The sequence below is a fragment of the Carnobacterium gallinarum DSM 4847 genome, from assembly GCF_000744375.1.
In the GTDB taxonomy this organism is placed as follows: Bacteria; Bacillota; Bacilli; order Lactobacillales; family Carnobacteriaceae; genus Carnobacterium; species Carnobacterium gallinarum.
Genome location: NZ_JQLU01000004.1, coordinates 57672 through 115342 on the forward strand (window position 1 = coordinate 57672; position 57671 = coordinate 115342).

Below are 57671 nucleotides of genomic sequence, written 5' to 3' on the forward strand. Positions count from 1 at the left end.
ACATTTGCAATGTGGTGGTTAGGATGTACCGGAATTTGGTTGAAATCTCATGAGAATACGAATATTTTATGTGACTTATGGTGTGGTACAGGAAAGCAAAGCCATGGAACGGGGAAAATGAAAAAAGGTCATCAAATGATGCGGATGAGTGGTTGTGAAAATATGCAGCCTAACTTAAGAACACAACCTTTTGTAATTGATCCATTTGCCATTAAAAATCTTGATGCATTAGTAGTGACTCATATTCATTCAGATCACGTAGACATCCATACAGCTGCAGCGGTTTTACAAAATTGTGAAGAGACAGTTCCTTTTATTGGTCCCCAAGGTGTAGTCGATATTTGGATTGGCTGGGGTGTACCAAAAGAACGATGCGTCGTTGTTCGACCAGGAGATCAAGTTCAAGTGAAGGGAATTACGATTAATGCGTTGGAAGCGTTTGATCGTACAGCTTTAGTGACGGCAGCAGAGGATGTCGTTCTGAAAGGGAAATTGCCACAAGATATGGACGAAATTGCTGTGAATTATTTATTTGAAACATCAGGTGGTTCACTGTATCATGCTGGCGATTCACATTATTCTAACCAATTTGCAAAACATGGCAATCAGTATCAAATTGATGTGGCTTTAGGTGCCTATGGAGAAAATCCACGTGGGATTACAGATAAGGTGACTTCTGTTGATATGTTACGGATGGCTGAATCTTTAAATACTAATGTAGTAATCCCGGTTCATTATGATATCTGGGCTAATTTCCAAGCAGATCCTAAGGAAATTACGTTGTTATGGGAATCTAAAAAAGATCGTTTGCAGTACAAATTTAAACCCTATATTTGGCAAGTAGGTGGAAAATTTGTGTATCCCGATGATAAAGATAAAATGGAATTTAATTATTATCGTGGTTTTGATGATGTTTTTGCGATTGATCCAGATTTACCATTCCCATCATTCTTGTAAAAGACTTGATTAAGCCTGAGATAATTTTGCAAATCGTTAGAGAAGAGTATCTCAGGTATTAAGATGAAAAGGAGTTAGCGAAAATGGAAATGTTTTTAACAATTTTTGAATGGTTTGCGAATAATATTTTGCAGAAACCAGAATTTTTTATTGGGATTATTGTTTTTGTTGGTTATGTTTTATTGAAAAAGCCATTTTATGAATGCTTTGCTGGATTTATTAAAGCGACTGTGGGATATATGATTTTAAATGTCGGTTCCGGTGGTCTAGTTACAACGTTTCGTCCGATATTAGCTGGTTTAAATGATCGTTTTAATTTAGATGCAGCAGTAATTGATCCTTATTTTGGACTAAATGCAGTGAATGCTGCTTTAGAAGATATTGGAGTTGCTTTATCTTGGACGATGATTTCGTTATTGATTGGCTTTTCCTTAAACATTATTTTAGTTTTATTCCGAAAACTCACTAAGCTTCGTACGTTATTTATAACAGGTCATATTATGGTTCAGCAAGCGACCACAATTACTTGGATTGTCTTTTTCTTATTCCCAGAGTATCGAAATTTAACTGGGGGTGTTATGGTGGGGATTTTAGTCGGACTTTATTGGGCTGTTTCTTCAAATCTAACAGTTGGCCCTACGCAACGGTTAACTGGAAATGCTGGTTTTGCTATTGGGCATCAACAAATGTTTGCTGTTTGGATAACGGATAAGGTTGCTGGGAAACTAGGAGATCCAGAAAAAAATCTAGACAATATTAAGATGCCTAAATGGTTATCCATTTTCCATGATAATATTGTGGCAACTGGAACGTTAATGATGCTGTTTTTTGGGATTATTATGACGATTTTAGGCGAGGATTATTTGCGGGGAATCAATCCAGCATTTACTCCAACAACGTCATTTCCAATGTATATTTTATCTCAATCTTTATATTTTGCAGTGTATTTAGCTATCTTAATGCAAGGCGTTCGGATGTTTGTTGCTGAATTAACAAATAGTTTCCAAGGGATTTCTAATCGAATTTTACCAGGATCACTACCTGCTGTTGATTGTGCGGCAACATTTAATTTTGCTCCGCAGAATGCTGTATTATTCGGCTTTATCTTTGGGGCACTAGGTCAATTTATAACGATTTTTGCATTAATAATTTTTAAATCACCTGTCTTAATTATTACTGGCTTTGTTCCAGTGTTTTTTGATAATGCAACAGTAGCCGTATTTGCGAATAAACGTGGTGGAACGCGAGCAGCGATGATTTGCTCTTTTGTTTCGGGTGTTTTACAGGTATCCATTAGTGCATTTGCAGTTATGTTCTTTGGACTTTATAAGTATGGCGGTTGGCATGGCAATATTGACTTTGAACTATTTTGGCCATGGGCGGGTGTTTTAATGAACTATTTAGGTGTGATTGGTTTTGCTATTGTGTGTGTATTCTTCTTAGTGATTCCCCAACTTCAATACCGTTTTGCTAAAAGTAAAGATGCCTACAATGAAGGCTTAGAATAACAATAAATTAAATGAAATGAAAAGAGGGCGAATAGGATGTTAAAAGTATTAGCAGCATGTGGCAATGGGATGGGTTCAAGTATGGTGATTAAAATGAAAATTGAAAAGGCCTTAAAAGAATTGAATGTAGAGGATTTTAAAGTGGATTATTGTAGTGTTGGGGAAGCAAAATCACAAGCGAATGGCTATGATGTTGTTGTTGCATCACAACATTTGATTCATGAACTAGATGGTCGTACAAAAGGGGCACTGTTGGGTTTAGACAACTTAATGGACGATCAAGAAATTAAAACCAAGTTAACCCCACTTGTTTAATGTAGGCTCATAATCTAGTGTGTATAAAAATCAAAAAATGTAAAGGAGGAATTAAACGCAAATGCTTTCTTTAAAACAGTCTTTAATCGATAATCAATCGATTCATTTACAAAAATCAGCTACTACTTGGCAAGAAGCCATTCAAGTAGCAACGGAACCCTTAGTAGCAAGTGGAACAGTGGAATCTGGTTACGCAGAGGCGATTATTGCCTCAACTGAAAATTTCGGTCCGTATTATATTCTAATGCCTGGAATGGCGATGCCTCATGCTCGACCAGAGGATGGTGTAAGGCGAGATGGTTTTAGTTTGGTTACGTTACAAGAACCTGTGATTTTTTCAGATGGAAAAGAAGTTTCGGTTTTAATTACGTTAGCGGCGACTTCTAATGATATCCATACGGGAATTGCGATTCCACAAATTGTAGCTGTTTTTGAGTTACCAGATATTATCCAACGCCTACAGACTGCTAAAAGTAAGGAAGAAGTGCTAGCTATTATTGATGAAGCAGATATGAGTGCCTATTTATCTTAAAAATAAGGAGTGATTAGAAAATGGCATTACCGAATTTACAAATTGCATTAGATAATTCAAGTTTAAGCGAGGCTTTAAAATCAATTTCTTTAGCAGGCCCAGTTGTGGATATTGTCGAGGCAGGAACCATTTTATGTCTACAATCGGGAATGGAGGCAGTGCGGTGTTTGCGAGCACTTTATCCCGAAAAAATTATCGTAGCGGATACAAAATGTGCAGATGCTGGGGGAACTGTGGCGCAAAATTGTCGGGAAGCTGGAGCGGATTGGATGACGGTGATCTGTTGTGCAACATTGCCAACGATGAAAGCAGCTCTTAAAGAAATTGAGGAGTTGCAAGTTGAGTTATATGGTGACTGGACTTTTCAACAGGCCCAACAGTGGTTAAATGCAGGCATCACGCAAGCAATCTATCATCAAAGTCGGGATGCGCTATTAGCTGGTGAAACATGGGGTAAAAAAGATTTAGAAAAATTGCGTAAATTAATTGAGATGGGCTTTAAAGTCTCTGTTACAGGTGGGTTAACCAAAGACTCATTGGCGTTGTTTAAAGAGTTAGATGTCTATACTTTTATTACAGGTCGTGGAATTACTGGTGCAGCAGACCCTAATTTGGCAGCTAAAGAATTTAAAGCTGAGATTCAACGGATTTGGGGGTAACAGTATGACTTTGATTGGAATTTATGAAAAGGCTTTGCCAAAAAAGGGTACTTGGAAAGAGCGTTTGCTTATGGCTCAATCATTGGGGTTTGATTTTATTGAGATGTCAATTGATGAAACTGCTGAACGCTTGGCACGTTTGGACTGGAGTCTTGAAGAACGTCAACAAGTCAGACAAGCTGTTTATGAAACAGGGGTGCAAATTCAGTCGATTTGTTTAAGTGGGCATCGTCGTTATCCATTAGGGTCAGTAGATGAGGCAGTTCGTGAAAAAGCTTTGATTATGATGGAGAAAGCACTTGATTTAGCTGCTGATATAGGGGTTCGAGTGATTCAGCTAGCAGGTTATGATGTTTATTATGAAGCCAAATCAGTGGCAACGAGACATTATTTTATTGAGAATTTAAAAAAATCTGTTGATTTAGCAGCAAGTAGGCAAATTACACTAGCTATTGAAATTATGGATGATCCGTTCATTAATTCGATTAGTCAGTATTTAAAAATAAAGACTCAAATTCCATCTCCATGGCTTCAAGTATATCCCGATATTGGTAATTTATCTGCGTGGCCTGAAAATGATGTTGGCTATGAATTAGAATTAGGAAAAGGTGAGATTGTCGCGGTTCATTTAAAAGATACGTTAGCAGTTTCAGCTGATTTTGCTGGGAAATTTAAAGAGGTACCTTTTGGAATGGGGTGTGTTGACTTTGTTGGCTGTTTAAAAACATTAAAGGAGATTCAGTATAAGGGACCATTTTTAATTGAGATGTGGAGTGAAAATAGCGAAAATCCACATAATGAGATTGAAAAAGCGAAAGAATTTCTTTTCCCACTTTTAAAGGAGGCAGGATACAAATGAGTGAACAAGATCGTGCTGATGAGTTGATTCAGCAGATGAAAGAAGCTGTTTATCAAGCGAATTTAGCCTTACCTAGGGCGGGATTAGTTAAATTAACGTGGGGAAATGTTAGTCAGATTAATCGAGAATTAGGTGTTATCGTGATTAAACCAAGTGGTATTCCATATCAAACAATGAAAGCGAAAGATATGGTTGTAACCAATTTAGATGGTGAGGTTTTAAGTGGTGAGTTAAGACCGTCATCTGATTTACCCACACACAGTTATTTATACCAAGAATTTTCTGAAGTCAACTCTATTGTACACACGCATTCTAAATGGGCGGTTTGTTGGGCGCAAGCAGGACGCGATATTCCAGCATATGGAACCACACATGCTGACACCTTTTATGGGTCGGTTCCTTGTACAAGAAAACTAACTCAGGAAGAAGTTGCAACAGCTTATGAGCTTGAAACAGGGAAAGTTATTGTTGAAACTTTTGCAGAAAGAAAACTAGATCCTTTGGCTATTCCAGCAGTAGTTGTCAATGGTCATGGTCCGTTTACTTGGGGGGGAACACCTGAAAAAGCAGTTGAAGCTAGCTTGATTTTAGAGGAAGTCGCTGAGATGGCTCTCCATTCGGAAGAATTGGCTGTAACAACAGATTTCTTGTTGCCCTCTTATGTGCTGAATAAACATTATTTTAGGAAACATGGCGCGGGTGCGTATTATGGACAAGGAAATTAAATTAGTTAGAATAATTAGAAAGAAGGAGAAGAGAATAAGGGATTCTCTTCTTTTTTTGGTATCTAGGATATATTGCTATCTTGTTGCTATCTTGTTGCTATCTACATTTTCATCGTATACTTAAAGTAGGATATTATTGATTTTAATGAACATAAGGAGGGGGACTTATCTTGCAGTTGGAGTCGAATTTTCAACGGTTCTTAGTTATTATTGCAAAGCAAAAAGAAATCACCAACATCACAGCATTGGCTAATTCAGCTGGCTTATCGAGACGAATGATTTATTATTATATAGACAAAGTGAATGATTTGTTTAAATCAGCAGGGTTATCGTCACTAAGTAAAGAGGGACGTGGGGGATTTAGCTTAAATTTGGTGCAACAAAAACAAATCAAAGAATGGTTGAAAAACCAAAAGCAAACAGATTCTATTTTAAAAACGAGCGAACGAAGATTGCTAATCACGTTATTGATTTTATTGGAAAATAAGAAATGGCAATTAAATCATTTTCAAAATTTATTTTTAGTGTCACGGAATACAATTTTAAAGGATATTCAGTGGGTTAAGGAGCAATTAGCTGTTTCGGAAGTAGAAGTGAAAAGCAATAAAACTAGGGGATATTATGTATCTATTAGTGAATTAGAACGGCGACAGCTTATTTATCAACAGCTTTATGTAATTGAAATGGGACAAAAAGAGACAACTTATTATTTTTTACTGGAATCGTTAGGATTTACTGGTACAAAAGAAAAATATAAAAAAAGTCTACAAATTATCAAAGAACTTTTTGAAGCAACGAAGCTCTCTTTAGGCAAAGAAATACCTGTACAAGATATGCATATTTTAGCTAAATTAATTTTTATTCTACAAGAACGTAATCAGCGGGGCTTGATTCCTGAATGGACGGTGGAAGAGGAGTATTTGATTAAGGAACGACTGGAATACCAAGTAACTAAAAAACTATTAAAGCAAATGAAAACGCACATTCAGTTGGATTATTTTGAAGATGAAGCCTTGTACTATGGAATGTTATTGCTTTGTGTTGAAAAAAATGCAGATGCTCATTTTCGTAGTAATCCATTTGAAAATTTAATTTATGTGACAGAAAACTTAGTCCTTTTATTTGAGCAAATTGGTGGTATTCATTTTCATAATCGAGAAAGTTTAATTAAAAAAATTCAAACACATTTAAAAGTTTTATATTATCGACATCTTTTTAGTATGCAGATGCCTAGCTTGATTTCCAATGCTATTTCAACTAATTACCAAAAAGTTTTCAAATTAACTGACAAAATTAGTGCCTTAATGAAGTCTGATTTAATTTTTCAAAATAGTTTTCCAGATGGTTTAGCCAAGGAAGAAATTGCTGAGATTGCTATATTCTTTGAAGAAGCTATTTTACGAGAACAAACGAAACAATATATTCCACAATTGGTGATTGTTTCAGATTTTCCGGATGTTATGAATTCTTTATTAGAAAATCATATTCGCCAACTGTTGCCTAATAGTTCAATTGTAGGGATTTTGAAGTCTGATAGTGCTAACTTTTTTCCTGGGAAAGTTGATTATTGTATTTCAACAGATGCCCAGTATGTCCATCACCAAGGAGAAACCTTGAATGTATCAATTATTTTATCATCAGAAGAAAAAAAGCGAATTAAAAAATTAGATATGTCAATAGGGAATTTAGTGAAGATTCGTAAGAAACTAATTCATTTAATGACGAAATATGGCTATCTTCAAGGTCAGGAAGATTTTATTGAGGAATTAGAAAACATATTTCAATCTGTTGATAAAGTCCCTGTGTCAAAGGAATCTGTACATTTAAATAAATTCTTACAGCATACAAATTTTTGTCTAGTTATGGAAAAAGCTACTGATTTAGATGAATTAGTAGAATATTTAGCAGAGCCTTTATTGGAAGAAGAGTATATTCAACCGATGTATTTGCAGCAAGTCAAAAAAGAACTAGCAGAAAAACGTTATGTATTCCTCTATCCGCAAGTGATGTTGCTTCATACAGATTATCGTTTTGGTTCTATGGAACTGGGGTGTAGTTTTTTGTATTTGCAAGAAGCATTTCAATTAGATACTTCTGAAAAAGTTCGGTTTATTATTTTTTTAGCAACAGAAGAGAATATGGGACATGTGCCCTTATTATTTGAATTAGATGAACTGTTAAAAAGCGAATGTTTAAGCCAAATAACAGATAAACATGCTTTTTTTAGTTAGCTTGAACTATCTTAAAGTATCAGGTAAAATAAACAAAATATCTTTAGTTGGGGGATTTGAAAAATGGCAGATGAAGTTTATTTACATGCTCCAACGGAAGCCCTAAAGGCAAGTTATTTGGATTTTTTAGGAGACTGGAAACAAAGTAACGAAAAATTAGTTCCTTGGGTCATTGGGCGAGATACCACAGATTTTTCACAATTTTTGAAGTTGTTTGAAGTGGATCAGCATCCAGCTTTAGAGTCAGAAAAAGTACCAACCACGACGTATTGGTATTGTAATCAGGAAAGAATTGTCATTGGTGCAGTAAATATTCGTCATTATTTAAATGATAAATTTCGTACAAGTGGTGGTCATATTGGATACGGCATCCGACCTAGTTATCGTGGGCAGGGACATGCTACTAAACAATTAAAACTTGCACTAGAAAAATGCAAAGAACTAGGCATTCAAGAGGCTTTAGTGACGTGTGATCAAGGGAATATTGGTTCTAAAAAAACGATCATAGCAAATGGTGGCATTAAAGATCATGATTTTATTCAAGAGGATGGTTCAATTATTGAACGATATTGGATTAAAGTCCTTTAAAAAATAAGCAAAAAGACAGGAAATCCGCTTGCTTTTTTTAGCTATATCGTGTAAAGTTTAGATTGTGCAAAGCACATGACCCTTACTTGGTTTTTCGAGTCACCAACGGCTTACTCAGTAAGTGGCAAATCTAATAGGAAGAGGTGTTTAGAAATGGCAATTTCTAAAGAAGACAAAAATGTAATCATGAAACAATACGCAACTCACGAAGGAGATACTGGTTCTCCAGAAGTACAAATTGCTGTATTAACTGCAGAAATCAATCACTTAAATGAGCATGCACGTGTTCATAAAAAAGATCACCATTCATACCGTGGATTAATGAAAAAAATTGGTCACCGTCGTAACTTACTAGCTTATCTACGTAACAAAGATGTAGCTCGTTACCGTGAACTAATCCAAAGCTTAGGCTTACGTCGTTAATTCTAGTGTGTCGAATTTGAAGCGAGGTTCATAAAGAATCTCGCTTCATTTTGTATGTACGTTAGTAAATGAAAAACAAGGAAACCAATTTTTTTATCCTTCAATTCCAATATCCTACTATGCAAATGTAAGAAGACGCCATTCTCTGTTTACATTTGTTTAGTAGCTCGTGTGTATTGTGAGAAAAGGATTGGTATTTTTTGAAATTAAAGGAGATATGTAAACTATGACAGAAAAACAAATTTTTACTAAAGAATGGGCTGGCCGTACGTTGTCAGTTGAGATTGGGCAATTAGCAAAACAAGCAAATGGAGCTGTTTTAGTTCGCTATGGCGATACAGTTGTTTTAACGGCAGCAGTTGCTAGTAAGAAAGCAAAAGATGTAGATTTCTTCCCATTAACAGTAAATTACGATGAAAAAATGTATGCTGTTGGTAAAATTCCTGGTGGTTTCATTAAACGTGAAGCTCGTCCAAGCGAACGTGCAACATTAACAGCGCGTTTAATTGACCGTCCAATTCGTCCAATGTTTGCAGAGGGTTTCCGTAATGAAGTTCAAATTACAAATACGGTTATGTCTGTAGAACAAGACTGTTCGCCAGAATTTGCAGCAATGTTTGGTTCGTCACTATCATTGGCAATTTCAGATATTCCATTTAATGGACCAATTTCTAGTGTTGATGTAGGGCGTGTCAATGGTGAATACATCATTAATCCATCAATCGAACAAACTGAATTATCAGATATTCAATTAACTGTTGCTGGAACAAAAGATGCAATCAACATGGTTGAAAGTGGCGCAAAAGAAGTATCTGAAGAAGATATGCTTGGTGCGTTGATTTTTGGTCACAATGCAATTAAAGAATTAGTTGCCTTCCAATCAGAAATCCAAGCCGCTGTTGGAAAAGAAAAAATGGAAATTCAATTGTTACAAATCGATGCAGAACTTGAAGCTGAAGTGAATGGGGCTTACCAAGAAAAAATGGTTGCTGCGATTCAAACAGAAGAGAAATTAGCTCGTGAAGAAAACATTGAAGCTGTTAAAGAAGAAGCCATTGCTTTCTATGAAGAAAAATATGCAGAACATGAAGAAGCAGCACGTATTAAAAAAGAAGTAAAACAAATTGCTGAAGATATGGAAAAAAATGAAGTTCGTCGTTTAATCACAGTAGATAAAATTCGTCCAGATGGTCGTAAAGTAGATGAAATCCGTCCACTATCTTCTGAAACAAGTATTTTACCACGTACTCATGGTTCAGGATTGTTTACTCGTGGACAAACTCAAGCTTTATCAACGGCAACACTAGCTCCACTTGGAGAACACCAAATTATTGATGGATTAGGTCTTGAAAATAGCAAACGATTTATCCATCATTATAATTTCCCACAATACTCTGTTGGTAGTACTGGACCGAGTCGTGGACCAGGTCGTCGTGAAATCGGACATGGAGCTTTAGGTGAACGTGCATTATCACAAGTGATTCCTTCAGAAGAGGAATTCCCATATATGATTCGTTTAGTAGCTGAAGTTTTAGAATCAAATGGTTCTTCTTCACAAGCAAGTATTTGTGCAGGAACATTGGCATTAATGGATGCGGGTGTGCCGATTAAAGCTCCAGTAGCTGGGATTGCAATGGGTCTAGTTAAAAATGAGGACAATTACACTGTTTTAACGGATATTCAAGGATTAGAAGATCACCTAGGCGACATGGACTTTAAAGTTGCTGGAACAAAAGACGGAATTACTGCCTTACAAATGGATATCAAAATTGATGGAATTACACAACAAATTCTAGAAGAAGCATTAACGCAAGCGAAAAAAGCGCGTTTAGAAATCCTTGAAGAATTAGTTTCAACAATTGCAGAACCTCGTAAGGAATTAAGTGAGTACGCACCTAAGATTGAATTAATTAAAATTGATCCTAACAAAATTAAAGTGGTTATTGGACGTGGTGGCGATCAAATCAACGCAATTATTGAAGAAACTGGCGTTAAGATTGATATCGATCAAGAAGGTAATGTAAGTATTGCTTCAACGGATGCAGCAATGATTAAACGTGCTAAATCAATTATTGAAGAGTTGACAAGAGAAATTAAAGTTGGCGAAATTTTTGATGGTACAGTAAAACGTATCGAAAAATTCGGTGCCTTTGTTGAAATCGTAAAAGGTAAAGATGGTTTAGTGCATATTTCTGAGTTGGCTAACGAACGTGTTGGCAAAGTCGAAGATATCTTAGCTCTTGGCGATAAAGTTATGGTTAAAGTAACTGAAATCGACAATCAAGGTAGAATTAATCTTTCTCGTAAAGTGCTATTAGCAAAAGAGGAAGAAACAAAAAAATAACCTAAAAATGTAAGTTGGACAAAAGTCTTAAAATAGTAGAAATCCCAAGAAATCCATTTTTTCAAATGTTGATTTCTTGGGATTTCTCATTTTTTTATTTAATTGATTTTTATCCAAAATGGTCATTTTGTCTCAGCTTTGTTTATTGATTAAATATAGCCATCTAAGCCTCTAATTGAAATTTCACCAGCAAATAAAGGGATAAGCTCGGATGAACCTTGATATTGAACTAAAAGTTGACCTTCGTCATCAATTGTTTTTGCATAGGCTAATTTTTTCTCTTTTTTAGTAAGGACATAAATTTCTTTTCCTAGTACCGCGGAATGCTCACAACAAATATCTAAGAAGGCTTTTGTTGATCCAGTTTGAATGAATTCTTGATAAAGTTTTTCAAAGTGAGTTAAAAAATCGCTAATTAAAGGATTTGGGTCGATTTCATGACCAAGTTGAATCGCTAATGAAGTAGCTTTTTCCTGCAAATCTATTGGTAAATCTTCTTTTACTAAATTAGTATTCATCCCAATTCCGACAACTACATAATGAATTTGTGTTAATTCAGCGCTCATTTCAGTTAAAATACCACAAAGCTTTTGGCCATTGATTACGATATCATTGGGCCATTTTATTTTGACAGGTAAACTATTTTTACTTGCTTCAATAAAGGCAGCAGCTACAATCTGGGTAATTAAGCTGGCACTTGTTGGGGCAATTTTTGGTGTTAAAGTAATAGAAAGAGAAACCGTTTTGCCTTTTAGGGAGTTCCAATTTCGTCCTAAACGTCCTCGCGCAGTAGTTTGTTCCTCTGCAATTAAAACGGCGCCGTCTTCTGGAAGATAATCAGCCGTCTGCTTAGCAACTGTATTTGTAGAAGAAATAGTTGGCACAATGGTTAATTTTTTTCCAATTAAGTCGGTTTGTAAGCGTTCTTGAATGGTTTCTTTCACAACTGGGGGAACTAAAAATTGATAGCCATTTTTCCCTTGTGAGTGAATAGCGTAACCTTCTTCTTTCAAGGTTTGAATGGCTTTCCAAACAGCTGTTCTTGAAACTTGCAAATCGTCACAAATTAATTGTCCAGATATTGCCTCAGGATAGGCTTTTTGAATATAGGTTAGCACCTTTTCTTTAGTAGACATGATAAAATCCTTTCTTAATCTAGCAATGAGTTGCATTTATTTTCTTTATTATACCAGATAATAGAAAGATACTTCTTAGAAAAATTCCGATACTCATTAAGAACTATGGTATGCTTAGAGAAGAATGAATTTGAAAGTGAGGAAGTTAAATGATTAAGTTAATTGCGATTGATATTGATGGTACACTTTTAACAAGCGAACATCAATTAAGTGAAAACGTTTGTTTAGCGATTCAAGCAGCGAAGAATCAGGGAGTTAAGATTGTTTTATGTACTGGTAGACCAATTGTTGGGGTTATGCCTTATTTGGAAAAACTTGGTTTAAGAGAGGCGACAGACATTGCTATTACACAAAATGGAGCGTTAGTTCAAGAAACAGCTAGTGAAAAAGTACTTTCTCATTTAACTATCGAATTAAATCAATTAAAAAAAATTGAACAATTTGCGAAAAATCAAAAGGCACAATTAACTTTTTTTGATGATCAACATATGTATAGTCTACATCCAGAACCTAGCCAATTAGTGTTGGATGATGCTAAGATTCTTCACACGGACCTACGTCAAGTAACAAGGGAAGAACTTACGGAAGAAATGCTTTTAACCAAAGCGATGTTTTTAGGAACACCACTAGAAATTGATCACTTGTTAGCTGATTTACCTACTGATTTTTTAGCGGAATTTTACTGTGTACGTAGTGTTCCATATAATTTTGAATTTTTAAACCCAGCAGCTAGTAAAGGAGAGGCATTGCGCTTATTAGCGGAATCTTTAAACTTGACTGCTGAGGAAGTAATGGCGATTGGAGATGCAGAAAATGATCGTAGTATGTTGGAATATGCAGGCAATTCAGTAGTAATGGCTAACGCTTTGCCAGAGATTCAAGCATTAGCAACGTTTGTTACTAAATCAAATGACGAGTCTGGAGTTGCTTATGCAATTGAAGAACTCGTTTTAAAAAAATAAGACTAAATGGGAAAACCTCAATAATGTATTCTATTTATTGAGGTTTTCTCGAATTTAAAGTTGATTCAGCCAACTAATCAAGTCTTGACTGATTACTTGTTGCTGTTGTTGATTAGAAATTGTTGCCTTAGAATCGCCTTTTTGATCTCCATAGCTACCAAATCCAGCGTGATTGCCACCCTCAATTGTTTTAAATTGAGTCGAAGTGGGCAAGTAAGCTTTGCTTGATTCATAACTTTCCCAATCTAGTACACCATCATTTGATCCAGTTAGGGAAAGAACAGGCAATTTACTGGTCGCTAATGTTCCCTTTTTATCGGGATAGCTTGCTAAAAAGAAGACCCCCTTTAATGAATCATCTAAATGATTATGAGCAAAACGACTGGCCATAACTCCTCCTAAAGAATGTCCACCAATCACATAATTAGTAATGGGATAATCTGCTAAGATAGTTTCAGCACGATTTTCACCTAGAACAGCAAGATTTAAAGGTTGGTGAATTAAATAAGTAGAGTAGCCTGCTTCAGCTAGTTGCTTTGCCCAGATACCGTAGCTAGCTTCATCTACTAGTGCTCCTTGATAAAAGAGAACTGAAATAGGTTTAGGCATGGATATAGGTTCAAATACTGTTACATTTTTAGTTTGGATTACTTTGATAGAATCGGTTGTTTGTAAGGTTGTTAAAGCAGCTTTACTTGGTAAATAGGTTGTTTGCATCAAAAAGTAAAAGCCACCAATTATTATGAATATAAGGACAACCAGACTACTGATTCCAACTTTATATCTAGTTTTCATAAAAAAGCTCCTTTTTAGTTTTTATTTTCTTAATCTTAACATAAAAAGTGAAGTTTGATAGGATTTATGGTAAAATATAAAATGGTAACTTTTTATAAATAAACGACATATTTTCAATGACCACATGTTCTGAAAAAGAGGACCTAACTTGACTCTTTTAAGAAATTATTTGCTAGTAATTGGAGCGATAATAAAACAGGATGAATTGAAATCAATTAGGACTACAACTTAATGTTGGTTATTTTAACTAAAAAGTGAAAACAGGAATCAATAAAAGTTAATTAAATTCAAAGGGGTTGTATGTATGAGTGGATATCATGTAGCAGTTTTAGGGGCAACTGGAGCAGTAGGCACAAAAATGCTAGAAATGTTAGAGGAGGCGACTTTTCCGATTGCTAGTGTAAAATTATTAGCGTCAAAACGTTCAGCAGGAAAAGTGTTGTCATTTAAAGGGCAAGATATTGTGATTGAAGAAACAATTCCAGATTCCTTTGTGGGAGTAGATATTGCTTTATTTAGTGCAGGAGGTTCTATTTCAAAAGAATTCGCTCCAGAAGCAGTGAAACGTGGAGCAGTTGTGATCGACAACACAAGCGCATATCGTATGGATGTAGACGTACCTTTAGTTGTGCCAGAAGTAAATGAAGCAGCTTTACACACTCATCAGGGGATTATTGCAAATCCAAACTGTTCAACGATTCAAATGATGGTTGCGTTAGAACCTGTTCGTAAAAAATATGGGTTAAGTCGTATTATTGTATCCACTTATCAAGCGGTTAGTGGGGCTGGAATCTCGGCAATTAATGAGTTAAAAGAACAAGCTCAACAAATGCTAAATGATGAACCGGTTGAAGCACATATTTTACCTGCCGGTGGAGATAAAAAACATTTTCCAATTGCATTTAATGCATTGCCACAAATCGATGTATTCAGTGATGCAGGTTACACTTACGAAGAGTGGAAAATGATGAATGAAACAAAGAAAATCATGGAAGATGAAACGATTAAAGTAGCTGCTACTTGCGTCCGTATTCCAGTAGTTTCAGGTCATTCTGAATCGGTTTATTTTGAAGTAAAAGATAATTCAGCAACTGTTTTTGGAATTAAACATGAATTGGAACACGCACCTGGCGTTATTTTGCAAGATGATCCAGAAAGTCAATTATATCCAACTGCATTAACATCTGTTGGGAAAAAAGAAACCTTTGTTGGTCGTCTACGTAAAGATTTAGATGAGGAACTGGGCTTCCATATGTGGGTTGTTTCAGACAATCTTTTAAAAGGTGCAGCTTGGAATTCAGTTGAAATTGCTGAAAGCTTACACAAATTAGATTTGGTGCGTGTGCCTAAGTAAAAGTCAGGCCTTAAAAAATGATCAAAAAAATGTGAAATAAAAGCTAAAACTTTTAATTGTGAGTTGTTGGAAATTAGATTTTCTAACAGCAATGGAAGGGATGAATGTTTTTGGAAATTCAAACGGCACAAATTATGACGGCAATGGTGACTCCTTTTAACGAAGAGGGGCAAGTTGATTTTAAACAAACAGCCAAATTGATTGATTATTTATTGAATAATGGAACAGAAGGTTTAATTGTTGGAGGAACAACAGGTGAGTCACCAACGTTAACTCACGATGAAAAGCTAGAACTTTATCGTAAAACGGTTGAATTTGTCAATGGACGCGTTCCAATTATTGCTGGAACTGGGTCATTCAATACAGCAGATACCATTACGTTTACTCAAGAAGTTGCGAAAATTGATGGGATTGATGCAGCTTTAGTTGTAGCACCTTATTATAATCGTCCTAATCAAGAAGGGTTGTATCAACATTTTAAAGCAGTTGCTGAAGCCAGTGAGTTGCCAATCATGCTTTACAATGTACCGAGTCGTACAGGTGTGACTATTGAGGTTGAAACGACAGTACGTTTATCCTTATTGAAAAATGTCATTGGTGTGAAAGAATGTGCAGGTTTAGAAGCTATGAGTGGTATTATTGAAGGGGTCAATCCTGAATTTTTAGTTTATAGTGGAGAAGATGCGTTGGCATTTCCTGCATTGTGTTTAGGTGCGTCGGGTGTAATTTCAGTGGCTAGTCATGTGATTGGCAATGAAATGTTAGAAATGTATCGTTTAGTTAATAATGGTGTGTTAGAAGATGCAGCTCGTATTTATCGTGAATTGCTACCTAAAATGGCAAGCGTCTTTAGTGTTCCTTCACCAGCACCAGTTAAAGCTGTTTTAAATCATCAAGGAATGAACGTTGGCGGTGTTCGTTTGCCTTTAGTTGAGTGTACCAAAGAAGAAGAAAATAAGATTTTAAACTGTTTAGAAATAAAATAATTAAGTAACAGAAATACTATTAGAGGTGAAAAAATGAGCGACATTAAAATTATCCCTTTGGGTGGTGTGCGTGAGAATGGAAAGAACATGTACATTGTTGAAGTGGAAGAAGAAATATTTGTCTTAGACTGTGGGCTTATGTATCCAGAAAATGACTTGTTAGGAATTGATGTTGTCATTCCTGATTTTAGTTATTTAGAGGCAAATGCAGATCGAATTACTGGAGTGTTCTTAACTCACGGTCATGCAGATGCAATTGGTGCATTGCCATACTTTTTACAAAAGTTCAACGTACCCGTTTTTGGAACAGAGTTAACCATTGCGTTAGCGAAGTTATTTGTAAAAAAAGATGCTTTAGTCAAAGATTTTAAAGATTATCATGTGATTGATGAGCAAACTGAAATTGATTTTGGAAACGCAGTTGTTAGTTTCTTTAAAACAACTCATACGATTCCAGATTCTGTTGGGATTGCTCTTAAAACCGACGAAGGCAGTATTGTCTATACAGGTGATTTTAAGTTTGATCAAAGTGCAACGCCAATGTATCAATCGAATTTTGCTAAGATTAGTGATATCGGTGAAAGCAATGTATTAGCATTATTAAGTGATTCAGCGGAGGCAGAAGGTTCTGTTGAGAATGCCAGTGATTTACAAGTTGCTGCTGAAGTTTTAGATACATTTAGAAACACAGATGGACGAATTATTGTAGCTTGTGTGGCAAGTAATATTATGCGTGTTCAACAAGTTTTAGATGCGGCGTATAAATCAAACCGTAAGATTTTTATTACTGGACGTGATTTAGAAGAGATTGTTAAAACAGCTATGAAATTAAATAAAATTCAATTGCCAAGCGAGGACTTAATTGTTTCTGTTAAAGAAATTGATAAGTATGCAGATGAAGAAATTGTTGTTTTAGAAACAGGAAATCTTGGGGAACCAATTAAGAGTCTACAAAAAATGGCGATTGGCAAACACCGTCAAGTTAATATTAAAGATGGCGATTTAGTTTATATTACAACCACAACTTCAACAGCAATGGAAACAACTGTAGCAAAAACCGAAGATATGATTTATCGTGCTGGCGGAACAGTTAAACAAATTTCAACAAATCTAAAAGCCTCTGGTCATGGAACGGGTAAAGATCTACAATTAATGATTAATTTATTAAAACCAACTTACTTTATTCCGGTTCAAGGAGAATATCGTCGTTTGGCAGCCCATGCTGATTTAGCTCATGAAGTAGGGATTTCACGTAAAAACATCTTTATTCCTGGTAAAGGAGATGTGATGGAGTATACAAAAGGTAGAATGCGGATGGCTGGTCAAGTTGATGCGGGCAATACAATGATTGACGGTATTGGCGTTGGAGATATTGGAAACATTGTTTTACGCGATCGTAAACTTTTATCTGAAGATGGAATTTTTGTAGCGGTTGTTACGATTAGTCGTAAGCAAGGGAAAATCATTTCAGGTCCAGATATTACAACTCGTGGTTTTGTCTATGTTCGTGCAAATGAAGATTTAATCAAAACCAGCAACGAGATCATTCGTAAAGTTGTTGAAGAGAACTTAAGCCGTAAAGAATTTGAATGGAGTCGCTTAAAACAAGAGATTCGTGAATCATTAAGTAAATATCTTTTTGATAAAACACGACGTCGCCCAGTGATTCTACCAATCATTATGGAGAGTAGTTTCCGTAATACAAAACGAAATAAAGAAAATTAAATTTAGTTCCCCTATTAGGAAATCATTGATTTTTTAATAGGGTTTTTTTATTTTCATTAGTATTGAATATAGTTCATACATAAACGTTTATATTGAAGGATATGGATTTAGATAAAGACGTTGTTAAAAAATTAGTATGGTTTTTATATTTATACAAATTGTATGTTTTTTTGTTAAAAAAAATCAATAAATATCTTTAGCAATTATATAATAAAACTATCAAATAAATATGAAAAAAAGAGATTTGTCAATGAGAGAGATTAAATTATTAGGTTTTATAGTATTATGTGGGCTTACTGTGGGAGGTTTCTCAAATCAGGTTTAGCAGATGAGTTGATAATATCTACTACTCCGGTCCCATCCGTAGCAACAGTAGGAATTACATTTTTTTGGAGTACCAACGGAGCAAGAATTTACTTTAGAAAGTGGGGAAACGTTCACTCTTAAAAAAGTAGTTTATAAAGAGCAAAATTATGTATTGGATCTAGATGTTTTAAATAATGCAGGAGTTAAGGCTGCACGTGTTTGGTATACTCGTGGATGATAACAGTAATATTTGGTAGCCATATACAGGTGATTTCAGAGGGGATCATGCGACTTTAACAAACCGTTACGATGAGAAAACTGTCGGATTTATCGGACTTAATTTCAACATAACGAATTTATCTGGTGGGGGGATTAAGTTATAAAATAACTTATAACTCAAAAGTTGTTCCATTTGAGGATGGCGGAAAAGATTTCGATGGATTAAAGAATTAATGATAATTAACTAGAAAATGCTAAAAAAACTAGTATGCTTATTCGTGCTAGTTTTCACTTCCTAAATATAAATTAAGAAAAATGAGTTATTTATCAAAAATAAAAGATGTACTTAATGACTAAAAGCTGATGGAACCAATTTGTCTGAAAAAAAGATTGAAAATAGTTATACAGCGTAACGACTAAGATAGACTGAAGATCGTTTGATTATCATAAATAATCTATTTATTGCGTAGAATGTATCTAATGAAGGCGGTTGAATCAGTTGATAAGTGGCTTATTTCCGATGAGACTACTTTTTCCAAACGTTATTGTAAATTAAAAAGCTTGGGACAAAACTATTTTTTAGTTTTGTCCCAAGCTTTTTGTTCTTTATTTAGTTTTTAAATCTTCAATTGAGTTAATATTTTCCATATAAGTTGGGACGACTAAACCTAATTTAGCGCCTTTAAGGTTAACGCCTAAATCTTCAATATCATCTTTGTAGTCTTGATAGAAGATACCGGCAGTATTTGGTAACCAAGCTGCAACCATAGCGTCAGCTGCATTTGTGGCAACAGAGGCCCACATTGGTTGGATTTCCATTGCTTGAATGGTAGTCTTATAGCCCATTTTTTGTAGTGCTAAGGCGACAACATTCGTTGAAGCAATTTCTGAATCCCAGGCAACATAAGTTAACTTGATAGAGTTTCCGTCAACTTTTTCTAATCCTTCTGTCCATTTATTTAATTGGTCAGGATTCTTTTTTAGCCACTCTTTAGCAGCTACTTCAGGATCAATACCATCATTCACTTGTAACATGACATCTGCCATTTCTTCAGGAGTCCAGTAAAAACGGTCTAAAATGGTATAGGCAGTGGGTTCTTCTTTTTTCAAATCCTTCCGAACAATCGTATGGATATTCTCTGCCTTTCCAAAAGCACCTTTAGGGTCATCTAGGAATTTTAAATCGTACTTTGTAAACATCCAGTGAGGTGTCCAACCAGTTACAACAATTGGACGTTTATCTTTGATAGCTTTATCTAACGTACTAGTCATTGCAGCAGTAGAACTAGGCTGCAACTGCCAATTGTCTTTGCTTAAATCATAGAGATCAATGGCTTTTTCGGCACCAGTCATAATTCCGGCACCTGCATCGATCCCAGTAATTGTATAATTAATTTGTTCACCTAATGGCGTCTTAGCATCATAAGGCTGTAGTATGGAAGCACAGCTAGCTAAAAAGAGGCTTAGGCCACCAACTAGTAGGCATAAATTCAACTTTTTCATTCTAGTGTTCCTCCTATTTGCTTCGTTTATCTTTGGTAAAGGCTTGTGTGACACGGTCTAACACAATAGCTACAATTACAATAGCTAAACCAGCCGCAAAACCATTTCCAGCATCATTACGGCCAACGGCAAAATAGACTTTTGTTCCTAAGCCCATTGTACCAATCATTGATGCAATAACGACCATTGAAAGTGATAACATCATACTTTGGTTAATTCCAGCCATAATTGTTGATTTTGCTAAGGGCAATTCGACTTTAAATAGCTTTTGCCAAGCAGTGGATCCAAAAGAATCAGCGGCTTCATCCAACTCTGTAGGTACTTCACGAATTCCTAAGTTCGTCATTCGGACTGTTGGTGGCATAGAGAAGATAACTGATGCAACAACACCAGGAACCATTCCAATGCCGAAAAAGGCAACAGCAGGGATTAGATAGACAAAGGCTGGCATTGTTTGCATAAAGTCTAAGATTGGACGAATAATTTTTTCAGCCCAACGACTTTTAGACATCCAAATTCCAAGTGGGACACCAATAATTAGTGCAATCAAGCTGCTTGTTAAAACTAAGGTTAAGGTTTGGGTCATATCACGCCAAAAACCTAAATTCCAAATAAAGAGTAGACCAACTAAACTAAAGGCGACTAACCCCCATTTTTTTCCATTGCGATTAATAAAGTAAATACCAGCCGCAACAAGTAGGATAAATAACCAAATCGGTAGGCTATCAAAAATCCATTGGAATGCTCCGGCAATACTAGCGATAATTACTGAAACAACGTTAAAAAATCCTTCAAATTGTGTTAAACCGTCAACTAATTGATCAATCCAATTAGCGATTGGTAATTTTGGAATGTTAAGCATCTTGTTCCACCTCGTTTCCTGCTAAGGCAGCTAATACAGAACCACGTATAATAATGCCACGCAATTTTTTATTTTCAACAACGGCAATTGGAACATGCATTGTTGAAACAGCATCAAGTAAGTCACCAACAGGAACATCCAGTTCTGTAGTTAGAAGATCATGATGCACAATTTTTTCTAATGAATTTTCTTTTTCTTTAATAGCTTCCAGAACTTCATTGGCATGAACAATACCCACTAATTCATTTGAACGATTGACAACAAATAAACTAGATAAGTTTTCATCTCTCATGCGTTTTAAAGCTACACGAGGGCCACTTTTTTCAAGCGAAACGGTTGCTGGTGGAATCATAACATTAGCAGCCGTTAAAACCTTTGAACGATCTACATCTTCAATAAATTTCTCAACATACTCATTTTCTGGAGTCGTTAAAATTTCTTCTGGTGTACCAGATTGAACAACAGCGCCATCGCGCATAATCATGATGCGATCACCAATTCTTAAGGCTTCATTTAAATCATGAGTAATGAAAATAATGGTTTTTTGAACATTACTTTGTAAATCTAACAATTGGTTTTGCATGTCTTTACGGTTCAATGGATCTAAAGCTGAAAAAGCTTCATCCATTAAAAGGATATCGGGATTGTTGGCTAAAGCTCTAGCTAACCCAACACGTTGCTGCATTCCACCAGATAATTGGTCGGGATATTGATCGCCGTAACCATTTAATCCAACTAAGTCTAAAGCTTCATTGGCTTTTTGGGCACGTTCGGTTTTATCTACTTTTTGAATTTCTAGACCATATTCGGCATTTTGCAAAATAGTACGATTAGGGAACAAACCAAAATTTTGAAAGACCATACTCATACTTTTACGTCTAGTTTCTCGTAAGCTTTTTTTATCCATTTTGACTAAATCTTGATCGTCTAAATAAATATCACCAGAAGTGGGTTCAATCAAGCGATTCAGTAAGCGAATTAAAGTTGATTTTCCGCTACCAGATAGCCCCATAATGACAAATATTTCTCCTTCTTCAACAGAGAAGCTAACATTGTCCACTCCGATTGTGGCACCTGTTTCTTTTAAAATTTCTTTCTTGGACTTATTGTCCTGTAGCATGGCTAATGCTTTCGTACTCTTTTTTCCGAAAACTTTGGTTAAATTTTCGACTCTAATTTTTGACAAATTAAAATCCTCCTTTATTTTTTTATTTGCTAGACGATACGAGGCAAAAGAAATGATTTTTCAGTTTATCTTACACGATGTGTTGAGTAAGCAAACATAAAATGATTGTTCTCTTTTAACTATTTCGCTAGAAAATAAAGTGCTAAATCTAATGAAAAAATACCCGTTCCAAAAGGCATGGTTTCTATTCTAACACTAAAATTAGAGAAATGAAAACAAATAGGTTTTCAAAAAAAGTGAATAAACATAAGCTTTCCTTGCCCTGATAGGCTCTACAGCAAATTAAAAAAAGTTGAAATAAATAAAAGATATCGTTTTCTTCCTTCACTTAGTTTGACTAAAATACGATAAAAAATAAAGATCTGAATCTATTTGATAAAAAATCAAAGGCTTGTTAAACTGATAAAAGAACAACTAAAAAAAGGTGGCAATTAAAATGAATAATGTGGAAAAAGAAATTGTAAAAAAAACAGAAAAATATGTTTTTGATGCGTTAATAGATGAACCAAGTGGTCATGATTGGTGGCACATTTTACGAGTAGTAAATTCCACGAAAAAAATTGCCGGAATTGAGCAAGAGATACAGAATGTGAATCTATTTATTTGCGAGATGGCAGCTTTGTTACATGATATTGCTGATGAAAAGTTAAACGAAAATGCAGTGGCAGGAGAGCAAAAAGTCAAAGATTGGCTGAAGGAAGTCGATGTAAATGAGGCAGATCAAGCTGCTATTTTAACGATTATTTTAAATATGTCTTATAAAGGTGGCACCAATAAAGTTCGGTTAAAAACGATTGAAGGGAAAATTGTACAGGATGCAGACCGTCTTGATGCACTTGGAGCAGTGGGAATTGCTAGAACATTTACTTATTCAGGACTTCATGAACGCCCGATACATGATCCACGTCGTGAAAAAGTACGTGAGCATTTGACTTTGGAAGAATATCGTTCTGGAAATGATACAGCAATTATGCATTTCTATGAAAAATTATTGAAGCTAAAAGATTTGATGCAAACAAAAACAGGAGCTCAATTGGCATTACAACGTCATCAGTATATGGCAGCTTTTTTGGCCGAATTTTATGATGAGTGGGAAGGCAAATGCTAAATGCTGTTCTGAAAGTTTGATTATAAAATTAATGCGTATAAGATTTAAAAAAAGAATAATAAAAACAATTCTAAATTATAGGGTTAATCGTTAATTTAATAATGACATCATGCTATAATAGAGTTAATCAAACAAATAAAGGAGTGGGAGCAGATGAATCAGCTTTTTTTGAGAGAAGCCGTTGTTGCCGATGGTTCCCTATTGGAACAATATGTCTTAGAAGATACGCAATTCACCTCTTTGCCAATGGATGCCATGACAAATAGCCTTTATGAAATTGAAAAACACCCAATTTTAATTTTGGAAAAAGAGTCACTTGTTGGATTTTTTATTTTACAAGTCGGAATTGGAGTCAACGTGTACACAGAAGATCAAAATGCAGTGCTTTTACGAGCCTATTCAATTGATGATCGTTTTCAAGGGAAAGGCTACGGCAAGCGGTCATTAGAAATCTTACCAGCCTATATCCAAGAGCAATTCCCAATGAGTAAAAAAGTCATTTTAGCTGTAAATCATGGCAATATCAGTGCTCAAATGTTGTATTTAAAAGCCGATTTTTATGATACGAAACGTCGAATTCATGGCGAAAAAGGGACTCAATTTATTTTTGAACGGTTTATTGAATAACTAATATTTACTTGGAGGGGATGAGTTGTTTCCAAAGAAATTACAAAAAGGTGATGAGATTCGAGTAATTGCCCCAGCAAGAAGCTTGCAGCTTATTAGCCAAGAAACTCAAAAGATAGCCCTTAATCATCTAACTCAAGAGTTGGGACTAAAGGTGACGTTTGGTTGCCATGTAAATGAACTAGATGACTTTGACTCTTCAAGTATTCAAAATCGAATTGATGATTTGCATGAAGCATTTAAAGATGAGAATGTTAAAGGCATTTTAACTGTGATTGGCGGGTTTAACTCAAATCAGCTGTTGCCTTATCTTGATTATGACTGCATTCAAAAAAATCCTAAAATTCTTTGCGGTTTTTCAGATATTACTGCATTGGCAACAGCGATTTATACTAAAACAAATCTAGTAACTTACTCAGGTATGCATTTTTCTAGTTTTGGAATGAAGAAGAATGCAACTTATCAGATTGAAGCATTTAAAAGATGTTTATTTTCTAAGAAATCGACTGTACTTCAGTCGGCTGAGTTTTGGTCAGATGATGAATGGTATCTTAGTCAAGAGGAACGACAACTTAACCAAAATGCTGGAATGAAGATTTTGACTTCTGGTTATGGTGAGGGCATATTAATTGGTGGGAATTTAGAAGTTTTAAATTTGTTACAAGGTACTGAGTATATGCCATCGCTTAAAAATTGTATTTTATTTATAGAAGATTTATCAACGCCAGAATTGTTTGATTGTAACTTGGAGTCTTTGTTGCAACAAAAAGATACAGCGACTATCAAAGGACTGGTTATAGGACGATTTCAAAATCAATTTAATATGACGGAAGATAAATTAGTGAAAATCTTAAGAAATAAACCTTTGTTAAATAAAATACCTGTTATTTATCAAGCTGATTTTGGTCATACTACACCTATTTTTACCTTTCCAATTGGTGGCACTGTAAGAATAGATACGCGTGGGGAACAAGCTGATATTATTTTGTTAGAACATTAATCAATTTGTATCAAATTCAGCACTGTTCGTTGCTAAAAGATAGAGACCAACTGAATCAATTTTCAAACAAATAAGTCAAACTAATAACCTAGTTTTAGTTTGACTTACTTTTTTTAGCTCTTAACTTTTGACTTTTTGTTAAAATCATTGTATTCTTAAGTTAACCGAAACGATTACAAGTGTAAACGAATTAAGGAGTGGAGAAAATGAAAAATGAAAAGCATGGAGAACATAATGAGATGCAGATGAGTTCTCATGAAATGAATCACCAAGACCATGAACATATGGCTGGGATGAATCATCATGAGATGGATCATGGTTCAATGCCAGGAATGGATCACATGAGTCACATGGGTAATTTAAAGCAGATGTTTGTCGTTTCTTTATTTATGGCGATTCCGATTGTTATTTTATCACCTATGATGGGAGTGACATTGCCTTTTCAATTTACATTTCCAGGCTCAGAATGGGTAGTCTTGATTTTAGCAACAGCGCTTTTTATTTACGGAGGTCGCCCGTTTTTAAGTGGGGCCAAAATGGAATTACAGGCTAAAAGTCCAGCTATGATGACTTTGATTGCCTTAGGGATTTCAGTGTCCTATATTTATAGTTTATATGCTTTTATTATGAATCAATTTGTACAATCTGGACCACATATTATGGATTTCTTTTGGGAATTGGCAACGTTAATTGTCATTATGCTATTAGGTCATTGGATTGAAATGCGAGCAGTGAGCAATGCGGGAGATGCGCTAAAAAAAATGGCAGAGTTACTGCCTAGTAAAGCAACTGTAATCATGTCTGATGGGAAAACTCATGAAGTTTCTTTATCAGATGTTAAAATGAATGATCGATTATTAGTTCGAGCTGGTGAAAAGATTCCAGCAGATGGTAAGATTGTTGAAGGACAATCAAGATTGAACGAATCAATGGTGACTGGTGAAGCAAAAGAAGTTGAAAAAGTTGTAGGAGACCAAGTTATAGGCGGCTCTGTTAACGGGAGTGGAACGCTCTCAATTCAAGTGACAGGAACCGGAGAATCTGGTTATTTGGCGCAAGTTATGCAGTTAGTTGGAAGTGCAAAAGCAGAAAAATCAAAAGTTGAATCGTTATCAGATAAAGTTGCAAAATGGTTATTCTATGTAGCACTATTTGCTGGAATCCTTGCATTTATTGTATGGTTTAGTATCACGAAGGAATTAAATACACCACTAGAACGAATGGTAACGGTCTTAATTATTGCTTGTCCCCATGCGTTAGGCTTAGCGATTCCGTTAGTGACGGCGCGTTCAACATCGATAGGTGCTAAAAATGGCTTACTGATTCGCAATCGAAATGCGTTAGAAGCAGCTAAGAAAGTCGATATTGTGTTAATGGATAAAACAGGAACTTTAACCGAAGGAAATTTTAGTGTGTATCAAGTTTCTTCGTTGGATGCAAGGTATTCAGATAAACAGATTTTAAGTTACTTTGCCGCATTGGAACAAAATTCAAATCACCCGTTAGCAGCAGGTATTTTAAAACAAGCAAAGGTAGAAAATGTTGCTATTCCACTGGCTAAACAGACTGAAAATTTAGCTGGAATTGGTTTACAAGGTGAAGTGGACAATCAAGAAATGAAAATTGTGACGGCCAATTATTTACTGAAAAAAGAAATTCAATATGATCAAGCACAGTTTAATCAGTTAGCAGAACTAGGAAATTCAATTAGTTATTTGCTGATTGACAATCAAGTCGCTGGCTTAGTTGCTCAAGGGGATCAAATCAAGGCTGGAGCAAAAGAAATGATTCAGGCATTAATACGTCAGCAGATCGAACCGATTATGTTGACTGGAGATAATAAGGCTTCGGCATTAGTTGTGGCAAAACAATTGGGAATTCAACAAGTTCATGGCGGCCTATTACCAGAAGATAAAGAAAAAATAGTGAAACAATATCGAGATGCAGGTAAAGTTGTGATGATGGTTGGAGATGGTGTTAATGATGCCCCAAGTTTAGCTAGAGCAAACGTAGGGATTGCGATTGGCGCAGGAACCGATATTGCGATTGATTCTGCAGATGTTATTTTGGTTAAAAGCGATCCAAGTGATATCTTGCATTTCTTATCATTAGCGAAAAATACAACGAGAAAAATGATTCAAAATTTATGGTGGGGAGCAGGATACAATATCTTAGCGATTCCATTAGCAGCAGGGATTTTAGCGCCTATTGGCATTATCTTAAGTCCAGCGTTAGGAGCGATCTTGATGTCATTGAGTACCGTTATTGTTGCTTTGAATGCCTTAACATTAAAAATTGATTGATTTTTAATGTGCCGATTGATGATTTAAAAACCATGATTGAACATCCAGAAAAGAGACATTAGCTGAAAGAGAAGAGTATTCGGACATTTGTTCCTATGAAAATAGTGAAGCAGCACAGGTCCTTCACTATTTCGACAATTAGTAATAAATTAAAGACAGCTAGGCAGAATTCTGATAAGTTTAATCAGAATTCTGCCTAGCTTATTTGCTTTTAAGAAGAGTGTTAACTAATTTATTTAAAATAGCGTTATGATTTTTTAGTTTTCATTATAGAAAATATATACTAGAATTTTAAATAACCATTATTATAAAAATGGGAATCTATGCCAAAAATAAAAAGTGATTAAACAGGCGCATCTAAAAAGCGACCGCCTTGAATCAAGAGATGTGCAGAACTACTTAGAGGAAAGTAACAATGAATTAACCCGTGAAAAACTGAAACTTCAACATAAATTAGCTGACGGGACATATGAAAAAAAAGTCATCCTAGCTGAAAAGGAGGAACGCCATTAGTAGTGATATGTACGTTTCAGTTTCAAAAAAACAAGCGGTTAGCGTGCGTTCCATGAGCAAAAAACAAGTACAGGATTATGAAGATGTCCAGACAGCCATTAGCGAGTTTACCTTGAAAATGAAATCAAAGGGATTGACGAAGAGCAAATAAAAGAGTTAGAAGAGTATGAGATTTATGCTAAACTAGTTTATGATGGCGAAGGCAATCCACAAGTATTTTGACAGTTGGTTAAGGATGGAAAAGGCATTGAGAATCTAGCGCTGTATCAGTACTTAAAACAAGTAGGACACCATTTATCCCTGAAAATGTTTGAATTTATCTCGTTAGACGAATGGGATAAAAAGATGAAGGCTGGTTTTTGGAATGGGGTGAATCTTGAATAGTAAAAAGTTAATTTCCTTTGCAAGAAAGGATGATAGTGCTTGTTTTGAGCTTGGAAAAGAAAATAAAGTTCAATTAATTCATGAGTTCACTGGAAGGTTTTGAACAAAGAGGTGAATGTGTGATGCATGGGACTGGGTAGAATTTGTCGTGAAAAATAGGATTAATTACAATCGGAGTGAAGAAAATGGATGGCAAAGTAAACTATACAAAATTGAATAAAGAAGTTTCACAGGCATTGCGTCATGTTCCTTGTGACTATGAGTTAGAACTAGCTAAAAATGGGTGGGTGCTAACAGACCAATTATTACGGGCGTTACATCAAACTGTTGAATGGCAAAATGTGACGATTGAAAGATTTAAACCGACAGATATCACCGAGTTGATTCAACTTTTTTATCAAACGATTGAGGAAATTAATAGCCAAGATTATTCAAAGTCTCAACTACAGGCGTGGCAAGGAAAGCATAGAGAAGATGAGCGTTCTAAACAATGGTCTGAAAAATTATGTATCAGTAAGACGTTAATTGCTCGTAATAAAAATCAAGAAATTAGTGGCTTTTTAGAGCTAGAACCTTCTGGTGAATTGAATTTGTTTTTTGTTCATGCTCGTTATCAAAGACAAGGCATTGGGCAGCTGTTGATGGAACAGTTACTCACAGAAGTAAACGATACGTCGCTAAAAAGGCTGACTGCAAATGTAAGTATTACAGCAGTGCCATTTTTTGAAGCAGTGGGATTTAAAAAAATACAGCAACAAATTGTTTCTGTTGATCACCAAGAGTTTATTAATTATCGGATGGAAAAAGAGCTAATGTAAAAATAGTCGATTCTAATAAGGCTGGCATTAAGTTAAAATAGTTGCGTTTTTTTTCACAACTAGGTATGGTTGAATAGATAAGAATAATTTATTGAAAAGAGATGACACAATGTACCTATCAATTAGTACGGACGAATTAGCTCAAAAATTAAAGACTGAACAACTAACCATTCTTGATGTTCGGGAAGAACCAATGTTTATGGCAGGTCATATTCCGGATGCGCAACATATTCCTTTCTCACAGCTTACAGATAGGATTGGGGAACTAGATGTGGCAACTGATTATTATGTTATTTGTCATTCAGGAGTTCGTTCGGTTCAAGCCTCTGATTTTCTACGTGAAAAAGGCTTTCACGTAACTAATGTTACTGGTGGAATGTCTGCTTGGACAGGGATTACAGCTGAAGAATAGTTAACTAAAATGGAAAAAGGACTTAGAATGAGGTTCACTCATACCAAGTTCTTTTTTTATGCACAATTTGGTAGAAAAAGGTGTCTATTTTTTTAAAGTATCGCTATAATAGTGAATAGAGTAAAATTAGATTAGAAAAAGTAGGTGAAGAAATGTTCGATTTTTCTTATGCAAAAATGAAACAAATTATAGTCCATTTTGTTGGGAATAAAGCTCAAGAACAAGGATATGAGCTTTCTGAAAATATTATTGATGAGCTAGATGAAGAAATGAGTGAGATTCTTCATGAGATTTTCTTGTCCTCATTTAAAGATGCTAAACTGCATCATTTTACCCACACAACAAGTTTAGATTATAACGAATCATATAACTATATGAAAGATATTTTTCAAGAGGAAACGAGTTTTTATGAAGGCTCAGAGAACTTAGTAAAACAATTGTATATGGCTTCAAGCCATCCTAATGTAAAAGCGGGTGATTTGTGGTTAATTTATATGAGTGATTGTATTATTGAGGGAGAATTAACAGATGCAATTGGTATTTTTAAGGTAGAGAATAAAGAAATTTTCTTGAAAAATAACTATGACAACAATGCCGTTTCCATTGGCTATGAAAAAGGGATTACAAAAAGTGATATTGATAAAGGCTGTATTGTCTTTAATTTGAACGAAACAGAAGGTTATCGTGCGATTGCTTTAGATCGTTTAAATCGTGATGACAGTGTTTATTGGAAACAATTATTTTTAAATATTGAAAAAATTCAGAACGATAGCTTTTTAGCAGAAAGTTTTATTAATATTTGTGCGGAATTTGTTAAAAAAGATGATGATGGAATTGTTGGAAAATCAGCATTTATTAAAGAAGCTCAAGAATATTTAGATGTTCAAGAAGAGATTAATCTAGATGATTTTGCGGATGTGCTAGTTGCAGAAGCTAAGCAAGATCAATTTAAAACAGTAGTGGAAAACTATGAAAAAAGTCATGATGTGAGCTTTCCAGATAATTTCAAATTAAATCAAGAAAATAAAGAAAAATTCAGTAAAAAAGTTAAAAATAAAATTAAAATTAATAACAATATTTCGGTTATGGTTAAAGATGTCAATAAACTACAAGAAAATGAGATTACAGAAGGTTTTGACGAAGTTGAGCAAAAACGTTATTTAAAAATTTATTTCTAAAGTAAAAAAAGTGTGAGGCTAAACGATTTTTCGTTTTGCCTCACGCTTTTTTATTTGGTTTATCCTTGTTGTAACAAATGAATGCGCAAGCCTATTTGAATACCCAACAATTCTTCTGGATTATCAAATTGAATGGCAGTAAGTTCTTTGATTTTTGAAATACGGTACGTAACAGTTTTATAGTGAACAAATATTTTGTCAGCAGTTTTTTTCAAATTTTGATTTTCATCTAAATAGATTTTTAGCGTGTTAACCCATTCAGGATAGGTTTCAATTAAAAGAATTAATTTACTAGGAATAAAAGTCGTTAATTGGTTCATGTGTTCTAGTTCCGCTAACATTCGATAAATACCTAAATCTTGATAAAATAAAACAAAATTGGTCATTTTTAACGCATAAGCTTGTTGAATGATTTTGAGGGCTTTTTGTGCTTCTGTATCTAGTTCCGCTAATTGACAAACTTCGCTGATCCCAATGGCTAATTGCAAATCATCGCCATTCCAATGAGTATGAATCGTCTCCATATGTTGCTTAAAACTATTCAGTGAGTTTGATTTAAAATAGGTATCTTCTAGAATTAAAATGATTCGATTGCTATGAATACGATAACTTAAATTTGGATAGTATTGCAAAATACGATGAATTAACTGCTGTGCTTGCTTATTTTGGCGTTTCCGTCCTTCGTAATTATCTTTTGACTGTGCTTCTTCTTGAATAAATTGCCAAATCACTACTCGGTAACATTGGTGTTCATCTAAGCCTAATAATTGTGCGTATTCAAGTCGTTGTTCCCATGTAGAACATTTTCCATAAATTAAATCATCAAATAAATCATTGAGATAATTCTGTTTTACATTGCTTACAGCTGATTGTTTAAGCATATCCAATTGCAAGGCAATCACAGCATTTTCAATTGCCATAAAATCCATTTCCAATGTTTCATGGTTGATTTCATGGATAATTAGCAGCCTGGTTGCGCCTTCATTTGGATAGATTGGAATGGCTAATTGTGAGAAGAGCTTTTCCTGGAAATTAGGATGCGAAACGAGTTTCCGCTGATAAGAAAAATTAGAGCCTCTTCGTTCTTCCAAGTTTTGTTGGTCACGAATATCGCAAAAAGTTAAACGTTTATCTGTTGTAACTAACGCAGTAAAATCTTCGGTACATAATGAAACAGGGTTGCCAATAAATTCAGCTAAGGCATGAATAATATCGATTGTAGTAGCTTGATTTAAAGCTAAGCGTGAGAAATGGTTATGAACATCGCGATAATGATGAAGCAAACGAGCTCTATGATCAAACAAAAGTTGCATTCCTTCAACTAATATGTCTGTGTAGCGAACATCATTAGAAATCTGAATTAAAGGAAACTGATACTTTTGACACCCTAAATGGATGCCTTCTGGAATATGGTCAACAAATCGTTTTGTTTTAATAATGAGTCCACTAGCTTTTAAGTCTACCAATTTTTTAATGAAGTCTATTTGCTCTTGTTCAGTGTAATCATGAAAACGATAAAGGCTACTTAATAACAATTGCCCTGGGCTACACCAATGCTCAACATCAGGTGCTTCGATAATCATAATATCTGTCACTTCATTTGCATGAATGCCAGCGGTTTCAATTAATTGCGCCTTTTTTAGCGAATCGATTGTGAGAACTTCTTTTAGTAAAATTGCCATCTAATTCACTCCTTCTCCACCATTAAAGAATAGCGAATATTTAATAGTTTGTCTAGCAAATTGATTGTCTCTATTAGATAAAAATACTTAAAAGCTTTATCGTTCAAAGCTAATGCAATTCTTCCGGTTAGCGCTTACAATAATAAGGAACTTATTAGTGTAAAAAGAAATCTATGTTTAAAAACAAGATAACTTCTTGGGGGATGGTTGTTTTATGTATGGTATTTTTTAATTTGTTCACCAACTCAAAGGATAAAAGGAGGAATTATAAATGAAAATGAAGCAATTTAAAGTAGTTATTTTAGCTACTGTTTTAATTCTCATGTTTGTACCATCAATCGTTTATGCTGCTGGAATTGAGGCGGTTAAAACACCAACAGGTTTTATGGCATTGTTAACAATCGTACCATTAATATTGGTGCTAACATTGTTATTTTTAAAAGTCGATATGATTATTGCCGGTTTGGCAGGTGGAGTCGTTGCAATGTTGCTTGGAGGTATCGGTTTAGCCGAAGCCAATCAACAATTTTTAGAAACTATTCCAACCATGCTAAGTATCACAGTTCCGATTGTGAATTCAGCAATTGCCATGGCTGTGTTTAAATCAGGAGGGTATACGGCTGCTTTAACCCTAGCAAAACGTGGGACAAAAGGAAAAGTAGAGTATGTTTCAGCCTTCATTGTTATTTTATTAGCTGCAGCTACGTATATGTCTGGTATTGGTGGCGGAAGTGCTATGGTGATTGCACCACTAGCTTTTGCTGCAGTAGGAGTAGTTCCAGAATTAATTGCAGCTATGTCATTAGCAGCTGCCGTTTCTTTTACAACCTCGCCAGCATCGTTAGAATCAAGTATTGTTTCTAAGTTAGGCGATGTAAAAGTAAGTGAATACGTTGCAACAATGCGTCCTTATTGGTTGTTTTTTGTTATTATTGCAATTGTTTTAGCCTTTGTTGGGACGAAACGACGTAAGATTGGCTTCAAAGAAGATGCTTCAGATGAATATTCAAGCTTAAGTAATGGACAGCTCTTTAAAATTACTTTACCTGCGATATTCTTATTATTTGCCGTTATTTTTGGACCAGTTGTCAATGAATTAACTGGTGTTGCAATCTTTACACCATTAGTTTATATGGTTGTTACTATTTTCTTAATCTTTGTTTGTACCAAATTCTCTTTAAATCAATCTGTAGAATCAATGGTTGATGGTTCAACTTATATTTTAACGCGTCTTTTCCAAGTAGGAATTTTCTTAGCCTTCATAAATGTCATTGCTGAAACAGGGACATTTGCTGTTATTGCAGGAGTTGCGAATCATGCACCTGCCTTTTTAGTAGTTCCGGTGGCTGTTTTAACTGGAATTCTAATTGGTATTCCAGCAGGTGCATACGTAGGCTCAGTACTAACATTAGTACTGCCAGTAGCTGTTTCATTAGGCTTCACTCCGTTAGCATTAGGGTTTGTAGCCATTGGAGTCGGTTTAGGAAGTCAAATGAGTTTTGTGAATATTACTATGCAGGCTTTATCTTCCGGATTCCAAATTCCAATTTTAGATGTAGTTAAAGGAAATATTAAATGGATTAGTTTAGCTTCAGTTTTACTTTTAGTTATTTCTTTAGTGTTTGCTTAAATAAATTCGAGAAGATAAGGAGCAATAAAAATGGATATTTTATTAAAAAAAGTACGTTTAGACGATGAATCAGAATTGCAAGATGTTGGGATTAAAGATGGCAAAATTAGTGCTATTGAAAAGGAAATCAATCAACCTGCGACAAAAATCATTGAAGCAAATGGCAAAGTATTGATTCCAGGATTTGTTGAAAGCCATATTCATTTAGATAAGGCACTAATTGCTAGCCGCAAACCAAATAAATCTGGTACTTTACAAGAAGCTATTAACGTTACTGCTGAATTAAAGCCAACCTTTACAAAGGAAGATATCTATATTCGTGCTAAGAAAGCTTTGGACATGATTATACCTCGTGGAGTAACGACTATTCGGACTCATGCTGAATTTGATCCAGCACAAGGCTTTACTGGGTTTGAAACAATTATGGCTTTAAAAAAAGAATATCAAGATTTAGTCGATATTCAAGTAGTTGCTTTTCCTCAAGAGGGAATCTTTAAAGCACCTGGTACAGAAAAAATGATGTATGAAGCAATGGAGATGGGCGCAGATGTTGTTGGAGGAATTCCTTATAACGATGCACCAGCTAATGAACACATTGATTTAGTTTTTGAGATTGCTAAGAAATACAATAAACCAATTGATTTACATCAAGATTTTAGTGATGAAGCCAATAGTCTTTCGATTGACTATTTATGCCATAAAACTATTGCTGAAGGGTATCAAGGTCGAGTTGCAGTGGGACATTTGACTGCACTTCATGCACTACCTAAAGAACAATTGGATCCAATTGTTGCTTTGATTGCTGAAGCTGGAATTAGTGTGATGGCTTTGCCGGCAACGGATTTGCATTTAGGTGCACGTAATGATACATCCAATGTTAGACGAGCTGTGACACCGATTCGCAAGCTAAGAGATGGCGGTGTCAATATGTGTATTGCAACGAACAATATACGGAATGCATTTACACCATACGGCAATGGGGATATTCTACAAACAGCGATGCTGGCAATTCCTGTGGGACATTTAGGTGGTGCAGATGATTTACCTACAGTTTTACCAATGATCACTGAAAACCCAGCTAAAGCCTTAGGATTAACCAATTATGGGATTTCAGTGGGCAATCAAGCTGATTTAGTTTTACTGGATACGTTCGTTAAACATGACGCGATTATTGATATACCGGAACGCTTATATGTCATTAAAAATGGAAAAATTACGGTAGAAACTCACAAAAAGACAATGATTTATCGTTAATTCAATGTTTAACCAAAAACTCTAAAGATTTCCAATTATTTTTAGAGTTTTTCTGACATAATCATGTCTAAGTTATTTTTTATAAAATTAACTTAAAGCAAGATTGACTTAGTTATAAAAATGGTATAGATTAATAAAAATGTTATCTAACTGATAAGTTTTTCTTTGGTATCAAAAGGGATAATATTTTGTTGTGTTATTTAATTTTTATAAGGTTACAAAAATGTCACAAAAATGTGTACAATATGTGGAGAAAAAGTGACCAAATACTATTTTTTATTGATTTGTTTAGTAGGATTGGTTATAGTTAGTTCATAGCAAAGGAACAATCTTAAGGTTACAAAATAGTAAGACAACCACGACATAATTGATTCAATAATATATATCATAGTAGAAGATACTGATCTCATTTGAGAAAGGTATCTTTTTACATTTTCAGATTATTTGATAACATTTTTTTTACTATTTAATGAACATCAAGGCGTTAGTTTGATTACTTAATGTAAGTAATGGTAAGATAGATTTAGCAAAAAGGAATTAATTTCAAAAGGGGGAGAAAGAGAATGTCGGACTTTTTTATCAATCAAGTATCAGGTGACAGTAAAATTTTGGCATATGCTGTTGATTTTGAACGAGCAACAATTACAATGACACTTCAATCAAATTTAGCAGGGAATCCTGCAGTCTATACCATTACTTTTGAAAATATGTTAACTTTTTATTTTTTAGATAGCATCAAGGATAGTATTCTTTTTCAAATTGATACATGTACTCTTCAGGATTTTATTAAGTTGAATCAAGAACTATTAATAGAAAGAAGAACACATAATTGGCCAGTTTATTACGAAACTACCGATCAGTTAATAGAATATTTAGACGATTATACGTGTTATCGTTTAGTGGCATCTTCTGGTTTAAATGGTTGGATTTTGGCTAAAAAATCTAAGGTACAGAAGGTATATTGATTGTTTTAATGAAAGAGAATAGGAATGAAGTCTGATTTTTCAGACTTTATTCCTATTTTATTTTCTAAATAGACAATCAAGCATATTTATTGTATAGCTTACAAAAAATAAGTAACATAGAATTAAATGGAATAAAGAAAGGATGAACTAATATGCAAATTGAATTTTTTCACGATGTTATTTGTAGCTTTTGCTTCCCAATGTCTTATAGAATGAGGCAACTAAAAGAAGAAATGCCGGAGATTGAGATTATCCATCGTTCTTACGCGTTAGTTCAAGAACCAACAGATTTTGATACACTGTTTGGCTCAAGAGAAAATGCTAAAAAGGAAATTATGACTCATTGGAAACATGCTAATCAAAATGATGATTTACATCGATTTAATATTGAAGGTATGAAGCAACAGAATTTCTTATTTCCAACCTCGATGAACGGTTTAACCGCTGTAAAAGCTGCGGAGATTCTTAAGGGGAGTGAAGGGTATTGGGATTTATTTGATGCGCTACAGACAGCTTTATTCATGAACAATAAGAATATTGAAGAGATAGCTATTATCGAAGCAGAAGTCATAAAATTGGGATTTAATTTAGAGGAATGGCGTAGGCTATTTGCTGACGAGAAAACAGCAGAAAAAGTGCAAGAAGATATTGAATTAATAAAGCATTATGGAATCAAAGGAGCACCTTCTTTAGTTATTAATGGCAAATATGAACTATCTGGTGCACAGCCATTATTAGCTATCAAACAGGCTATACAGAGAATTAAGGAACAAGATCAAGTGACTCTACAACCGATTATTGAAGAAACAGCTGGAGGAAGTTGCCGACTAGAAGATGGTAACTATTCATGTGATTAATTTGTAGATAGATTGCTATCTTTTATTCTCTAAAAAAGAGCCTTCATCTAAAAAAGATGAAGGCTCTTTTTGTGGTTTGAGGAATTACTGAATTTTTCGGATAGAGAAAAATAACAGGAGCCCAAGGAATAAGCAGATGACGGACCAAATAACTAAATCACTGTAGCTACCTGCTCCGACAAAAACAAGTAATCCACCAATCATCTATAGAAGTAAACTAAAGAATTAGATGTGTGTAATCTTTAGTTTACTAAAACTGGATTCCTGCTAGTTCGTATAAAGTAGCAGGAATCCAGTTGAACCACCAATTTCATGTGTCTAGGGCTTCATTTTTTAATTTAAAGGAAACTCTTTTGTTAACTTATCATCACCTAAAGAGAAATTTTCTGACACTTCCACTGTTACGGGAGCTTCTTGGTCAGCTAATTTATAAGCAACTTTGACAGTGATTGTTGCACCTGGCTGAATTTCGGTCAAGCTATCTGTATAACCATCCTCTGTCATGACTGCTGTATCCAAAGCAACACCATTTTGGAACGCTTTGCTTCCAATCGCTACACTGAACATTTGATTTGTATCACTATTGTTTGTAAATTCATATTGAACCACTCCTACTGGGGTTCCTTCATAATCTTCAGCTTTAGAAAAACCTAAAATACTTACTTTGTATTTACCCAATGTTCCATTATCTGCTTCTTTTTTTGTACTTTCTGAAACAGCACTTTCTGATGAACTTGCTTTTGTTTCAGAAGATCCATTACCACACCCAACCGTTAGTAATGCTACACCTAAAATTAAACCGCTTAATAAACTTTTTTTCATTTTAACATTCTCCTTTATTATTTAGTCCGTCTTACAAGGTCATTATGCCAAATAATAAAGAAATAGTCCTATGCAAGTAGCATACTTTTAAATAAAAGAAAAAATCTATCTAGGCAGAAGATGCTAGGATAGATTTTTTATGAGAGGACTGGTTTTATTTATAGTATTCAGGAGAATAAAGCCCGCTTGTGATTTCAATAAACGTTCCGACAATGATAAACCAAACTACGATAAATAAAAGATAGCCGATAATTTTAGATGAACGTTTCGGCGAGCGAAAGAAGGGCAAACGATCTTGTACCCCTAAAAAATTAAGAAAAAAGAACAGAGGAGCTATCATCATAATTGTAAAATTAACACATTCAAGTAGCCGATCAATTGCATTACCTTTAGTTGAAGCTAAGATAATATAACATAATAGTATGAAGAGATAACCAAATAGAGCAATAATTTTTTTCCAATATATATTACTTCTAAATCCAGGGATGCGTGTGATTATTTTTGGCTTTAAACTCGAACTTTTTAATGGTTTAGTGGCTTCCTTGAAAGCAGGTTCACTAACAGAAGATGTCACTTTTTTGAGAGAAATAGGTGTAGTAGCTGTTTTTTTTGTTTCTGTTAGTAAGTCTAATTGTTCTTGAATAGCCAACTGCATTTCTTTTGCAGTTTGAAACCGTTGGGAAGGATCTAATTTGATTGCTTTTGTGATAATTGGTGCTAAATAGGGATTCGTACTTAGCTTTTTAGTAGGGTACTCATGGCTGTCGCATACATTTAGAACAACGCCTAATGAATAAAGGTCGCTCCGTTCATCTGTTTCTGCAAATCCAAAATGCTCTGGGGCAGCATATCCCATTGTCCCTAGATTAACAGTATCCTGTTCTTTTTTTCCATCGTAGAGACGGACGGCATCAAAATCAATTAGCTTAATGACTTGGTCGTTAGAAATCATAATATTGGTTAGTTTAATGTCACGATGAATAATGTTTCGTTCATGTAAAACCATTAGAGCTTGAGTGACACTGCTTGCAATATTCAAAATTTCTTTGGTTGTAATGGAGGTCGATTGTTGAGTAAGCATATATTCTTTCAGATTTTTTCCATGAATAAATTCTTCATAGACCCAAAGTTCATTTTCTAATGGAATTATTTCTTGTAATCTAGGTAAATTTGGATGGTTGATTTGTTGTAATTTTTTTAATTTGTCTAACAAATCTAATGTATATATTTTTTTTACAAAAAACTCTTTTGTTTGGTTATGTCGGACAAGAATCGGTCCGTTTTCTTTATTTGTCAAAGTTTCTATTTCTTTATAGTGATTCTCAATCATGCTCCAGCTCCTTATTTTTACTCACATTCTACATTATAGCAAATCTAGTAATAAATAAAAGTACCTGTAGAAATCGAATAAAGAAGCGATAAAGTGGTATACTATTAAGTGAAACTAGTTGGAGGGGACTTAATTTGTTGGAAAAAGATACGGAACATTTAATGAATCAAATAAAAGCAGCTGATGATTTTGCTATGTTATTTGACGAACATCAATCTTATTTAATTAATGAAGATATAAAAGATTACTTAGCCAATCTACTAACGCTTAAAAAATGTAAAAAAATTACTGTGATTCGTTCTGCTGGGATTTCAGAAGTTACTGGTTATCAGTACTTTGATGGGAAACGTCGACCTTCTAGGGAAAAAGCAGTGGCTTTGGCTATCGGCTTTCAACTGACTGTGGAAGAAACCAATGAGTTATTGAAAAAAAATGGTTATGCCCAATTGTATCCAAAGCATCATTGGGATGCCATTGTTATTTATGGAATTAGTCATAGCTATCTATTATTGGAAATTGACGAATTATTATTTGAAGCGGACTTGCCAACTTTTTCTGAAAGTTAACAGAAATAATCGTAGAGATGAAGAAGGCTGTTTGTGTATTATAAGATTCAGTAAACTGTTTCAAAATGTGAGACTCACTTTAAAGATAACGTGTGAAATAATACAAAAAAAGTAGATTGTAGCAAATTAGCTGAATTTTTTTAAGGACAAATAACAGACTTAAATTCAGTGAATTCGGTGATGTAATAGGTAAATATCAAATTAAAAGAAGAGGACTATTTGACAATTTAAAACATGGCTGTTAAACTGTAACAGTAATCAAAGATTACACTAATTAAATAGAACAACCATCACAAAGGGGTGCTGTTTTCAGCTGAGATTGAATCTTTGATTCTAACCCTTAGAACCTGTTCGTTAGTACGAGCGTAGGGATTGTGACGGGGCAAAGTATTATTAACTAAAATAATTCGAGCTCCTCCTTTGTTGTGTGGCCCTGTTCTACACACAAGGAGGAGTTTTTTTTGTTAAATAAAAATTTAGGTGTTTGGATTGAAGGGACGATTATGGCTGCTTTAGCTATGGCGTTATCTTTTATTCCGTTGGAAATCGGTTCTAGTTTTTCAATTTCACTAGGGATGATTCCGTTAGTATTATATAGTTTTAGACGAGGCTTTTTACCTGGTTTTGTCGCTGGATTTCTCTGGGGTGTCTTACATTTTCTATTAGGGAAGGTCTATTTTTTAAGTGTTCCGCAAGTTTTAATAGAGTATTTAATTGCTTTTGCTTTCACAGGTTTTTCAGGTATTTTTGCAAAACAAGTGCAGCAAGCGGTTCAGGGACAAAAAAAATGGTTCAAATGGATTCTAATTGGTACGTTAGTCGGAACAGTGGCACGTTACTTCTGGCATTTTATTGCTGGAATGATTTTCTGGGGAGATTACGCTTTTGGTGGCATGAGCCCATTTGTCTTTTCTTTAGTGATGAACGGAGCTAGTGGATTAGCATCAGCTGCAGTAACACTAGGCGTTTTAGCTATTCTTGCTCCGAAGATGCCTGAATTATTTATTCCAAAAAACAGTCCTTTTCTATTAACTACAGAAGAATCGTCTGTTTCCAATTCTAAATAAAAAAATTGCTTAAAATAGGCCAATATTTGGTTTTGTTTTAAGCTCTTTTTATGTTTGTTTCTTATTTAAATAATAATTGTGGCATATTTGGAACCTTCATAGTAGAATAAATAGGTATCGTTACATTAAAAGGAGGCTTTCATGAGTACATTTATGTGGGTTGTAAACGCAATTTTTATTCTTAATATTATTTTGGCAGTAGTGACTGTATTTCGTGAGAAGCGTGATATAGCAGCTACTTGGGCATGGTTATTAGTGTTAGTTTTATTGCCAATTATTGGATTTATCATTTATCTCTTTTTTGGGAAAAAAATCTCAAGAGAAAAGATTTTTGACATCAAAACGCAAGAAAGTATTGGGATGAAAGAGTTAGTTATTGCTCAAAAAGAAATGCTATTGGATGATGAATTACTATCTAGTAAGCAATCAACAGAGAATACAAAAGAAATCGCTAGTCTATTTTTAGAAAGCGATGAGTCTATTGTGACTAAAGGAAATAAAATTGACCTATTTATTGATGGTAATAAGAAATTTGATTCTTTGATTCACGATATTCAGCAAGCGCAACATCATGTGCATATGTTATATTATACGATTCATCAAGATGATTTAGGCAAACGTATTTTGGCAGCTTTAGAAGAACGTGCAGCAGCAGGTGTTGAAGTGTTGGTAATTTATGATGCTATGGGTTCAAGATCAACAAAACATCGCTTTTTTAATCACTTAGAAAGTCTAGGTGGTAGGGCGGAGCCATTCTTTGGCTCTCATTGGACCATTATCAATTTACGTCTAAATTATCGGAATCATCGAAAGATTGTTGTGATTGATGGGAAAATTGGTTATGTTGGTGGATTTAATGTTGGTGATGAATATTTAGGCAAAGATAAAAAGTTTGGTTATTGGCGTGATACTCATTTACGAATTCAAGGAAATGCAGTATTGGCTTTGCAAAGTCGCTTTATTATGGATTGGAATGCAGCAGTAGATAAGCATCGTCTTGACTATCAAGAGGAGTATTTTCCAATCATTCCAAACAAGGGCAAGTCCAATATGCAAATCGTTTCGAGTGGTCCAGATTCAGAACAACAACAGATTAAAAAAGGCTATATCAAAATGATTAGTATGGCGAAAAAATCAATTTATATTCAATCTCCTTACTTTATTCCAGATGATAGTGTTCTTGATGCGATTACAATTGCAGCAATGTCAGGTATTGATGTACGGATTATGATTCCTAATAAACCGGATCATCCTTTTGTTTATCGAGCGACTACTTATTATGCAGGTGAGATGGTTGCAGCTGGTGCGAAAGTCTATATCTATGACAATGGTTTCTTACATGCTAAGACCGTTGTGATTGATGGTGAGGTTGCGTCAGTTGGAACGGCAAACTTTGATTTTAGGAGTTTTAAATTAAATTTTGAAGTGAATGCCTTTATTTATGACCCAGCCATTGCTCAACAATTACAAAAAATCTACGAAGATGATATTAAAAAATGTTATTTATTAACTGAGGAAATAATAGAAAATCAATCCAGTTGGATGAAGTTTAAACAAGAATTTTCCCGATTGTTATCCCCAATTTTATAGAAAAAAAAGCAACTCCTGTTAGTTTTAATAGGAGTTGCTTTTTCTATAGTGAAGAGTGGTTTTTAAGCATCTCATCTTGTATCGTAGAAAAAGGATTTCTAGTAGGTTTTAAAGTTAAGAGAAAAAGTAATTTTCCATTTTTTTAACAAAATAAAGCCAAATTTTGAAAAGATTTAAAAATAAGTAAAAACCTTATGTATAGGAGTAGAGTAGTCCTTTTTTTTCATTAATTAGGCATTTTTTAAACATGAAATTTGAAATCTAATCGGTTTTCAGGGATAATAGATAACAAGATGATTAAATTTGTATTAATTTTTTACAAATAAAATTTATGTCAATGGGGTGAATGTTTTGTTAGAATTTAAAAATGTTTCAAAAGTTTATAAAGGTGGGAAAAAAGCTGTTGACAATGTAAATTTAACTTTTGAAAAAGGAGAGTTTATTGCATTTATTGGAACCAGTGGGAGTGGAAAAACTACCACTATGAGAATGATTAATCGAATGATTGAACCAACCTCTGGACAAATTCTAATCAATGGAGAGGACATTACTAAAAAAGACCCAGTTGAATTACGCCGTCAGATTGGTTATGTTATTCAACAAATTGGTCTGATGCCACATATGACGATTCGAGAAAATATTGTGATGGTGCCTAAGTTACTTAAATGGCCAGATGAAAAGCGCCAAGAAATTGCGAATCGTTTAATTAAGTTAGTTGATTTACCAGATGAATTTTTGGATCGCTATCCTTCTGAATTATCAGGTGGACAACAGCAGAGAATTGGAGTAGTTCGAGCGCTAGCAGCGGATCAAGATATCATATTAATGGATGAACCATTTGGTGCACTAGATCCGATTACACGAGATGCGTTACAAGATTTAGTAAAAGAATTGCAACAAGAAATGGGACGGACGATTATTTTTGTTACCCATGATATGGATGAAGCATTAAAACTTGCTGATCGGATTGTGATTATGCGAGAGGGTCGTGTGATTCAGTTTGATACACCAGATAATATTTTACGCGAGCCAGCAGATAAGTTTGTTGAGGAATTCATTGGACATGAACGGTTGATTCAAGCACGACCAAATATTCAAACAGTTGAGCAAGTAATGCTTAAAACGCCAATCTCAATTACACCTGGGAAATCACTTACCGATGCGATTCGATTGATGCGAGATAAACGGGTTGATACGTTATTAGTTACAGATGATGCTGGTGTATTAAAAGGATATATTGATATTGAAAGTATTGATTATAATCATAAAACAGCAACCAGTGTTGGAGATATTATGAATAAAAGTGCTTTCTTTGTAAGAAAAGATTCTTTACTACGAGATACTGTGCGTCGTATTTTAAAACGTGGCTTAAAATATGTACCAGTTGTTGATGAAAAAGAGCATTTGGTTGGAATTGTCACTCGTGCCAGTCTAGTTGATGTGGTGTATGACACAATCTGGGGTGAAGAAGAAGTCGATGAAGTGTCCTCAACACCAGAAGTTAGTCAACAACTTGAAGTGGAACCAGCAGAATTAACCAACGAAAGCAAAGAGTAGAGAGGGGAACTAAAAATGATGAATTTTTTTAATACCTATGGCTCTGATCTATTGCTTAAAACTGGAGAACACATCTATATTTCAGCAGTAGCTTTAGGGCTAGGGATTATTGTTGCCGTACCATTGGGAATTATTTTAACGAGAACAACAAAAATTGCTTCTATTGTAATTGGTTTAGCCAGTGTATTACAAACAGTCCCATCGCTAGCATTATTAGCTTTAATGATTCCGTTTTTAGGAATTGGAAAAACACCAGCGATTGTCGCACTCTTTATCTATTCTTTATTGCCAATTTTACGCAATACGTATTTAGGAATAAAAGGTGTCGATCCGAATTTAAAAGATGCAGCTAAAGGAATGGGTATGACCAATATCCAGTCGATTATAATGGTTGAGTTGCCTTTAGCGGGACCAGTAATTATGGCTGGAATCCGTCTAGGTGCAGTTTATGTCATTGCTTGGGCAACGTTAGCATCTTATATTGGCGCGGGCGGATTAGGGGATTTCATTTTCAATGGTTTAAATTTATACAAACCTGAATTGATTATTGGTGGTACAATTCCAGTAACTATTTTAGCATTATTAGCTGACTTTTTACTTGGAAAACTAGAAAATTGGTTAACCCCATTAGCATTAAAAACAAATGAATAGGAGGCTTACCAAAATGAACACAATGAAAAAATTCAAGAGCATTGTGACCCTTGTTCTGGTGGTCCTTGTTCTAAGTAGTTGTGGTTTACCAGGGTTAGGTAGTGGATCAAAAGAAGCTATTAAAGTAACGGGTGGAGTCACAACTGAAACACAAATTTTAGCTGGAATTGTTAAAGGAATGATTGAACATTATACGGATCAAAAGGTAGAAGTAATTAATAATCTAGGTTCGACTACAATTAACCATCAAGCGATGTTAAATGGAGATGCAAATATCTCAGCAGCACGTTATACAGGAACGGATTTAACGTCTATCCTGCAACTACCGGCTGAGAAAGATCCAAAGAAAACGTTAGAAATCGTTCAAAAAGAATTCAAAAAACGGTTTGATCAAAAATATTATCCTTCTTATGGTTTTGCCAATACCTATGCTTTTATGGTGACCAAAGAAACGGCAGAAAAATACAATTTGAAAAAAATTAGTGATTTTAAAGCTGTTGCTAACCAACTAGAAGCTGGAGTCGATACGTCTTGGTTAGAAAAAGAAGGCGATGGTTATAAAGCATTTAAAGAAGATTATGGCTTTGACTTTAAACGAGTGTATCCAATGCAGATTGGTCTCGTTTATGATGCCTTAGCTGCTGGTAAAATGGATGCAGTTTTAGGATACTCAACAGATGGACGGATTGCTAGCTATGATTTAGTAGTGTTGGAAGATGATTTAAAATTCTTCCCACCTTATGATGCTAGTCCTGTTGCAAGTTATGATATTCTAAAGGCTTATCCAGAAATTGATAAAGTCTTAACAAAGCTTGAAGGTACAATTTCAACAGAAACAATGCAAAAATTAAATTATAAATCAGATAATGATTTAGTTGAACCAGAGATTGTTGCAGAGGATTTCTTAAAAGAACACAATTATTTTGAAAAGGAGGGCGATAATTAATGGACAAGATGAATATTCTTCAACAATTGATGTATTATTTTAATCAGAATGGTTCTTATGTCTTTAGCCAATTTATGCGCCACTTTTTAATTTCAATTTATGGTGTGTTATTTGCAGCAATTATTGGAATTCCATTAGGGATTTGGATTGCTAGACATGTAAAAATGTCTAACTGGGTTATTGGAGCAGCCAATGTGATTCAAACGGTTCCTTCGCTAGCAATGTTGTCGATTTTAATGTTAGGGTTAGGATTAGGCGTAAGTACTGTAATTGTAACAGTATTTTTGTATTCATTGTTGCCAATTATTAAAAATACCTATACAGGTTTGCGGAGTGTCGATCGTAATATTTTAGATTCCGGTAAAGGTATGGGAATGACCAAGTTTCAGATTCTCTACATGGTTGAATTGCCTTTAGCTATGTCAGTCATTATGGCTGGGATTCGCAATGCTTTAGTTGTCGCAATTGGGATTACTGCAATTGGTTCATTTATTGGAGCTGGCGGGTTAGGGGATATTATTATTCGTGGAACCAACGCAACAGATGGAACAGCCATTATTCTTGCTGGAGCATTACCGACTGCAGCAATGGCTATTATCAGTGATCTATTCTTAGGATTCTTAGAACGCAAATTAGATCCAGTTCGCTCAAGTAAATAATAGAGTAGGATTTCTAGCCGTAATGGGTTAGAAATCCTTTTTTTCTTTAAAATAACGATATCCTTTTTAATCCGAATTTGATAAAATAATGATATCTTTTAATAAGACAAAAAAGGGGGGGATATAGTGTCCAATCAAGAATTCTACCAACAAGTCAGTCAAGGAACTATCGTGGGAGATCAATCTACACTAGCTGCTTTCTTGCCAAATGAGCAAACAATGGAGCAATTAGAAAAAAGATTTACTAAAAATTCCGAATTTAGTTTAATTGAGTGGCTAAGTGAAGAGGATGAATGTGCAGAAGTGAAATTTATGTATCAAGAAGAGGTTTATTCTTTTTTAGTGAAGCTTAATTCAGAGGTGGAACAATTTGAATTTGAGTACATGCAAAAAACAGAACCATTTTCGGAAGCAATCTATCAAGCTGCAAATCAAGCTCCAATGGAATTATATGTTGGTACCATTTTTGGGAGAAATATTTTGACAGATTATCTGTTGCAGTTAAAGTTACTTTATACTTTGGCTCCAGATTTAATTATTGGACGAGATGTATCTGCTGCGAACAAGCTTTTCTCTAACGACTGGTTGGCTTTTCAAACTGAATCCGATTTGTTGCCAGAAATTGGAAGTTTATATACGATTCATGCAGTTTATGATTCAAAAAATTCAGCCAATCAAGAACCAGATCACTATTGGTTCCATACTCATGGGTTGACACGTTGTAGATTAACTGAACTAGAATTGATTATTCCCAATAAGTTAGACTCTACTTATGGGATTGAGGATTTGTTTGGTGCGTTTGTGAATAGATGTATCAACCAAGAGGAAATGAATTTTCAAACACCCTTATCTTGTATTCAAACTTCTAACTATTTGATTTCTTGTATTCCAGTTCCATGGGAAGAAGGATTAAGCTACGTTGGCAAGAAAATCCCTTTACAACAACTGTGGAATGTTGAAACTGCGGACTTTAGTACACCAATTGAACCAAATGGTCGGTTTTTAGGTGATCTTGCTGATCGTGATGAGTATCATTCTGGTCCTTCCAGCTTAATATTTGGCATATTTGGTGGAGAAGAGGTTGACCATTTTGAAACGATTTTTAATGGATTTTTGGATCAGCAATCTATCATGACCTTGAAGTCAGATAAAGAAACAGCTCAATTAATCTTAAAAGCTAAAAAACGTTGGGTTTATTTTGAAAACTTATTTAATCAATATCATGAGGAACCAGTGAAATCAGGTTTATTTAGTGGGTTATTTAAGAAAAAGACAGAGCCTGAATGGCAGTTTATTATAAAATGTGGGATTCGTTTTGGTAAGGGAGAAAATGAATGTGAGCATATGTGGTTTGAGCCAATCAGCTTAAACGGTGACACGATAGAAGCAAAATTAATTGTGACGCCCTTTTATGTAGAGACAATGAAGGAAAATGGCATCTATCAAATCTCAATGGAAGATTTAACTGACTGGATAGTTTCAAAACTTCATGGAGCATCCTATAAACCAGATACAATTTATCAAGCATTTTTAAAATAAAAACCACATCTCATTTAGAAATAAATGAGATGTGGTTTTTATTAATTAGCTAAACGAATATAACGAATATCTTCAAAGGCAATCATATGAACGGTATTATCAGTCTTACTTTCAAGAATGACACGATTTTGTTCACGTGGTGAATAACGTAATAAACCAGTCTGTTCATTAATAGCAAGAATGTGTTTTGTTTTATTTATTTGAACCGTAATTGGTTTTCTTTGTTCAAAAGCTTGATTAAGGAATAAGTGAATTTGACTTTCGGGCATTTGTGGCAACACTTTTAATGTATGAGTAGCAGCAGTTCCTACTTGAAATTTCTTTTGTAGAAAGCTTAAAGTGCGGTTTTGTTTTTCAGCGAAATAATTTTCCATTTGTTAAAACCTCCGAACGTTTGTTTGTATATCTTATTATACGAACAAACGTTCAGTTTTGCAAGCTTTTTTATTTATTTTTTAAGAACAGTGTATTTTAAAGGGAAAACATGCAATAATAAGTAAGAGAATAAGAAGGTTATAAGGAGTTGTTAGAATGAGTTATCAAATTTTTACCGATTCATGCTCGGATTTACCCTTAGATTTCGTTGAGCAGCAGAAAATTGCTATTATAAGTATGATTATTACCATCGACGGAAAAGAATATATTGACGATTTAGGAAAAACATTTGACAGAGCTAATTTTTTTGAGCAATTAAAAGAAGGCAAACAAGCAGCTACTTCCCAAATAAATATTGGTACTTATTATGAAGCGTTTAAACCGTATGTTGAAAAAGGTGAGCCAATTTTATATTTAGCTTTTTCTTCTAGCTTAAGTGGTTCATATAACAATGCTCTTTCAGCTGTCCAAATGTTAAAAGACGCTTATGAAACGGTAGATATTACAGTTATTGATACAAAAGCAGCTTGTTTAGGAGAAGGCTTGTTAGTGTATCAAGCAGCTTTGTTAAAAGAACAAGGAAAGAGCTTGACAGAAGTAGCAGAATGGGTTGAAAGTCATAAGATGAAACTTCATTCTTGGGTGACGGTAGATGATTTGAAACATCTAGAGCGTGGTGGACGTATTTCATCTGTAGCAGCAACTATGGGATCCTTACTTAATGTAAAACCAATCATTATTGTGAATCGTGAAGGTAGTCTTGAGCCGATTGCTAAGGTACGTGGACGGAAAAAATCTTTACATTATTTAGTGAATAAAACGGTTGAAGGTCTACGAAACGACGCTGAACAAACGATTATTATCGGACATGTAGGCGTACCAGATGAGGCTGAAGCTATAAAAAAAGCATTATTAGAACAAGTTCAGGTGAAAGAAATTCTGATTTATTCATATGGTCCAACCATTGCGACGCATACTGGTTTTGGATCAGTAGCAGTTTTTTCATTTGGAGAAGAACGAATTTAATCTCTATAAAATCTAGTGAACTCCATTTTTTAAATGTTGATTTTACTAGATTTTTAATTTTTAAAGTCGATTGCAGAAACATTTTCTATACTATGTGTAAAATAGAAAAAAATTTTATTAAATTAGCAATCTTTTATAAAAAAATAACTTGAATTGGAAAATCTTGGAATGAGTGTGTACACTAGCAGATAGTTCATTGGATGTTGAATAGTATTTTGAAGCGATATCTTTGTTTTTTATAAATTACAAGACTACAGCTTAATGTGTATATAAATAGAGTCTGCTGTTAGAGTTTTTTTGTGATAGACTATTTATATGTTATTTAACTAGTTGTGTTAATTTTTAAGGATTAGACTTGTAGCATAATAGTGAAAGCGCTATACTTAAGAAGCACAAAATTAGTGATAGGAGGATTAGGGATGTATCAAGCAGATCAGAATCGATATCAGGACATGATCTACAATCGAGTAGGAACGAGTGGGTTAAAATTACCTGCTATTTCATTAGGTATGTGGCACAATTTCGGTGATGTTGATTTATTTGAAAATAGTCGAGAGATGGTCCGCAGTTCATTTGATTTAGGCATTACGCATTTTGACTTAGCCAATAATTATGGACCACCAGCAGGTAGTGCAGAAGAAAATTTTGGTCGGATTTTAGCTAAAGATTTCAAACCATATCGTGACGAACTAGTTATTTCCAGTAAGGCTGGTTATCATATGTGGGAGGGACCTTATGGTGAATGGGGATCTAAAAAGAGTTTAACTGCAAGTATCGATCAGAGTTTAAAACGACTTGGTTTAGATTATGTCGATATTTTTTATTCTCATCGTCCAGATCCAGATACGCCTTTTGAAGAAACGGCACAAGCTTTAGATTTAATGGTTCGTCAAGGGAAAGCACTTTATATTGGCGTGTCTAATTACACTGCTCAGCAAACTATAGAGATTAGTCAGATTTTTAGAGAGCTAAAGACGCCTTTTATTATTCATCAACCTACGTATAATATGTACAATCGTTGGATTGAGGATGAATTGCAGGATATCTTGATCACAGAAGGGTTGGGTTCTATTGTGTTTAGTCCTTTAGCACAAGGACAGTTAACAAATCGTTATCTAGAAGGAATACCTAAAGATTCCCGGGCCGGCCGTTCCTCAAGCCCCTTTTTGGATGAAATATCGGTTCAAGCCAATTTGGAAAAATCTCGTGCTTTAAATGAGCTTGCGTTGAATCGTGGTCAGACGTTAGCTGAAATGGCTGTTGCTTGGCTTTTAAGAGATGGGAAAGTGACTAGTGTTTTAATTGGTGCTAGTCGTGTAAGTCAGATTGAAGATAATGTGAAAGCATTGAAGAATCTAAGTTTTTCTTTAAATGAACTAGCTGAAATCGAAGCAATCCTTGCCAGAAGATAATCGTCAATTCTAGTGTTTTTAATAATTGTTACCCCTATAATGAAGAAAACTAATCTGAATTTTTTACTAGGACAACTTAAATGAAGAGGAATTGACAAGGGATTTTAAGTATGGTAAATTTAGATTAACTTAATGTAAAAAACGGTTGGGCGCAGGCTTTCAAGGTATATTCTTCAGGGGTGAGGAGAATACATTGGTAGTCTGCGCTCTTTTTTTGCATTTTTATAACGGTGGAGGTGAGTTTATGACAGGCGAAACAATTCAGTTTGTAAAAGAAGCCGAAGAACAAGGCAGTAAAATCGAAGAACTTGGTCAAATTAAAAAACAACAAATTTTGGATGAAGCCCAAGAAGAGTTGCGTCTCAAAGAAGTGGCAGTACAAGATTCTTTGGAGAACTACAAAAACCAGCAACAATTAGCTTATCAAAAAAAATTAATAGAAGATCAGGCTCAATTAACAGCAGAATTAAATCAAACCTTAGAAGAAATTACCCAACAAGTAACAACAAGAAAAACTGAGGTGGTTGAAGATATTGTAAGGGAGGTTATCCGTCAGTATGGCCATCGCTAAGATGAAAAAAATAACAATTATTGCCAAGCATTCTGAGAAAGAAACAGTATTAAAAACTGTACAAGAATTACAAAAGATGGAACTAGTTGATTTAGAAACTCTAGAAGAAAAATCCGAGCTTCTTACTTATTATCAAAGAGATGATCGAAGAGTTAACCGTAAAGAATTGGAAGAAAAATTACGACTAATTCAAGAAACACAAGCATATTTACAAGCTTTTCTACCAATAAAAGGTGGTATGAAAAAGTTAAAAGAAGGTCGTAAAAGTTATACGTTAGTTGAACTGGAACAACGAATCGAAAAGAGTTCCATTCTAACTGTCTGTGAAGAAATTAAAACAATTGAAATTGAATTGCGAGAATTGGATCAGTTACGTAAACGACAAAATGAAGCAGAAAGCTTTTTAAAAAAATGGCAGAAGTTAGGTTTTTCACCTAAAAATGTAGACGATTTTCGCTATTTTGTCATTAAGGTAGGAACGGTTTCAATTGATAGTGGACTGAGTTTAAAATTAGCTATTGCGCAACAAAAAAATAGTTATTTTGAAGAAGTTTATCAAACACGAGATGAACTAGGTTGCATGATTGTTGTAGATGAAAAAGATCTTGAAGCAATCGAAAAAATTCTTCACCATCATCATTTCATGTCATTAAAGTATGGTTATAAGTTGGCACCAAAGGAAGAATTAGTAAAACTTCAAACCGAAAGTGCCGAACTGATTCAGCGACAAAATGAATTGAAAAAGCAAATTGAAGGCTACCAAGATCAAGTTGATTTATTGCAGCTTGGCGAAGAATATTATGGGAATTTAGTGCAACGAGAAATTGCCCAATCTTTATTAATGAACGGAACTCGGTTATTTATTCTAAACGGTTGGCTTGAAGAGGCTGAAATATCTGAATTAATTGAGTATCTAAAACAAGATGTACCAGAAGATAGTTTTGTAATCATGGATGATGAAATTCAAGAAACTGAAGTTCCCCATGTTCCAACAGTTTTGAAAAATAATCCAGTAGTGGCACCGTTTGAAACGTTAACGGAAATGTACAGTATGCCTAAATACGATGATGTTGATCCGACACCACTATTAATGCCGTTTTATATGGTATTCTTTGGAATGATGGTTGCAGATGTTGGGTATGGTTTGATTTTGTTACTTGCAACGTTAGCTGCCCAAAAACTATTTAACTTAGATAAGGGCCTACGAAAAAATATGCGCTTCTTCTATTTACTATCTTATCCAACTATTATTTGGGGCTTAATCTATGGTTCATTCTTTGGGTATGCCTTACCATTCAATGTATTGAATCCGCAAAAAGATGTAAATGCTATTCTAATTACATCGGTAGTTTTTGGATTTATTCAATTACTCTTTGGTTTATGTATCAATGGAACGATACTCATACGCAAGAAAAAACCAATTGAAGGGTATGTCGAATCATTTTCTTGGGTTGGAATTCTTGGGGGGATTGGTTTAATTGTACTAGGCATGTTAGTCTTTAACCAATCTATCATTACCTTAGCTGGAAGTGTGCTAGTGGGGATTAATGTAGTAGGACTGTTAGTTTTTTCTGCGGTTCAGTCTGAGAATAAGCTTTTAGGTTTTGGTGGTGGACTTTATGCACTTTATGGCATCACTGGTTATGTGGGAGATTTAGTTAGTTACACGCGTTTAATGGCGTTAGGTATTGCTGGGGGAAGTATCGCCCAAGCTTTTAATTTAATTATTGATTTGTTTCCACCAGTGGGTAAGTTTACGATTGGACTTGTACTGTTTGCTTTATTGCATGCCATTAATATTTTCTTGAGTTTTTTAAGTGCTTATGTTCATGGCGCACGTTTACAGTATGTAGAATTTTTCGGTAAGTTTTATCAAGGTGGCGGTAGAGGGCTTAAACCGTTTAAAACATTTGAAAAACATATTTATTTAAAGAAACGCAACAGTGTGAAAACAGAAGTAAAAAAATAAATTTTTTTAATGGAGGAAATACAACAAATGACAAATTGGTTAGGTTTTTTAACAGAGAATAACGGTGGAATTGTGTTTGCTAGTTTAGGGATGGCGATTGCTATGATTTTTGCAGGAATTGGATCTGCTAAAGGGGTTGGGATGACAGGTGAGGCAGCAGCAGCACTATTGACAGAACAACCAGAAAAATTTGGTCAATCATTGATTTTACAACTATTACCAGGAACACAGGGATTATATGGATTCGTTATTGCTTTTATGATCTTTATTAATGCAGATATGGATATCTCTTTAAGCAAAGGACTATTTTTCTTAATTGCCTCATTACCAGTTGCTTTTACAGGTTTATTTTCTGGGATTGCTCAAGGACGTGTTGCTACAGCTGGAATCCAGATTTTAGCTAAACGCCCAGAGCATGTGATGAAGGGTGTTATCTACGCAGCGATGGTAGAAACATATGCAATTTTAGGGTTTGTAATTTCATTTATCCTAGTCTTTAAATAAGAAAGTAGGAGGGTAAATCGATGTCAGATTTGAAAAAATTAACAAGCCAAATGATAGAACGAGTTGAGGCTGAGGTGGCAAAAGAGCTAGTGGAAACACGTTCGCAAGCAGAGATTATTGTCTTAAATGGCGAACATCAGATAGAGGAAATGCAAAAAGTACAACAGCAAAAAATTGCTGAAGAGCAGTTGCAAGACTATCAATTGCAATTAAATGCTTATAAAGTGAAATTACGCAATCAATTGCTGGCGGAAAAACAACAAATTTTAAGTGACTGTTTTAAGGCGGCTTTAGCTGAAATGAGTCACTGGAATACAGCTGATTTTCAACAGTTTGTGGAAGGTGTCTTGCTGAATTTACAGCCTGAAGAATCTATTGAATTAGTTCTAGGTGAACAGTCTAAAGATGTGCTTTCAAAGGAATGGCTAGCAAATATAGCAGAAACGAATCACTGGAAAATCGTTTTAAGTCCAGAATATGTTGCCAATGAAGCTGGTTTTGTTTTAAGAATTGCAGGAATTGACTATAATTTTTGCTTTGCCTCATTAATTGCAGAGCAAAGAGAAAATTTGATTCCATTATTGGCAGGGAAGTTATTTCCTTAGGAGGGTGTTATGAAAGATACAGATTATGCAGGAACAAATGCACGTATTCGAGTGTTTGAAACACGCCTATTAAAGAAAGAACAATTTGACACTATGCTACAGGCGAAGGATTTTGACGAAGCGGTAAATGTTTTAAAAGATAGTCCGTATCGACAAGATGTTGAGAGAATGAAAGAAACGAAAGAATACGATGTATTATTAGATAATGAAATGCAACGAACGTTTCAAGAACTATTTGATTTAACGCCAGAGCCACGCTTAATTGAATTATTTTCATTACGTTACACGTATCATAACTTAAAAGTTCTTTTGAAAGCTAAATTAGTCGGAGAGAATTTTGATTTTTTGCTAATTGATATTGGGCGTGAGCCACTTTCGGCATTACGAAATGCTGTTGAAACGGGGAAGTCTGAGTTGCTGGATCCGATGATTTTAGCAGCAATTGCTGATACGAAAGCGTACTATGAAGAATATCAAGCGATTCAAGCAGTGGATATCTTGTTAGATCGAGCTTATTTTCATCATTTAAAAGCGATTGCTGTAGCCTTAAAGGTGCCTAGAATTATTGAGTGTATCGAATTATTTATTGATTTAAGTAATTTATCGACTTTATCGCGAGCAGTGAATCAAAAACAAACCCAGAACTTTCTTAGAACGATTTTATCAAGTGCTGGGAAGATTCCAAAAGAACAGCTACTGGCTTTAATTACGGAAGATTTAACGAGTTTGCCAAAAAAATTAAGCAGTTTCCCATATGAATCTATTATCGAAACGGCAACAAATCCTGAAACAGGGCGTTTGTCACCAGTTGCTTTGGATTTAGCAACAGATAATGCATTAATGGCATTTTTCCAAGAAGCTAAGTTTGATATTTTTGGACCGATGCCAATGTTAGCCTATTTATATGCAAAAGAAACAGAAATTAAAAATTTACGTTTATTATTAGTAGGTAAAAATAATCAACTTTCTCAAACAGCTTTAGAAGAAAGGATGCGAATCAACTATGGCTCATAAAATTGGTGTAGTAGGAGATAAAGATTCGGTTTTGCCTTTTAAAATTTTAGGTTTTGATGTTTTTCATGCTGCTGAGGCTGAGATAGGCAGACGGATTATTGATGATTTAGCTGGGAAGAATTATGGCATTATCTATGTAACAGAACAGCTAGGTGCTGAGATTCCAGAAACAATTAATCGTTATGACGATCAAATTACGCCAGCAATTATTTTAATTCCGAATCATTTAGGCACATTAAATATCGGAAAAAGTCGCATTCAGGAAAATGTTGAGAAAGCTGTTGGTCAAAATATTTTATAGCAGGAGGCTATTTACTTGAAAAAAGGAAAAATTATTAAAGTTTCTGGTCCTTTAGTTATGGCTGAAGGAATGGAAGAAGCAAATATTCAAGATATCTGTCAAGTAGGTGAAATTGGCTTAATTGGTGAAATTATTGAAATGCGAGGAGATGTGGCCTCGATTCAAGTTTATGAAGAAACTTCTGGTGTTGGACCAGGTGAGCCAGTTGTCACAACAGGTGAAGCATTATCGGTTGAATTAGGACCAGGGTTGATTGCCCAGATGTTTGATGGAATTCAACGTCCTCTAGCTGAATTTATGGATGTGACTAAAAGTGATTTCTTAGTCCGTGGTGTATCTGTTGAAGCCTTAGATCGAACTAAAAAATGGCATTTTGAACCATCAGTAGCTATTGGTGATGAGGTCATTAGTGGTGATATTGTAGGAACTGTTCAGGAAACAAAAGTCATTACACATAAAATTATGGTCCCCAACGGAGTCAAAGGAAAAGTGTTAGATATTAAAGCGGGTGCATTTGATTTAAATGAAGTGGTGTATACGTTAGAAACAGAAAACGGTTCTAAAGAATTAACGATGATGCAAAAATGGCCTGTTCGTCGTGGGCGTCCAATTGCGAAAAAATTAAATCCAGGTGAACCGATGACAACGGGACAACGTGTTATTGATACCTTTTTCCCAGTAGTTAAAGGTGGAGCAGCAGCTGTTCCGGGTCCGTTTGGGGCAGGGAAAACGGTTGTGCAACATCAAATTGCTAAATGGAGTGATGTTGAGATTGTTGTCTACGTTGGTTGTGGGGAACGAGGAAATGAAATGACCGATGTAATTAATGAGTTTCCTGAATTAATTGATCCTAACACAGGTGAATCTATTATGGAACGAACTATCTTAATTGCAAATACCTCTAATATGCCAGTAGCGGCTCGTGAAGCTTCAATTTACACAGGAATCACGATTGCGGAATACTTCCGTGATATGGGGTATAGTGTGGCAATTATGGCTGATTCAACTTCTCGTTGGGCAGAAGCTTTACGTGAAATGTCTGGACGTTTAGAAGAAATGCCTGGGGATGAAGGTTATCCAGCTTATTTAGGCAGTCGAATTGCGGAGTACTATGAACGTGCCGGTTTAGCTATTGCTTTAGGTAGTGAAGGTCGTCAAGGAAGTATTACTGCGATTGGAGCGGTATCACCACCTGGTGGGGATATTTCTGAGCCAGTTACTCAAAATACACTACGAATTGTTAAAGTTTTCTGGGGATTAGATTCCATTTTGGCGCAAAAACGTCATTTTCCATCAATTAACTGGTTAAGTTCGTATTCATTGTATTTAACGGAAGTTGGCAAATACAATGATGAGATTTTAAAAACCAATTGGAGTGCTATGGTAACGAAAGCGATGAGTATCTTACAGGAAGAGTCACAACTAGAAGAAATTGTTCGTTTGGTTGGTGTTGATTCATTGTCAGAAAAAGATCGTTTAACGTTAGAAGTAGCCAAGTCAATTCGTGAAGATTATTTGCAACAAAATGCTTTTGATGATGTTGATACGTATACATCCAGACAAAAACAATATGAAATGTTACATTTAATTTTAACTTTTGGCGATGAGGCTCAAAAAGCATTAGAAATGGGTTCTTATTTGACTGAAATTATGGATGGAACAAGCAAGTTACGTGATCGGATTGCTCGAAGTAAATACATTCCGGAAACAGAACTTGAAAAATTCCAGCAAATTAAAACAGATATCGAATTAAACGTGAAAGAAATTATTGCAAATGGAGGGATGACAAATCATGCTTAAAGAGTATCGTACGATTAGTGAGGTTGTTGGTCCCTTAATGGCAGTTGAGCAAGTTTCTGGTGTGAAATACGATGAGCTTGTTGAAATTCAAATGCAAAATGGTGAAACCCGTCATGGTCAAGTTTTAGAAGTTGATGGGGATAAGGCGATGGTTCAGATTTTTGAAGGTTCTGATGGAATTAATTTAAAAGATTCTAAAGTTCGTTTCCTTGGTCGCCCGCTTTCATTAGGTGTTTCAGAAGATATGGTTGGTCGTGTCTTTGATGGTATGGGGCGCGTAAAAGATGGTGGTCCTGAATTATTAGCTGAAAAACGCTTAGATGTAAATGGAGAAGCTATTAACCCGATGGCCCGAGATTATCCAAATGAATTTATTCAAACGGGAATTTCAGCAATTGATCATTTGAATACGTTAGTTCGTGGTCAAAAGCTACCTGTTTTTTCAGGGTCAGGTTTGCCAC

55 protein-coding genes, 1 riboswitch and 1 other annotated feature (2 of these 57 cut by a window edge) are annotated in these 57671 nt (G+C 34.8%); of the genes, 46 read left to right on the top strand and 9 right to left on the bottom strand.

The genetic code is table 11. From position 1 onward, the window contains the following. The 11 genes from ulaG to pnp all read left to right on the top strand — a co-directional run. A protein-coding gene (gene ulaG, locus BR43_RS03015) for an L-ascorbate 6-phosphate lactonase (protein WP_034559360.1) crosses the window boundary here: on the top strand, positions 1 to 957 show its 3' portion. 108 nt of this gene lie to the left of the window's left edge; the window shows 957 of its 1065 coding nt (coding positions 109-1065); the start codon falls outside the window, past its left edge; the stop codon is at positions 955 to 957. A gap of 83 nt (positions 958 to 1040) precedes the next feature. Then, a complete protein-coding gene (locus BR43_RS03020; protein ID WP_034559362.1) occupies positions 1041 to 2465 on the top strand; it encodes a PTS ascorbate transporter subunit IIC in 1425 nt (474 codons plus the stop codon). Positions 2466 to 2501: 36 nt separating this feature from the next. Then, positions 2502 to 2780 (top strand): PTS sugar transporter subunit IIB, encoded by a 279-nt coding sequence (locus BR43_RS03025; protein ID WP_034559364.1) that lies wholly within the window; start codon positions 2502 to 2504, stop codon positions 2778 to 2780. Positions 2781 to 2841: 61 nt separating this feature from the next. Beyond that, the gene (locus tag BR43_RS03030) at positions 2842 to 3312 is read left to right on the top strand and encodes a PTS sugar transporter subunit IIA (protein ID WP_034559365.1); all 471 of its coding nucleotides are present in this window, start codon (positions 2842 to 2844) and stop codon (positions 3310 to 3312) included. A gap of 20 nt (positions 3313 to 3332) precedes the next feature. Next, entirely contained in the window at positions 3333 to 3971 is a 639-nt protein-coding gene (locus BR43_RS03035) for a 3-keto-L-gulonate-6-phosphate decarboxylase UlaD (protein WP_034559367.1), read from the top strand. Between the two features lie 4 nt (positions 3972 to 3975). Then, the gene (locus tag BR43_RS03040) at positions 3976 to 4830 is read left to right on the top strand and encodes an L-ribulose-5-phosphate 3-epimerase (RefSeq protein ID WP_034559369.1); all 855 of its coding nucleotides are present in this window, start codon (positions 3976 to 3978) and stop codon (positions 4828 to 4830) included. Beyond that, positions 4827 to 5555, top strand: a complete 729-nt coding sequence (locus tag BR43_RS03045; RefSeq protein ID WP_034559372.1) for an L-ribulose-5-phosphate 4-epimerase — start codon at positions 4827 to 4829, stop codon at positions 5553 to 5555. Before BR43_RS03040 ends, BR43_RS03045 begins: the two co-directional genes overlap by 4 nt. 170 nt (positions 5556 to 5725) lie before the next feature. Continuing rightward, the gene (locus tag BR43_RS03050; RefSeq protein WP_034559374.1) at positions 5726 to 7786 is read left to right on the top strand and encodes a BglG family transcription antiterminator; all 2061 of its coding nucleotides are present in this window, start codon (positions 5726 to 5728) and stop codon (positions 7784 to 7786) included. Positions 7787 to 7849: 63 nt separating this feature from the next. Then, on the top strand, positions 7850 to 8374 hold the full coding sequence (locus BR43_RS03055; protein ID WP_034559376.1) for a GNAT family N-acetyltransferase: 525 nt from the start codon (positions 7850 to 7852) through the stop codon (positions 8372 to 8374). A 153-nt stretch (positions 8375 to 8527) separates the two neighbouring features. Continuing rightward, the gene (gene rpsO, locus BR43_RS03060; RefSeq protein WP_010054155.1) at positions 8528 to 8797 is read left to right on the top strand and encodes a 30S ribosomal protein S15; all 270 of its coding nucleotides are present in this window, start codon (positions 8528 to 8530) and stop codon (positions 8795 to 8797) included. Between the two features lie 226 nt (positions 8798 to 9023). Next, positions 9024 to 11141 carry a polyribonucleotide nucleotidyltransferase gene (gene pnp / locus BR43_RS03065; RefSeq protein WP_034559382.1) on the top strand — a complete coding sequence of 706 codons (2118 nt, stop codon included), beginning with the start codon at positions 9024 to 9026 and terminating at the stop codon, positions 11139 to 11141. A gap of 149 nt (positions 11142 to 11290) precedes the next feature. On the opposite strand, the gene BR43_RS03070 is transcribed toward pnp, so the two are convergent. After that, positions 11291 to 12277, bottom strand: a complete 987-nt coding sequence (locus BR43_RS03070) for a biotin--[acetyl-CoA-carboxylase] ligase (protein ID WP_034559384.1) — start codon at positions 12275 to 12277, stop codon at positions 11291 to 11293. Positions 12278 to 12426: 149 nt separating this feature from the next. On the opposite strand from BR43_RS03070, the gene BR43_RS03075 reads away from it, so the two are divergent. Next, positions 12427 to 13239 (top strand): Cof-type HAD-IIB family hydrolase, encoded by an 813-nt coding sequence (locus tag BR43_RS03075; RefSeq protein ID WP_034559387.1) that lies wholly within the window; start codon positions 12427 to 12429, stop codon positions 13237 to 13239. A 54-nt stretch (positions 13240 to 13293) separates the two neighbouring features. Here BR43_RS03075 and BR43_RS03080 read toward each other — a convergent pair whose 3' ends face one another. Beyond that, positions 13294 to 14034 (bottom strand): alpha/beta hydrolase, encoded by a 741-nt coding sequence (locus BR43_RS03080; RefSeq protein ID WP_034559388.1) that lies wholly within the window; start codon positions 14032 to 14034, stop codon positions 13294 to 13296. Between the two features lie 304 nt (positions 14035 to 14338). On the opposite strand from BR43_RS03080, the gene BR43_RS03085 reads away from it, so the two are divergent. From BR43_RS03085 to BR43_RS03095, 3 genes are all read left to right on the top strand, one after another. After that, positions 14339 to 15388 (top strand): aspartate-semialdehyde dehydrogenase, encoded by a 1050-nt coding sequence (locus BR43_RS03085; RefSeq protein ID WP_034559389.1) that lies wholly within the window; start codon positions 14339 to 14341, stop codon positions 15386 to 15388. 110 nt (positions 15389 to 15498) lie between these two features. Further along, entirely contained in the window at positions 15499 to 16374 is an 876-nt protein-coding gene (dapA, locus tag BR43_RS03090; protein ID WP_034560004.1) for a 4-hydroxy-tetrahydrodipicolinate synthase, read from the top strand. A 33-nt stretch (positions 16375 to 16407) separates the two neighbouring features. Next, a complete protein-coding gene (locus BR43_RS03095) occupies positions 16408 to 18099 on the top strand; it encodes a ribonuclease J (RefSeq protein ID WP_034559390.1) in 1692 nt (563 codons plus the stop codon). Positions 18100 to 19230: 1131 nt separating this feature from the next. Here BR43_RS03095 and BR43_RS03100 read toward each other — a convergent pair. From BR43_RS03100 to BR43_RS03110, 3 genes are read right to left on the bottom strand one after another with little or no spacing between them, the layout of a single operon-like run. Beyond that, the gene (locus BR43_RS03100; RefSeq protein ID WP_034559392.1) at positions 19231 to 20127 is read right to left on the bottom strand and encodes a glycine betaine ABC transporter substrate-binding protein; all 897 of its coding nucleotides are present in this window, start codon (positions 20125 to 20127) and stop codon (positions 19231 to 19233) included. A gap of 13 nt (positions 20128 to 20140) precedes the next feature. After that, complete coding sequence (locus BR43_RS03105; protein WP_034559397.1) at positions 20141 to 20989, bottom strand: ABC transporter permease; 849 nt, start codon at positions 20987 to 20989, stop codon at positions 20141 to 20143. Continuing rightward, positions 20982 to 22175, bottom strand: a complete 1194-nt coding sequence (locus BR43_RS03110; protein ID WP_034559398.1) for a quaternary amine ABC transporter ATP-binding protein — start codon at positions 22173 to 22175, stop codon at positions 20982 to 20984. The genes BR43_RS03105 and BR43_RS03110 overlap by 8 nt, the downstream gene beginning before the upstream one ends. A 436-nt stretch (positions 22176 to 22611) precedes the next feature. Between BR43_RS03110 and BR43_RS03115 the strand changes: the two genes are divergently transcribed. The 9 genes from BR43_RS03115 to BR43_RS03150 all read left to right on the top strand — a co-directional run bounded on the left by BR43_RS03115 (position 22612) and on the right by BR43_RS03150 (position 30518). Further along, positions 22612 to 23283, top strand: coding sequence for an HD domain-containing protein (locus BR43_RS03115; RefSeq protein ID WP_034559400.1), 672 nt, complete (start codon positions 22612 to 22614; stop codon positions 23281 to 23283). Positions 23284 to 23436: 153 nt separating this feature from the next. After that, entirely contained in the window at positions 23437 to 23910 is a 474-nt protein-coding gene (locus BR43_RS03120) for a GNAT family N-acetyltransferase (RefSeq protein WP_051933793.1), read from the top strand. A 25-nt stretch (positions 23911 to 23935) separates the two neighbouring features. Further along, positions 23936 to 24910 carry a S66 family peptidase gene (locus tag BR43_RS03125; protein ID WP_034559402.1) on the top strand — a complete coding sequence of 325 codons (975 nt, stop codon included), beginning with the start codon at positions 23936 to 23938 and terminating at the stop codon, positions 24908 to 24910. Positions 24911 to 25116: 206 nt separating this feature from the next. Next, positions 25117 to 27213 (top strand): heavy metal translocating P-type ATPase, encoded by a 2097-nt coding sequence (locus tag BR43_RS03130; protein ID WP_034559404.1) that lies wholly within the window; start codon positions 25117 to 25119, stop codon positions 27211 to 27213. A 339-nt stretch (positions 27214 to 27552) separates the two neighbouring features. Next, on the top strand, positions 27553 to 27726 hold the full coding sequence (locus BR43_RS20120) for a hypothetical protein (RefSeq protein WP_169741012.1): 174 nt from the start codon (positions 27553 to 27555) through the stop codon (positions 27724 to 27726). 225 nt (positions 27727 to 27951) lie between these two features. Beyond that, a complete protein-coding gene (locus tag BR43_RS20125) occupies positions 27952 to 28110 on the top strand; it encodes a hypothetical protein (protein ID WP_169741013.1) in 159 nt (52 codons plus the stop codon). A 185-nt stretch (positions 28111 to 28295) separates the two neighbouring features. Continuing rightward, the gene (locus BR43_RS03140; RefSeq protein ID WP_051933794.1) at positions 28296 to 28928 is read left to right on the top strand and encodes a GNAT family N-acetyltransferase; all 633 of its coding nucleotides are present in this window, start codon (positions 28296 to 28298) and stop codon (positions 28926 to 28928) included. 109 nt (positions 28929 to 29037) lie between these two features. Next, positions 29038 to 29340 (top strand): rhodanese-like domain-containing protein, encoded by a 303-nt coding sequence (locus BR43_RS03145; protein WP_034559406.1) that lies wholly within the window; start codon positions 29038 to 29040, stop codon positions 29338 to 29340. Positions 29341 to 29516: 176 nt separating this feature from the next. Then, a complete protein-coding gene (locus BR43_RS03150; RefSeq protein WP_245617810.1) occupies positions 29517 to 30518 on the top strand; it encodes a nucleoid-associated protein in 1002 nt (333 codons plus the stop codon). Positions 30519 to 30577: 59 nt separating this feature from the next. On the opposite strand, the gene BR43_RS03155 is transcribed toward BR43_RS03150, so the two are convergent. Further along, on the bottom strand, positions 30578 to 32200 hold the full coding sequence (locus tag BR43_RS03155) for a PucR family transcriptional regulator (protein ID WP_034559410.1): 1623 nt from the start codon (positions 32198 to 32200) through the stop codon (positions 30578 to 30580). A 322-nt stretch (positions 32201 to 32522) separates the two neighbouring features. Between BR43_RS03155 and BR43_RS03160 the strand changes: the two genes are divergently transcribed. The 4 genes from BR43_RS03160 to BR43_RS03175 all read left to right on the top strand — a co-directional run bounded on the left by BR43_RS03160 (position 32523) and on the right by BR43_RS03175 (position 36906). Next, complete coding sequence (locus BR43_RS03160; protein WP_425393630.1) at positions 32523 to 33830, top strand: citrate transporter; 1308 nt, start codon at positions 32523 to 32525, stop codon at positions 33828 to 33830. Positions 33831 to 33860: 30 nt separating this feature from the next. After that, positions 33861 to 35084, top strand: a complete 1224-nt coding sequence (locus tag BR43_RS03165; RefSeq protein WP_034559415.1) for an amidohydrolase family protein — start codon at positions 33861 to 33863, stop codon at positions 35082 to 35084. A gap of 563 nt (positions 35085 to 35647) precedes the next feature. Continuing rightward, positions 35648 to 36049 (top strand): hypothetical protein, encoded by a 402-nt coding sequence (locus tag BR43_RS03170; RefSeq protein WP_051933795.1) that lies wholly within the window; start codon positions 35648 to 35650, stop codon positions 36047 to 36049. Between the two features lie 152 nt (positions 36050 to 36201). Next, positions 36202 to 36906 carry a DsbA family oxidoreductase gene (locus BR43_RS03175; RefSeq protein ID WP_034559418.1) on the top strand — a complete coding sequence of 235 codons (705 nt, stop codon included), beginning with the start codon at positions 36202 to 36204 and terminating at the stop codon, positions 36904 to 36906. A 333-nt stretch (positions 36907 to 37239) separates the two neighbouring features. Here BR43_RS03175 and BR43_RS03180 read toward each other — a convergent pair whose 3' ends face one another. After that, positions 37240 to 37728, bottom strand: coding sequence for a DUF5067 domain-containing protein (locus BR43_RS03180; RefSeq protein WP_034559420.1), 489 nt, complete (start codon positions 37726 to 37728; stop codon positions 37240 to 37242). Positions 37729 to 37882: 154 nt separating this feature from the next. Continuing rightward, positions 37883 to 39058 (bottom strand): serine/threonine-protein kinase, encoded by a 1176-nt coding sequence (locus BR43_RS03185; protein ID WP_034559422.1) that lies wholly within the window; start codon positions 39056 to 39058, stop codon positions 37883 to 37885. A gap of 134 nt (positions 39059 to 39192) precedes the next feature. Here BR43_RS03185 and BR43_RS03190 point away from each other — a divergent pair, with 134 nt between their 5' ends. From BR43_RS03190 to BR43_RS03225, 8 genes are all read left to right on the top strand, one after another. After that, positions 39193 to 39624, top strand: coding sequence for an XRE family transcriptional regulator (locus BR43_RS03190; RefSeq protein WP_245617811.1), 432 nt, complete (start codon positions 39193 to 39195; stop codon positions 39622 to 39624). Between the two features lie 286 nt (positions 39625 to 39910). Then, positions 39911 to 40013, top strand: a riboswitch (TPP riboswitch). A 72-nt stretch (positions 40014 to 40085) separates the two neighbouring features. After that, positions 40086 to 40691 (top strand): energy-coupled thiamine transporter ThiT, encoded by a 606-nt coding sequence (gene thiT, locus BR43_RS03195; RefSeq protein WP_034559424.1) that lies wholly within the window; start codon positions 40086 to 40088, stop codon positions 40689 to 40691. Between the two features lie 141 nt (positions 40692 to 40832). After that, complete coding sequence (gene cls, locus BR43_RS03200) at positions 40833 to 42281, top strand: cardiolipin synthase (RefSeq protein WP_034559427.1); 1449 nt, start codon at positions 40833 to 40835, stop codon at positions 42279 to 42281. A 351-nt stretch (positions 42282 to 42632) separates the two neighbouring features. Then, positions 42633 to 43838, top strand: coding sequence for a betaine/proline/choline family ABC transporter ATP-binding protein (locus BR43_RS03205; protein ID WP_034559429.1), 1206 nt, complete (start codon positions 42633 to 42635; stop codon positions 43836 to 43838). 15 nt (positions 43839 to 43853) lie between these two features. Beyond that, a complete protein-coding gene (locus tag BR43_RS03210; protein WP_034559430.1) occupies positions 43854 to 44489 on the top strand; it encodes an ABC transporter permease in 636 nt (211 codons plus the stop codon). Between the two features lie 22 nt (positions 44490 to 44511). Further along, complete coding sequence (locus BR43_RS03215) at positions 44512 to 45435, top strand: osmoprotectant ABC transporter substrate-binding protein (RefSeq protein WP_034560010.1); 924 nt, start codon at positions 44512 to 44514, stop codon at positions 45433 to 45435. Continuing rightward, positions 45435 to 46094, top strand: coding sequence for an ABC transporter permease (locus BR43_RS03220; protein ID WP_034559432.1), 660 nt, complete (start codon positions 45435 to 45437; stop codon positions 46092 to 46094). Before BR43_RS03215 ends, BR43_RS03220 begins: the two co-directional genes overlap by 1 nt. 126 nt (positions 46095 to 46220) lie before the next feature. After that, positions 46221 to 47633: a DUF4026 domain-containing protein gene (locus BR43_RS03225; protein WP_051933796.1), complete on the top strand. Its 1413-nt coding sequence runs from the start codon at positions 46221 to 46223 to the stop codon at positions 47631 to 47633. A gap of 41 nt (positions 47634 to 47674) precedes the next feature. Here BR43_RS03225 and BR43_RS03230 read toward each other — a convergent pair whose 3' ends face one another. Further along, positions 47675 to 48007: a hypothetical protein gene (locus BR43_RS03230; protein WP_034559434.1), complete on the bottom strand. Its 333-nt coding sequence runs from the start codon at positions 48005 to 48007 to the stop codon at positions 47675 to 47677. Positions 48008 to 48164: 157 nt separating this feature from the next. On the opposite strand from BR43_RS03230, the gene BR43_RS03235 reads away from it, so the two are divergent. From BR43_RS03235 to BR43_RS03280, 10 genes are all read left to right on the top strand, one after another. After that, complete coding sequence (locus BR43_RS03235) at positions 48165 to 49034, top strand: DegV family protein (RefSeq protein ID WP_034559436.1); 870 nt, start codon at positions 48165 to 48167, stop codon at positions 49032 to 49034. Positions 49035 to 49453: 419 nt separating this feature from the next. Further along, positions 49454 to 50446, top strand: coding sequence for an L-glyceraldehyde 3-phosphate reductase (mgrA, locus tag BR43_RS03240; protein WP_034559438.1), 993 nt, complete (start codon positions 49454 to 49456; stop codon positions 50444 to 50446). Positions 50447 to 50589: 143 nt separating this feature from the next. After that, positions 50590 to 50635: a sequence feature (sodium ion sensor (DUF1646 type); this cis-regulatory element may regulate processes involved in with the transportation of sodium ions), on the top strand. 55 nt (positions 50636 to 50690) lie between these two features. Further along, positions 50691 to 51017: a DUF445 domain-containing protein gene (locus BR43_RS03245; protein ID WP_034559440.1), complete on the top strand. Its 327-nt coding sequence runs from the start codon at positions 50691 to 50693 to the stop codon at positions 51015 to 51017. 1 nt (position 51018) lies between these two features. Continuing rightward, complete coding sequence (locus BR43_RS03250; RefSeq protein WP_245617812.1) at positions 51019 to 52986, top strand: V-type ATP synthase subunit I; 1968 nt, start codon at positions 51019 to 51021, stop codon at positions 52984 to 52986. A 27-nt stretch (positions 52987 to 53013) separates the two neighbouring features. Next, the gene (locus BR43_RS03255; RefSeq protein ID WP_034559445.1) at positions 53014 to 53490 is read left to right on the top strand and encodes a V-type ATP synthase subunit K; all 477 of its coding nucleotides are present in this window, start codon (positions 53014 to 53016) and stop codon (positions 53488 to 53490) included. Between the two features lie 20 nt (positions 53491 to 53510). Further along, positions 53511 to 54095, top strand: a complete 585-nt coding sequence (locus tag BR43_RS03260; RefSeq protein WP_034559447.1) for a V-type ATP synthase subunit E — start codon at positions 53511 to 53513, stop codon at positions 54093 to 54095. 9 nt (positions 54096 to 54104) lie between these two features. Beyond that, the gene (locus tag BR43_RS03265; RefSeq protein ID WP_034559449.1) at positions 54105 to 55109 is read left to right on the top strand and encodes a V-type ATPase subunit; all 1005 of its coding nucleotides are present in this window, start codon (positions 54105 to 54107) and stop codon (positions 55107 to 55109) included. Further along, the gene (locus BR43_RS03270; RefSeq protein ID WP_034559451.1) at positions 55099 to 55410 is read left to right on the top strand and encodes a V-type ATP synthase subunit F; all 312 of its coding nucleotides are present in this window, start codon (positions 55099 to 55101) and stop codon (positions 55408 to 55410) included. The genes BR43_RS03265 and BR43_RS03270 overlap by 11 nt, the downstream gene beginning before the upstream one ends. A gap of 15 nt (positions 55411 to 55425) precedes the next feature. Next, positions 55426 to 57210: a V-type ATP synthase subunit A gene (locus BR43_RS03275; protein WP_034559453.1), complete on the top strand. Its 1785-nt coding sequence runs from the start codon at positions 55426 to 55428 to the stop codon at positions 57208 to 57210. Next, positions 57203 to 57671, top strand: partial view of a V-type ATP synthase subunit B gene (locus tag BR43_RS03280; RefSeq protein ID WP_034559455.1) — the 5' portion only. The gene runs 908 nt beyond the window's last position; 469 of the gene's 1377 nt are visible here — the first part of the coding sequence; it begins with the start codon at positions 57203 to 57205; its stop codon lies off the right edge, out of view. The genes BR43_RS03275 and BR43_RS03280 overlap by 8 nt, the downstream gene beginning before the upstream one ends.

What these genes read in the sequence shown, in the direction of transcription:
- BR43_RS03020 (WP_034559362.1), top strand. Translation starts at nt 1,041, where the DNA reads ATGGAAATGTTTTTAACAATTTTTGAATGGTTTGCGAATAATATTTTG.
- BR43_RS03025 (WP_034559364.1), top strand. Translation starts at nt 2,502, where the DNA reads ATGTTAAAAGTATTAGCAGCATGTGGCAATGGGATGGGTTCAAGTATG.
- BR43_RS03030 (WP_034559365.1), top strand. Translation starts at nt 2,842, where the DNA reads ATGCTTTCTTTAAAACAGTCTTTAATCGATAATCAATCGATTCATTTA.
- BR43_RS03035 (WP_034559367.1), top strand. Translation starts at nt 3,333, where the DNA reads ATGGCATTACCGAATTTACAAATTGCATTAGATAATTCAAGTTTAAGC.
- BR43_RS03040 (WP_034559369.1), top strand. Translation starts at nt 3,976, where the DNA reads ATGACTTTGATTGGAATTTATGAAAAGGCTTTGCCAAAAAAGGGTACT.
- BR43_RS03045 (WP_034559372.1), top strand. Translation starts at nt 4,827, where the DNA reads ATGAGTGAACAAGATCGTGCTGATGAGTTGATTCAGCAGATGAAAGAA.
- BR43_RS03055 (WP_034559376.1), top strand. Translation starts at nt 7,850, where the DNA reads ATGGCAGATGAAGTTTATTTACATGCTCCAACGGAAGCCCTAAAGGCA.
- rpsO (WP_010054155.1), top strand. Translation starts at nt 8,528, where the DNA reads ATGGCAATTTCTAAAGAAGACAAAAATGTAATCATGAAACAATACGCA.
- pnp (WP_034559382.1), top strand. Translation starts at nt 9,024, where the DNA reads ATGACAGAAAAACAAATTTTTACTAAAGAATGGGCTGGCCGTACGTTG.
- BR43_RS03070 (WP_034559384.1), bottom strand. Translation starts at nt 12,277, where the DNA reads ATGTCTACTAAAGAAAAGGTGCTAACCTATATTCAAAAAGCCTATCCT.
- BR43_RS03075 (WP_034559387.1), top strand. Translation starts at nt 12,427, where the DNA reads ATGATTAAGTTAATTGCGATTGATATTGATGGTACACTTTTAACAAGC.
- BR43_RS03080 (WP_034559388.1), bottom strand. Translation starts at nt 14,034, where the DNA reads ATGAAAACTAGATATAAAGTTGGAATCAGTAGTCTGGTTGTCCTTATA.
- BR43_RS03085 (WP_034559389.1), top strand. Translation starts at nt 14,339, where the DNA reads ATGAGTGGATATCATGTAGCAGTTTTAGGGGCAACTGGAGCAGTAGGC.
- BR43_RS03095 (WP_034559390.1), top strand. Translation starts at nt 16,408, where the DNA reads ATGAGCGACATTAAAATTATCCCTTTGGGTGGTGTGCGTGAGAATGGA.
- BR43_RS03100 (WP_034559392.1), bottom strand. Translation starts at nt 20,127, where the DNA reads ATGAAAAAGTTGAATTTATGCCTACTAGTTGGTGGCCTAAGCCTCTTT.
- BR43_RS03105 (WP_034559397.1), bottom strand. Translation starts at nt 20,989, where the DNA reads ATGCTTAACATTCCAAAATTACCAATCGCTAATTGGATTGATCAATTA.
- BR43_RS03115 (WP_034559400.1), top strand. Translation starts at nt 22,612, where the DNA reads ATGAATAATGTGGAAAAAGAAATTGTAAAAAAAACAGAAAAATATGTT.
- BR43_RS03120 (WP_051933793.1), top strand. Translation starts at nt 23,437, where the DNA reads ATGAATCAGCTTTTTTTGAGAGAAGCCGTTGTTGCCGATGGTTCCCTA.
- BR43_RS03130 (WP_034559404.1), top strand. Translation starts at nt 25,117, where the DNA reads ATGAAAAATGAAAAGCATGGAGAACATAATGAGATGCAGATGAGTTCT.
- BR43_RS03140 (WP_051933794.1), top strand. Translation starts at nt 28,296, where the DNA reads ATGGATGGCAAAGTAAACTATACAAAATTGAATAAAGAAGTTTCACAG.
- BR43_RS03145 (WP_034559406.1), top strand. Translation starts at nt 29,038, where the DNA reads ATGTACCTATCAATTAGTACGGACGAATTAGCTCAAAAATTAAAGACT.
- BR43_RS03150 (WP_245617810.1), top strand. Translation starts at nt 29,517, where the DNA reads ATGAAACAAATTATAGTCCATTTTGTTGGGAATAAAGCTCAAGAACAA.
- BR43_RS03155 (WP_034559410.1), bottom strand. Translation starts at nt 32,200, where the DNA reads ATGGCAATTTTACTAAAAGAAGTTCTCACAATCGATTCGCTAAAAAAG.
- BR43_RS03160 (WP_425393630.1), top strand. Translation starts at nt 32,523, where the DNA reads ATGTTTGTACCATCAATCGTTTATGCTGCTGGAATTGAGGCGGTTAAA.
- BR43_RS03165 (WP_034559415.1), top strand. Translation starts at nt 33,861, where the DNA reads ATGGATATTTTATTAAAAAAAGTACGTTTAGACGATGAATCAGAATTG.
- BR43_RS03170 (WP_051933795.1), top strand. Translation starts at nt 35,648, where the DNA reads ATGTCGGACTTTTTTATCAATCAAGTATCAGGTGACAGTAAAATTTTG.
- BR43_RS03175 (WP_034559418.1), top strand. Translation starts at nt 36,202, where the DNA reads ATGCAAATTGAATTTTTTCACGATGTTATTTGTAGCTTTTGCTTCCCA.
- BR43_RS03180 (WP_034559420.1), bottom strand. Translation starts at nt 37,728, where the DNA reads ATGAAAAAAAGTTTATTAAGCGGTTTAATTTTAGGTGTAGCATTACTA.
- BR43_RS03185 (WP_034559422.1), bottom strand. Translation starts at nt 39,058, where the DNA reads ATGATTGAGAATCACTATAAAGAAATAGAAACTTTGACAAATAAAGAA.
- cls (WP_034559427.1), top strand. Translation starts at nt 40,833, where the DNA reads ATGAGTACATTTATGTGGGTTGTAAACGCAATTTTTATTCTTAATATT.
- BR43_RS03210 (WP_034559430.1), top strand. Translation starts at nt 43,854, where the DNA reads ATGATGAATTTTTTTAATACCTATGGCTCTGATCTATTGCTTAAAACT.
- BR43_RS03215 (WP_034560010.1), top strand. Translation starts at nt 44,512, where the DNA reads ATGAAAAAATTCAAGAGCATTGTGACCCTTGTTCTGGTGGTCCTTGTT.
- BR43_RS03220 (WP_034559432.1), top strand. Translation starts at nt 45,435, where the DNA reads ATGGACAAGATGAATATTCTTCAACAATTGATGTATTATTTTAATCAG.
- BR43_RS03230 (WP_034559434.1), bottom strand. Translation starts at nt 48,007, where the DNA reads ATGGAAAATTATTTCGCTGAAAAACAAAACCGCACTTTAAGCTTTCTA.
- BR43_RS03235 (WP_034559436.1), top strand. Translation starts at nt 48,165, where the DNA reads ATGAGTTATCAAATTTTTACCGATTCATGCTCGGATTTACCCTTAGAT.
- mgrA (WP_034559438.1), top strand. Translation starts at nt 49,454, where the DNA reads ATGTATCAAGCAGATCAGAATCGATATCAGGACATGATCTACAATCGA.
- BR43_RS03245 (WP_034559440.1), top strand. Translation starts at nt 50,691, where the DNA reads ATGACAGGCGAAACAATTCAGTTTGTAAAAGAAGCCGAAGAACAAGGC.
- BR43_RS03250 (WP_245617812.1), top strand. Translation starts at nt 51,019, where the DNA reads ATGAAAAAAATAACAATTATTGCCAAGCATTCTGAGAAAGAAACAGTA.
- BR43_RS03255 (WP_034559445.1), top strand. Translation starts at nt 53,014, where the DNA reads ATGACAAATTGGTTAGGTTTTTTAACAGAGAATAACGGTGGAATTGTG.
- BR43_RS03260 (WP_034559447.1), top strand. Translation starts at nt 53,511, where the DNA reads ATGTCAGATTTGAAAAAATTAACAAGCCAAATGATAGAACGAGTTGAG.
- BR43_RS03265 (WP_034559449.1), top strand. Translation starts at nt 54,105, where the DNA reads ATGAAAGATACAGATTATGCAGGAACAAATGCACGTATTCGAGTGTTT.
- BR43_RS03270 (WP_034559451.1), top strand. Translation starts at nt 55,099, where the DNA reads ATGGCTCATAAAATTGGTGTAGTAGGAGATAAAGATTCGGTTTTGCCT.